57 protein-coding genes and 1 tRNA gene (2 of these 58 running past the window's edge) are annotated in these 55,546 nt (G+C 64.0%); 8 read left to right on the plus strand and 50 right to left on the minus strand.

Annotated features, from left to right (window positions below; genetic code table 11):
* From dnaB to mpl, 13 genes are all read right to left on the minus strand, one after another.
* Window positions 1-913, minus strand: the 5' portion of a protein-coding gene (dnaB, locus tag CK501_RS11860) for a replicative DNA helicase (protein WP_095617957.1). 482 nt of this gene lie to the left of the window's left edge; the window shows 913 of its 1,395 coding nt (coding positions 1-913); its start codon is at window positions 911-913; its stop codon lies off the left edge, out of view.
* A 31-nt stretch (window positions 914-944) separates the two neighbouring features.
* Window positions 945-1,391, minus strand: coding sequence for a 50S ribosomal protein L9 (gene rplI, locus CK501_RS11865; protein ID WP_095617958.1), 447 nt, complete (start codon window positions 1,389-1,391; stop codon window positions 945-947).
* A 15-nt stretch (window positions 1,392-1,406) separates the two neighbouring features.
* Window positions 1,407-2,258 carry a hypothetical protein gene (locus tag CK501_RS11870; RefSeq protein ID WP_095617959.1) on the minus strand — a complete coding sequence of 284 codons (852 nt, stop codon included), beginning with the start codon at window positions 2,256-2,258 and terminating at the stop codon, window positions 1,407-1,409.
* Between the two features lie 18 nt (window positions 2,259-2,276).
* The gene (rpsR, locus tag CK501_RS11875; protein ID WP_095617960.1) at window positions 2,277-2,507 is read right to left on the minus strand and encodes a 30S ribosomal protein S18; all 231 of its coding nucleotides are present in this window, start codon (window positions 2,505-2,507) and stop codon (window positions 2,277-2,279) included.
* 30 nt (window positions 2,508-2,537) lie between these two features.
* Entirely contained in the window at window positions 2,538-2,975 is a 438-nt protein-coding gene (rpsF, locus tag CK501_RS11880) for a 30S ribosomal protein S6 (protein WP_095617961.1), read from the minus strand.
* A gap of 85 nt (window positions 2,976-3,060) precedes the next feature.
* Window positions 3,061-3,822, minus strand: a complete 762-nt coding sequence (gene rlmB / locus CK501_RS11885; RefSeq protein ID WP_095617962.1) for a 23S rRNA (guanosine(2251)-2'-O)-methyltransferase RlmB — start codon at window positions 3,820-3,822, stop codon at window positions 3,061-3,063.
* 15 nt (window positions 3,823-3,837) lie between these two features.
* Window positions 3,838-6,330, minus strand: a complete 2,493-nt coding sequence (rnr, locus tag CK501_RS11890; protein WP_095617963.1) for a ribonuclease R — start codon at window positions 6,328-6,330, stop codon at window positions 3,838-3,840.
* Window positions 6,331-6,397: 67 nt separating this feature from the next.
* A tRNA-Leu gene (locus CK501_RS11895) sits at window positions 6,398-6,484 on the minus strand.
* Between the two features lie 93 nt (window positions 6,485-6,577).
* The gene (locus CK501_RS11900) at window positions 6,578-8,680 is read right to left on the minus strand and encodes a hypothetical protein (RefSeq protein WP_095617964.1); all 2,103 of its coding nucleotides are present in this window, start codon (window positions 8,678-8,680) and stop codon (window positions 6,578-6,580) included.
* Between the two features lie 97 nt (window positions 8,681-8,777).
* On the minus strand, window positions 8,778-9,917 hold the full coding sequence (locus CK501_RS11905) for an acyl-CoA dehydrogenase family protein (protein WP_095617965.1): 1,140 nt from the start codon (window positions 9,915-9,917) through the stop codon (window positions 8,778-8,780).
* A gap of 100 nt (window positions 9,918-10,017) precedes the next feature.
* The gene (locus tag CK501_RS11910; protein ID WP_095617966.1) at window positions 10,018-10,785 is read right to left on the minus strand and encodes an ATP-binding protein; all 768 of its coding nucleotides are present in this window, start codon (window positions 10,783-10,785) and stop codon (window positions 10,018-10,020) included.
* Entirely contained in the window at window positions 10,772-11,407 is a 636-nt protein-coding gene (locus tag CK501_RS11915; protein ID WP_233128897.1) for a flavin prenyltransferase UbiX, read from the minus strand. Before CK501_RS11915 ends, CK501_RS11910 begins: the two co-directional genes overlap by 14 nt.
* A gap of 22 nt (window positions 11,408-11,429) precedes the next feature.
* Window positions 11,430-12,803 carry a UDP-N-acetylmuramate:L-alanyl-gamma-D-glutamyl-meso-diaminopimelate ligase gene (gene mpl / locus CK501_RS11920; protein ID WP_095617968.1) on the minus strand — a complete coding sequence of 458 codons (1,374 nt, stop codon included), beginning with the start codon at window positions 12,801-12,803 and terminating at the stop codon, window positions 11,430-11,432.
* 151 nt (window positions 12,804-12,954) lie between these two features.
* Between mpl and CK501_RS11925 the strand changes: the two genes are divergently transcribed.
* Window positions 12,955-14,217, plus strand: coding sequence for a 6-phosphofructokinase (locus CK501_RS11925; RefSeq protein ID WP_095617969.1), 1,263 nt, complete (start codon window positions 12,955-12,957; stop codon window positions 14,215-14,217).
* A gap of 6 nt (window positions 14,218-14,223) precedes the next feature.
* Here the strand turns inward: CK501_RS11925 and CK501_RS11930 are convergent, their stop codons facing one another.
* From CK501_RS11930 to CK501_RS11995, 14 genes are read right to left on the minus strand one after another with little or no spacing between them, the layout of a single operon-like run.
* Window positions 14,224-14,415, minus strand: a complete 192-nt coding sequence (locus CK501_RS11930; protein ID WP_077528693.1) for a hypothetical protein — start codon at window positions 14,413-14,415, stop codon at window positions 14,224-14,226.
* A 26-nt stretch (window positions 14,416-14,441) separates the two neighbouring features.
* Entirely contained in the window at window positions 14,442-14,684 is a 243-nt protein-coding gene (locus CK501_RS11935) for a GrxA family glutaredoxin (protein WP_095617970.1), read from the minus strand.
* Window positions 14,685-14,740: 56 nt separating this feature from the next.
* Window positions 14,741-16,147, minus strand: coding sequence for an ABC1 kinase family protein (locus tag CK501_RS11940; protein ID WP_095617971.1), 1,407 nt, complete (start codon window positions 16,145-16,147; stop codon window positions 14,741-14,743).
* A complete protein-coding gene (lipB, locus tag CK501_RS11945) occupies window positions 16,148-16,795 on the minus strand; it encodes a lipoyl(octanoyl) transferase LipB (RefSeq protein ID WP_095617972.1) in 648 nt (215 codons plus the stop codon).
* The gene (locus CK501_RS11950) at window positions 16,795-17,064 is read right to left on the minus strand and encodes an HP0495 family protein (protein WP_095617973.1); all 270 of its coding nucleotides are present in this window, start codon (window positions 17,062-17,064) and stop codon (window positions 16,795-16,797) included. The genes lipB and CK501_RS11950 overlap by 1 nt, the downstream gene beginning before the upstream one ends.
* 10 nt (window positions 17,065-17,074) lie before the next feature.
* Window positions 17,075-18,226, minus strand: coding sequence for a D-alanyl-D-alanine carboxypeptidase family protein (locus CK501_RS11955; RefSeq protein ID WP_095617974.1), 1,152 nt, complete (start codon window positions 18,224-18,226; stop codon window positions 17,075-17,077).
* Window positions 18,227-18,245: 19 nt separating this feature from the next.
* Window positions 18,246-19,121: a septal ring lytic transglycosylase RlpA family protein gene (locus CK501_RS11960; RefSeq protein WP_095617975.1), complete on the minus strand. Its 876-nt coding sequence runs from the start codon at window positions 19,119-19,121 to the stop codon at window positions 18,246-18,248.
* Window positions 19,114-19,989, minus strand: a complete 876-nt coding sequence (gene mltB, locus CK501_RS11965; RefSeq protein WP_095617976.1) for a lytic murein transglycosylase B — start codon at window positions 19,987-19,989, stop codon at window positions 19,114-19,116. The genes CK501_RS11960 and mltB overlap by 8 nt, the downstream gene beginning before the upstream one ends.
* A 9-nt stretch (window positions 19,990-19,998) precedes the next feature.
* Window positions 19,999-21,144 carry a rod shape-determining protein RodA gene (gene rodA / locus CK501_RS11970; protein WP_095617977.1) on the minus strand — a complete coding sequence of 382 codons (1,146 nt, stop codon included), beginning with the start codon at window positions 21,142-21,144 and terminating at the stop codon, window positions 19,999-20,001.
* On the minus strand, window positions 21,141-23,051 hold the full coding sequence (gene mrdA / locus CK501_RS11975) for a penicillin-binding protein 2 (RefSeq protein ID WP_095617978.1): 1,911 nt from the start codon (window positions 23,049-23,051) through the stop codon (window positions 21,141-21,143). Before mrdA ends, rodA begins: the two co-directional genes overlap by 4 nt.
* Window positions 23,052-23,053: 2 nt before the next feature.
* On the minus strand, window positions 23,054-23,527 hold the full coding sequence (rlmH, locus tag CK501_RS11980; RefSeq protein WP_095617979.1) for a 23S rRNA (pseudouridine(1915)-N(3))-methyltransferase RlmH: 474 nt from the start codon (window positions 23,525-23,527) through the stop codon (window positions 23,054-23,056).
* A 1-nt stretch (window position 23,528) separates the two neighbouring features.
* Window positions 23,529-23,879 (minus strand): ribosome silencing factor, encoded by a 351-nt coding sequence (rsfS, locus tag CK501_RS11985; RefSeq protein WP_095617980.1) that lies wholly within the window; start codon window positions 23,877-23,879, stop codon window positions 23,529-23,531.
* A 2-nt stretch (window positions 23,880-23,881) separates the two neighbouring features.
* Window positions 23,882-24,526: a nicotinate-nucleotide adenylyltransferase gene (nadD, locus tag CK501_RS11990; protein ID WP_198949501.1), complete on the minus strand. Its 645-nt coding sequence runs from the start codon at window positions 24,524-24,526 to the stop codon at window positions 23,882-23,884.
* 12 nt (window positions 24,527-24,538) lie between these two features.
* The gene (locus tag CK501_RS11995) at window positions 24,539-25,795 is read right to left on the minus strand and encodes a glutamate-5-semialdehyde dehydrogenase (protein WP_095617981.1); all 1,257 of its coding nucleotides are present in this window, start codon (window positions 25,793-25,795) and stop codon (window positions 24,539-24,541) included.
* 115 nt (window positions 25,796-25,910) lie between these two features.
* Here CK501_RS11995 and CK501_RS12000 point away from each other — a divergent pair, with 115 nt between their 5' ends.
* The gene (locus CK501_RS12000) at window positions 25,911-26,741 is read left to right on the plus strand and encodes a GGDEF domain-containing protein (RefSeq protein WP_158223111.1); all 831 of its coding nucleotides are present in this window, start codon (window positions 25,911-25,913) and stop codon (window positions 26,739-26,741) included.
* Window positions 26,734-27,789 (plus strand): GGDEF domain-containing protein, encoded by a 1,056-nt coding sequence (locus CK501_RS12005; RefSeq protein WP_158223112.1) that lies wholly within the window; start codon window positions 26,734-26,736, stop codon window positions 27,787-27,789. The genes CK501_RS12000 and CK501_RS12005 overlap by 8 nt, the downstream gene beginning before the upstream one ends.
* Here CK501_RS12005 and CK501_RS12010 read toward each other — a convergent pair.
* Entirely contained in the window at window positions 27,714-28,289 is a 576-nt protein-coding gene (locus tag CK501_RS12010; protein ID WP_095617984.1) for an LON peptidase substrate-binding domain-containing protein, read from the minus strand. The genes CK501_RS12005 and CK501_RS12010 overlap by 76 nt on opposite strands.
* Window positions 28,290-28,314: 25 nt before the next feature.
* The gene (locus tag CK501_RS12015; protein ID WP_095617985.1) at window positions 28,315-28,941 is read right to left on the minus strand and encodes a class I SAM-dependent methyltransferase; all 627 of its coding nucleotides are present in this window, start codon (window positions 28,939-28,941) and stop codon (window positions 28,315-28,317) included.
* A 137-nt stretch (window positions 28,942-29,078) separates the two neighbouring features.
* On the opposite strand from CK501_RS12015, the gene CK501_RS12020 reads away from it, so the two are divergent.
* Window positions 29,079-29,417, plus strand: coding sequence for a hypothetical protein (locus CK501_RS12020; RefSeq protein WP_095617986.1), 339 nt, complete (start codon window positions 29,079-29,081; stop codon window positions 29,415-29,417).
* On the opposite strand, the gene CK501_RS12025 is transcribed toward CK501_RS12020, so the two are convergent.
* Genes CK501_RS12025 through CK501_RS12050 form a run of 6 tightly spaced genes read right to left on the minus strand, consistent with a single transcriptional unit; the run spans window position 29,411 to window position 34,053 of the window.
* Window positions 29,411-30,295 carry a DMT family transporter gene (locus CK501_RS12025; protein ID WP_095617987.1) on the minus strand — a complete coding sequence of 295 codons (885 nt, stop codon included), beginning with the start codon at window positions 30,293-30,295 and terminating at the stop codon, window positions 29,411-29,413. The two genes, CK501_RS12020 and CK501_RS12025, sit on opposite strands and share 7 nt — an antisense overlap.
* A 1-nt stretch (window position 30,296) precedes the next feature.
* Window positions 30,297-31,085, minus strand: coding sequence for an acyl-CoA thioesterase (locus CK501_RS12030; protein WP_095617988.1), 789 nt, complete (start codon window positions 31,083-31,085; stop codon window positions 30,297-30,299).
* A complete protein-coding gene (locus CK501_RS12035; protein ID WP_095617989.1) occupies window positions 31,086-31,598 on the minus strand; it encodes a dihydrofolate reductase in 513 nt (170 codons plus the stop codon).
* A 9-nt stretch (window positions 31,599-31,607) separates the two neighbouring features.
* Window positions 31,608-32,447: a thymidylate synthase gene (locus tag CK501_RS12040; protein ID WP_095617990.1), complete on the minus strand. Its 840-nt coding sequence runs from the start codon at window positions 32,445-32,447 to the stop codon at window positions 31,608-31,610.
* A complete protein-coding gene (gene lgt, locus CK501_RS12045; RefSeq protein WP_095617991.1) occupies window positions 32,448-33,245 on the minus strand; it encodes a prolipoprotein diacylglyceryl transferase in 798 nt (265 codons plus the stop codon).
* Window positions 33,246-33,252: 7 nt separating this feature from the next.
* Window positions 33,253-34,053 (minus strand): sulfite exporter TauE/SafE family protein, encoded by an 801-nt coding sequence (locus tag CK501_RS12050; RefSeq protein ID WP_095617992.1) that lies wholly within the window; start codon window positions 34,051-34,053, stop codon window positions 33,253-33,255.
* Window positions 34,054-34,202: 149 nt separating this feature from the next.
* Between CK501_RS12050 and CK501_RS12055 the strand changes: the two genes are divergently transcribed.
* The 3 genes from CK501_RS12055 to dxs all read left to right on the plus strand — a co-directional run bounded on the left by CK501_RS12055 (window position 34,203) and on the right by dxs (window position 37,404).
* Window positions 34,203-34,472 carry an exodeoxyribonuclease VII small subunit gene (locus CK501_RS12055; protein ID WP_095617993.1) on the plus strand — a complete coding sequence of 90 codons (270 nt, stop codon included), beginning with the start codon at window positions 34,203-34,205 and terminating at the stop codon, window positions 34,470-34,472.
* Window positions 34,469-35,350, plus strand: coding sequence for a polyprenyl synthetase family protein (locus CK501_RS12060; RefSeq protein WP_095617994.1), 882 nt, complete (start codon window positions 34,469-34,471; stop codon window positions 35,348-35,350). Before CK501_RS12055 ends, CK501_RS12060 begins: the two co-directional genes overlap by 4 nt.
* A gap of 125 nt (window positions 35,351-35,475) precedes the next feature.
* On the plus strand, window positions 35,476-37,404 hold the full coding sequence (dxs, locus tag CK501_RS12065) for a 1-deoxy-D-xylulose-5-phosphate synthase (protein ID WP_095617995.1): 1,929 nt from the start codon (window positions 35,476-35,478) through the stop codon (window positions 37,402-37,404).
* 4 nt (window positions 37,405-37,408) lie between these two features.
* On the opposite strand, the gene ribA is transcribed toward dxs, so the two are convergent.
* The 6 genes from ribA to CK501_RS12095 all read right to left on the minus strand — a co-directional run bounded on the left by ribA (window position 37,409) and on the right by CK501_RS12095 (window position 44,621).
* The gene (gene ribA / locus CK501_RS12070; protein WP_095617996.1) at window positions 37,409-38,032 is read right to left on the minus strand and encodes a GTP cyclohydrolase II; all 624 of its coding nucleotides are present in this window, start codon (window positions 38,030-38,032) and stop codon (window positions 37,409-37,411) included.
* Window positions 38,033-38,097: 65 nt separating this feature from the next.
* Window positions 38,098-38,589: a cyclic pyranopterin monophosphate synthase MoaC gene (moaC, locus tag CK501_RS12075; RefSeq protein ID WP_095617997.1), complete on the minus strand. Its 492-nt coding sequence runs from the start codon at window positions 38,587-38,589 to the stop codon at window positions 38,098-38,100.
* Between the two features lie 11 nt (window positions 38,590-38,600).
* Complete coding sequence (locus CK501_RS12080) at window positions 38,601-39,587, minus strand: Nudix family hydrolase (protein ID WP_095617998.1); 987 nt, start codon at window positions 39,585-39,587, stop codon at window positions 38,601-38,603.
* Window positions 39,550-40,767, minus strand: a complete 1,218-nt coding sequence (argJ, locus tag CK501_RS12085) for a bifunctional glutamate N-acetyltransferase/amino-acid acetyltransferase ArgJ (RefSeq protein ID WP_095617999.1) — start codon at window positions 40,765-40,767, stop codon at window positions 39,550-39,552. Before argJ ends, CK501_RS12080 begins: the two co-directional genes overlap by 38 nt.
* Before the next feature lie 5 nt (window positions 40,768-40,772).
* A complete protein-coding gene (gene secA, locus CK501_RS12090) occupies window positions 40,773-43,538 on the minus strand; it encodes a preprotein translocase subunit SecA (RefSeq protein WP_095618000.1) in 2,766 nt (921 codons plus the stop codon).
* A gap of 162 nt (window positions 43,539-43,700) precedes the next feature.
* Window positions 43,701-44,621, minus strand: coding sequence for a M23 family metallopeptidase (locus CK501_RS12095; protein WP_095618001.1), 921 nt, complete (start codon window positions 44,619-44,621; stop codon window positions 43,701-43,703).
* A 190-nt stretch (window positions 44,622-44,811) separates the two neighbouring features.
* Here CK501_RS12095 and CK501_RS12100 point away from each other — a divergent pair, with 190 nt between their 5' ends.
* A complete protein-coding gene (locus tag CK501_RS12100) occupies window positions 44,812-45,264 on the plus strand; it encodes a DciA family protein (protein ID WP_095618002.1) in 453 nt (150 codons plus the stop codon).
* A gap of 5 nt (window positions 45,265-45,269) precedes the next feature.
* Here CK501_RS12100 and lpxC read toward each other — a convergent pair whose 3' ends face one another.
* The 9 genes from lpxC to murD all read right to left on the minus strand — a co-directional run.
* Window positions 45,270-46,187: a UDP-3-O-acyl-N-acetylglucosamine deacetylase gene (lpxC, locus tag CK501_RS12105; RefSeq protein WP_095618003.1), complete on the minus strand. Its 918-nt coding sequence runs from the start codon at window positions 46,185-46,187 to the stop codon at window positions 45,270-45,272.
* A gap of 155 nt (window positions 46,188-46,342) precedes the next feature.
* On the minus strand, window positions 46,343-47,506 hold the full coding sequence (gene ftsZ / locus CK501_RS12110; protein ID WP_095618004.1) for a cell division protein FtsZ: 1,164 nt from the start codon (window positions 47,504-47,506) through the stop codon (window positions 46,343-46,345).
* A 64-nt stretch (window positions 47,507-47,570) separates the two neighbouring features.
* On the minus strand, window positions 47,571-48,806 hold the full coding sequence (gene ftsA, locus CK501_RS12115; RefSeq protein WP_077528658.1) for a cell division protein FtsA: 1,236 nt from the start codon (window positions 48,804-48,806) through the stop codon (window positions 47,571-47,573).
* 17 nt (window positions 48,807-48,823) lie between these two features.
* Complete coding sequence (locus tag CK501_RS12120; protein WP_095618005.1) at window positions 48,824-49,651, minus strand: cell division protein FtsQ/DivIB; 828 nt, start codon at window positions 49,649-49,651, stop codon at window positions 48,824-48,826.
* Entirely contained in the window at window positions 49,648-50,607 is a 960-nt protein-coding gene (locus tag CK501_RS12125; RefSeq protein WP_095618006.1) for a D-alanine--D-alanine ligase, read from the minus strand. The genes CK501_RS12120 and CK501_RS12125 overlap by 4 nt, the downstream gene beginning before the upstream one ends.
* Window positions 50,594-52,054: a UDP-N-acetylmuramate--L-alanine ligase gene (gene murC, locus CK501_RS12130; protein WP_095618007.1), complete on the minus strand. Its 1,461-nt coding sequence runs from the start codon at window positions 52,052-52,054 to the stop codon at window positions 50,594-50,596. The genes CK501_RS12125 and murC overlap by 14 nt, the downstream gene beginning before the upstream one ends.
* Window positions 52,041-53,123 carry an undecaprenyldiphospho-muramoylpentapeptide beta-N-acetylglucosaminyltransferase gene (murG, locus tag CK501_RS12135; protein WP_095618008.1) on the minus strand — a complete coding sequence of 361 codons (1,083 nt, stop codon included), beginning with the start codon at window positions 53,121-53,123 and terminating at the stop codon, window positions 52,041-52,043. Before murG ends, murC begins: the two co-directional genes overlap by 14 nt.
* Complete coding sequence (gene ftsW / locus CK501_RS12140; protein ID WP_095618009.1) at window positions 53,120-54,277, minus strand: putative lipid II flippase FtsW; 1,158 nt, start codon at window positions 54,275-54,277, stop codon at window positions 53,120-53,122. Before ftsW ends, murG begins: the two co-directional genes overlap by 4 nt.
* Window positions 54,274-55,546, minus strand: partial view of a UDP-N-acetylmuramoyl-L-alanine--D-glutamate ligase gene (gene murD / locus CK501_RS12145; RefSeq protein WP_095618010.1) — the 3' portion only. It continues 68 nt past the right edge of the window; only the last 1,273 of its 1,341 coding nucleotides appear in the window; the start codon falls outside the window, past its right edge — the gene reads right to left on this strand; its stop codon occupies window positions 54,274-54,276. The genes ftsW and murD overlap by 4 nt, the downstream gene beginning before the upstream one ends.

Raw genomic sequence — 55,546 nt, forward strand, 5'->3', positions numbered from 1 at the left:
CCGGCGTGTCATCAATATAGAGCGGCTTGTCCTTGAGCAGGCTGATGGCGGAAGTGAGGCGCGGCCAGTCATCCTGTTCCAGGCTCCCGTTACGGATCCGGGTCTGGTCAATCCGGCCAATGGACGAGAGCATCCGCATCACGATGGCATCCGCCGGCATCTCCATGCTGAACACCAGACAGCCCTTGTCGGTTGCCATCAGCATGTTCTCGACCAGGTTCATGGCGAACGCGGTCTTACCCATGGAAGGGCGTGCAGCCACGATCACCAGATCCGAGGGCTGCCAGCCGGAGGTGATGTCATCCAGATCCTTGAAACCGGAGGTCAGCCCTGTCAGCCCACCCTCGGTTTCGAACAGCGACTCGATGCGCTCCAGGGTTTCCCTGAGGATGGGATTGATCTCACGGGGGCCGCCACTCTGCTGGACCTGGTGTTCAGCGATCCGGAATACCTGGCTTTCGGCAGCATCCAGAATCTCGGCGCTGGAACGCCCCTGGGGATTGAATGCGGAATCGGCAATATGGCCGGAGACTTCGATCAGCTGCCGGAAAACAGACCGTTCCTTGACGATCTCGGCGTAACTTCGAAGGTTGGCCGCACCGGGGGTCTGTTCGACCAGTCGGCCGAGGTACTCAAGCCCGCCACAGGCATCCAGATCTCCGGCCTGCTCGAGCCATTCGCCCACGGTGACCATATCAAGCGGCTTATCATTGGCGATCAGCCGCTCGCTGGCGTGGAATATCAGGCGGTGTTCGGAGCGGTAGAAGTCCCCGGAAGTGATGAGCCCTTCCACGAGCTCCCAGCCCGCATTATCGAGCATCAGGCCGCCAAGAACGGCCTGTTCCGCCTCGATGGAATGCGGGGGCACCTTGACGCGGCTGGTGCGCTCGTCAGCTTCCGGTTCCTGCGCCATCAGCCGGGCACTCCCCTGCTCCGGGCCGGATTCAGCCCTTGACGATGTTCAGCTGGATCGTTGCCTGCACATCGGTATGCAGCTGCAGCGTGATCCCGTACTCGCCGGTCATGCGGATGGGGCCTTCCGGCAGCAGCACTTCGCTCTTTTCGACAGCGGTGCCGTTGGCGGACACCGCTTCCGCAATATCACGGACCCCAATGGAGCCGAACAGCTTGCCTTCCTCACCGGCCTTGGCTTCGATGGTGACGGAGCTGCCCTCAAGCGCTTCGCCACGGGCCTGAGCGGCCTTCAGCCGTTCAGCAGCAGCCTTCTCAAGCTCTGCACGGCGTTCCTCAAATGCCTTGATGTTCTCTTCGGTGGCGGGAACCGCCTTGCCGTAGGGAACAAGGTAGTTACGCCCGAAGCCCGGCTTGACCTTCACCTGGTCACCCAGATCCCCGAGCTTGTGCATTTTTTCGAGCAGTATAACGTTCATCCCAATAACCTCTGTCTAAAGTCGCTGTCTGATATCAAGCCAGCTGTCGATGACGGCCGCGAAGACCAGCACCAGAAATAACCATGGAACCAGCACCACCAGGGCGATGTAAAAGCCCACAAGCCAGCCGGTACCGAGCCCGCGTTTGGCGAGCGTGCCATGTACCAGTGCGAGGCCCGCAAGCAGCAGCGGAACACCCAGCACCAGAAGGAGCAGCGTTCCATTGATCCCCACGAACTCACCGACCGCCATGAGCACCAGCAGCCCCAGCGCCGTCGGTGCCGAGAGCCGGAATTCATGGAATTCCGCCTGCAGACCACCCGGATTGAACAGCCGCGCCTGCCAGCCCCTGGCAAGCAGGGACGCCGCAATGGCCAGCGCGTAGTTGAGAACCCCCAGTACCGCGATCATCATGGTGCGGATCACGGTCTCCGGATCCACATCCTCGGGCAGGTTCTCCATCATGCCGGCGTTCATGTCGCCGTACACCTGCTGGGCCGTTGTGATCAGCTGATCAAAGAATGCCGGCGCCACCCAGGGCAGTGCCTGGGCAACCCCTATTGCCAGCGCGGCCCCGGCCATAAGGGCTTTTTCCCAGGAAACGGTCATCTGCAGCACGCTGCAGATGACCATTGTGATCAGAAGCACCACCAGGGGTGCCGGATCCATCCCGACCCAGAGCCAGGCCGCGCCCGGCAGCAGTGCCCAGAGCCCGGTAACCAGCCCTTTCTGGGGCCCCAGCCTGAGCGTTACGAGCCCAACTGCCGCAGCACCCAGCCAGAACAGGAACGGCAGGACCATGCCCCCGACCGCGACAGCGGCCGCAGGCATGGGGCCCCGCAGTATGAATTCAGCCAGACGCTGCATCAGCTAACCCGATGGCCGTTACTGGTCGTGGCTGTCGGCGTAGGGCAGCAGAGCCAGGTAGCGGGCGCGCTTGACGGCTGTTGCCAGCTGCCGCTGATAGCGGGCACGTGTGCCGGTGATCCGGCTGGGTACAATCTTGCCGGTTTCAGTGATGTAGCTGCGCAGGGTGTCGAGATCCTTGTAGTCGATCTCCTTGACCCCTTCCGCGGTGAAACGGCAGAACTTACGACGTCTGAAAAAACGAGCCATGAATCGGTATCCTCAGTTCTCTGATGCGTGTTACTCGGCGCTTTCGCCGGCTTCTTCGGTCTCGGAGTCGGAACTGTCTGTTTCCGTCTCCCCTGAATCACCGGAGGTTGTCTGCCGGCGCGGTTTGTCATCGCCCCGTTCCTCGCGGTTCTCGGCCGCCTTCATGGGCGAGGGTTCAGTTACCGCCTCATCCTTGCGCACGATCAGATCGCGGATGACCGCGTCATTGAACCGGAAGTTGTGCTGCAGTTCACCCAGCGCCTCCTGGGTGCACTCGATGTTCATGAGGATGTAGTGGGCCTTGTGGATCTTGTTGATCGGATAGGCCAGCTGACGCCGCCCCCAGTCCTCGACCCGGTGGACTGTACCGCCATCGTCGGTGACGAGCTTGGAGTAACGCTCGATCATGGCGGGTACCTGTTCGCTCTGGTCAGGATGAACCAGTGTCACGATTTCGTAATGACGCATTATCGCTCCTTACGGTTTGAGCAGCTTCCGATCCGTCGCCGAAAGCAAGGAGTGGTATTGACCCCGTGAAACGGGATCGCACATTTTATGCCCCGTGTGCGCCTGATGCAATCGTACGCTGCCGGCGGGCCTCAAAAAGGCAGACGCCGGTGGCCACGGAGACATTGAGGGAGCTGACCAGTCCGGCCATGGGGAGATGGCCCAGCTGATCGCAGTGATCGCGGGTGAGGCGGCGCATGCCCTTGCCCTCGGCACCCATGACCAGGGCCACGGGGCCGGTGAGATCCAGGTCATGGATACTCGCTTCAGCGGAATCCGAGGTGCCGGTGAACCAGATGCCCTGCTCCCGGCACCGGCGCATGAAGCGCGCCAGGTTGGTGGCCCGCACCAGCGGCACGGATTCCGCCGCACCACTGGCAACCTTCATGGCCACACCGTTGAGCGGTGCCGAATGGTCCTTGGGCACCACCACCGCATCGACGCCGGCCGCGTCGGCCGTGCGCAGGCAGGCGCCCAGGTTGTGAGGATCCGTGACGCCATCCAGGAGGAGAATGAAAGGCGGACGCCCCAGTGTTTCCAGGCGCTCCAGCAGCGCATCCTCGCTCAGGGCGACAGGCGGCTTGATGACGGCCACCACGCCCTGGTGATTGCCACCGTCACTGGCCTCATCCAGAACCCGACGCTGGCACTGCTCCACGGCAACACCGAAATCATCGGCAAGCTGGCGCACCCGCTTCTGGCGGCCGTCCTCACGCCCCTGCTGCAGCTTCAGGCTGCGCACCCGTTCCGGATGCCGCTCCAGCAGGGTGGTGACCGCATGCCAGCCAAAGAGGGTATGCTGCGCCATCAATCGATCTCCGGGTCAGCCTTCGCTCTTGCCGCCGCCACCACGGCCACCACGCCGGCGGCGACGCCCACCGGATTTCTTCTTCGGCGCCGCTTCGTCGCCGGAATCGGCTTCTTTTGTCTGCTTCTTCTGGTCACCGCCCTGCGGTTTACGACCACCCTGCTGGCCCTTACCACCGCCTTTCCTGCGGTTGCCCGACCCTTTTCCGCCGCCTTTCTTCGCGTCTGGAAGAGATTCCTCCAGCTCCAGATCAATCTTGCGGTCATCCAGGTCCACCCGGACAACCCTTACCCGTACCTGATCCCCGAGCCGGAAGGTTCGCCCGGTATGCTCACCGATCAGGGTGTGGCGGATCCGGTCGAAGTGGAAGAAGTCACCACCCAGTGCCGAGATGTGCACCAGGCCCTCGGTGTAGACACCGCCGAGCTGCACGAAAAGCCCAAAGCCGGTCACTGAGGCGATCACCCCATCAAAGACTTCGCCCACGTTGCCCTGCAGGAACTCGCACTTGAGCCAGGCCTCGACGTCGCGGGTGGCATCATCGGCCCGACGCTCGGTCATGGAGCAGTGCTCGCCCAGCTGCTGAACGCGCTCCTGGGAGTAGTTGTACTGCGCGAGTTCCGGATCCGGCTTTTCCGCCGGCACCACGGTCTTCGCCTTCTTCTGGCTGCCGAACAGCGCCTTGATGCCGGCCATGGCACCGCCCCTGGCCCGGCGATGGATCACCGACTTGATACCCCGGTGGATCAGAAGGTCCGGATAGCGCCGGATGGGCGAAGTGAAGTGCGTGTATTCCTCGAAACCGAGACCAAAGTGGCCCCGCTGCTCGGAGGTATAGACCGCCTGTTTCATGGAGCGCAGCATCACCGTCTGGATGATGTGGGCGTCCGGGCGGTTCTGCACCTGACTGAGCACCTGCTGGTAATCCTGGGGTTCCGGGTCATCGCCGCCGGGCAGATCCAGGCCGAGCCCGCTCAGGAACTGCCGCACGTCCGCCAGCCGCTCCTGCGAAGGCGAATCATGCACGCGGAAGAGCGTCGGGATCCTGTGCTGCTTCAGGAAACGTGCCGTGGCCACGTTGGCGCACAACATGCATTCCTCGATCACCTTGTGAGCGGCATTGCGCTCAACCGGCACGATCTCGCTGATCTTGCGGTCACGGTCAAACCGGATCTGGGTATCCGTGGTTTCAAAGTCGATGGCGCCGCGTTGCTCGCGCGCCTCGCGCAGCATGTGGTAACAACCGTAGAGCGTCTCCAGATGGGGCACGACCTGGCTGTACTCATCCCGCAGCTTCTGCCCGTCGTTCGATTCCGGGTGCTCCAGGATGGCACTGACCTTGTTGTACGTCAGGCGTGCATGGGAGTGCATCACCGCTTCGTAGAAGCAGTACTGGGTGATCTTGCCTTCCCGGCTCAGATTCATGTCCGCAACCATGCAGAGGCGGTCAACGCCCGGGTTCAGCGAACAGAGGCCGTTGGAAAGCTTCTCGGGCAGCATGGGAACAACGTGGTCCGGGAAGTAGACCGAGTTGCCCCGATTCTGGGCTTCCAGATCCAACGGGGTCTCAGGACGCACGTACCAGGCCACATCCGCAATGGCGACAATCAACCGGTAGCCACCACCCCGGCGCTTTTCCGCGTAGACCGCATCATCGAAGTCGCGGGCACTTTCATCGTCAATGGTGACCAGGGGCATATCCCGCAGATCAACACGGCCCTGTTTGGCGTCCTCAGAGACCTCGTCCGGAATGCTTCGCGCCTGCTCGGTGACCGCCGGAGGCCACTGGTCCGGGAGGCCATAGGAACGGATAGCCACGGTGATCTCCATCCCCGGCGCCATGTGGTCACCCAGGATCTCAACCACACGACCCACCGGCTTGTTGCGCACTGTGGGTTGCTTCTCAATGGCCACGGTGACGTACTGGCCATGGCCCGCACCCTGGCAGGCTTCCTCCGGTACCAGAATCTCCTGATTGATCCGGCTGTTCTCCGGAATCACCATGGAAACACCGTCCTCACGCTGCATGCGACCCACAACCTGGGTGGTGTTTCGCTCCAGCACCTCCACGATGACCGCCTCGCGCTTACCGCGGGCATCTCTCTGGTCTTCACGCACCAGTACCCGGTCGCCGTGAAAAACCTGCCGCATCTGGCGGGCGTTCAGGAAAAGGTCGTCACCACCGCCTTCGGGTACAACAAAGCCGAATCCATCCCGGTGGCCCTGAACGTGACCCCGGGTGAGATCGGCCTCGGAGATGGGCAGATAGGCGCCACGGCGATTACAGATGAGCTGACCATCCCGCGCCATGGCGATCAGCCGCCGACGCAGGCCCTCAATACGGTCCTCGTCGTCCAGGTCGAATTCTTCACAGAGTTTCTGGTGGGTCGCCGGAGCACCGCGCTTTTTCAGGTGTTCCAGGATGGCTTCCCGGCCGTGGACTGGTTTTTCGTATTTCTGGGATTCACGATCCGCGCTGGAGTCGTCCTGAGGGGTTCCTGAGGCCATTGATTCCGCCTGTGACTGTTTGTTCTTGGGTCTCAATCATGAGACAGGAGAGAAGGGAAGGAAAGAGTGGTGCCGAGGAGTGGACTTGAACCACCACGTCCTTACGGACACTAGCACCTGAAGCTAGCGCGTCTACCAATTCCGCCACCTCGGCACGAGGTATCTGACTGTGTTCGGGCGCTGCCCGAATGTGATGCGTACTTTAATGGGCACCCGCGGGCCTGTCAAACATTTTTTGGATTTACGGCTACTGGCTCCGGGTGCCTATGGACTCGAGGTAGTCAGCGAAGCGCATGTACTCATAGCCGATGTAATACTGGAGATCCGCGGGAGTTGCGGTGACGGAAAATGCCTCCCCACCACTTCCACAGAACCGGGGACCCGCATCAAGTGACTCCAGCGCAAGCACCCTCATGGACAGCAGCCGATCCGGTTGCTCAACATCCCCCGGATCCTCGACACCGTCCGTTGGGTATTCATATTCGCGCAGGATAACGCCAGCTCCACCGGAAGACTCCGGATAGCTTTCCGCCATGACCCTGAACGCAATCTTTTCCGCACCATCTTCGCCATCGCGCAGATGACCGTAACGCGTGATCTGGAGTTCAGTGCCGGATTCCGTGTCGCGGACCGTCACAGGCTGTTTATGGCTGACATGCTGAATCGTTGAACCGGGATTGCACTCCGCCACTTCCTCGAGGGTCCCATAATGGAGCTCCAGGCTGATGGCATCGCCCAGCGGGTCGCGCACAACAGGCAACCCGACTGGGCCCTGAGGCACGCCCGAGCCACCCGAAGTCACCGTTATCGCGGCATCCACCACGTCCTGACCAGTGGTTCCCGGAGGCCGACGCACCAGCCCTGAGCCATCTCCGGGCTCAATATACACCCGTTCCAGGGTGCCATCCGGATACGTCTCGGTACTGTGATCTCCAAACCACCCAGAATCCAGACCAATGCGAGGAGTACCCCAGTCAATGGCACCATTCCCGTTACCAAAGCGCTCATCCAGAACTCCGGGAGACAGCCCGTCCCGTTCCACCGCCTCACTCAGGACTTGCCCGGTTTCCATATCCAGATAGGGGGCATACCCGAGACCGACAGGGTCGCCGGGATCATCTCCGTCGGAGAGAAAATGCAATGCGCCCATGGACGGACGGGTCTGCCCCCGGACACTGATCCGGCTGAATGTGCCGCCCGGCCCGTAATCAAAGAATACCTGGGCATTGAGCTGGGCATCCTCCGCCGTCAGACGGCCCAGACGCACGCTGCCATCTTCCCCACTCCCGGTTTCCAGGGCCCCGGGAGCAAAGCTCTCTTCATTCTCCGGATTGTCCAGCGGCGTGAAATAACGCTGCTCCACGGGCACCAGAGGGTTGGCGAGATCCGGCTCGAATCCTTGGATACTGTCCAGCTGCCCGTCCGCAGGCAGGGTATAGCCATCAAGCCCCCTGGCTTCTATGTCAGCGTCCACTTCACTGATCACTTTCGATGCCTGATCCAGCACCACGGAACCGAGGACCCGCAGATCCTCCGGCGAGAAGAATGTAATGCCGCCCTCATCTGGAGACAGACTGTCCAGATTCCCGGCAGCCTGCCCAACAGAATTACTGCGCTCCCCGGGAACCTGCTCCTGCAACAGTCGCCGCAACGCCCCGGCATAATAGGGGCCCCGGGTAGCCCCCCGCACACTCAGATAATCCTGATAGATGCTTATGGGGTCCTGAGCGTCCAGGAACCCCTCCTGCTGCAGGCGACTCGCCGCAGCCGCTGCATCAAGGCTGTCGCCGCGAAGCCAGCGGACGGTCTCGGCGAGCGTGGTGAACGGTGAGACGGTACTGACACCGGGCGGTGCGCTGAGAAAGAAAGCCCTGCCAACCGGTTCACCATCATTGAGGGTCTCACCGGGGACTGCGATCACCATCAGGGAATAGTCGGCGGGGTCCAGGTCGGCGGCCACGGTTTCCGGAAGGTCCAGAGCGCTGACATCAAGTTCCAGATTGCCATTGGCGTCAGTGATGCCCCAGGGTTCCGTCAGCTCGAAACTGTCACCAACGCCCCGCCTCGCCTTGGTCTCGTCATCGGCATCGGCCAGTACGTCGTCCTCATAATCCTGATCGTCATAAACGGAAAGCGCCTGGTCGCCGTCCATATCAAGCCAGACCAGGGCCCGTTCCAGCCTGCCGTTACGGGCCTGCACCGGATAGGTACCAGAATCACCCGCCGCGGGATTGCTGTCGTAGCGCGTGATGTCCTCACCGTACTCGTCGGAATCACTGTCCCCGAGGCAGCCGGCAAGGGCTGCAGCCGCCGTCAGAGCGAGACCGGTCCGGAGGATGTGTCTGATCATGGATGCGCCACCCGTTGTCCGCCTTGCGCCATTGTCCTGACGCGACTCTAACGGATGGGCCCATCCGGTACCTTGATCGGCTTGGCAATTATGGGGATCAGAGCGAGCGGGCCACGATCTCCTTCATGATCTCGTTGGTGCCGGCGTAGATGCGCTGCACGCGCGCATCCGCCCAGGCCCGCGCGATGGGGTACTCGGTCATGTAGCCGTAACCACCGAACAGCTGCAGGCACTCGTCCATCACCCGGCACTGCAGGTCCGTGCTCCACTGCTTGAGCATGGCTGCCGTAGGCACGTCCAGCTTGCCCTCGAGATGCATTTCCAGGCACCGGTCCACGAAGGTGCGCCCGGCCGTAATATCCGCCTTGAGTTCGGCCAGCTTGAAGCGGGTGTTCTGGAAGCCGATCACGGGCTTGCCGAAGGCCTGGCGCTCCTTCACGTAATCCAGGGTCCACTGGAAGGCCCCTTCGCAGGCGGCCAGTGCCACCAGGCCCACCAGCAGCCGCTCCTGGGGCAGTTCCTGCATCAGCTGCATGAAGCCCTGCCCTTCCGCGCTGCCAAGGAGGTTCTCCTTCGGCACCTTCACGTCCTGGAAGAACAGCTCCGAGGTGTCCTGGGCCTTCATGCCCACCTTGTCGAGGTTGCGGCCCTTGTCGAACCCGGGCCAGTCCGCTTCCACCAGGAAGAGGCTGGTGCCCTTGGCGCCTTCCTTGGGATCGGTCTTGGCCACCACGATCACCAGGTCCGCCATCTGGCCATTGGTAATGAAAGTCTTGGAACCGTTGAGCACGTAATGCTCGCCATCCCAGATCGCCGAGGTACGGATGCCCTGCAGGTCGGAGCCGGCGCCGGGCTCGGTCATGGCAATGGCGGTGATCATCTCGCCACGGGCCATTTTCGGCAGGTACTTCTGCTTCTGTTCCTCAGTGCCGTAGTGGTGGATATAGGGAGCCACAATATCCGAGTGCAGGAAGAACCCGATCCCGGACAGGCCAAGCCTGCTGACCTCCTCCATCACCACGGCACTGTAGCGGAAGTCCACGCCGGCACCGCCGTATTCCTCGGGCAGCGAGGGGCACAGCAGACCCAGCTCAGCACCTTTTTCCCAGAGCTCACGGCTGACCTGGCCGTCCTTTTCCCACTGGTCGTGGTAGGGCACTGCCTCGTTCTGAAGGAAGCGGACCACGGTGTCCCGGAACTGGTTGACGTCGCTGTCGTAGATCGGGCGTGAAAGCATCGGGGCGGACTCCGGTATTGTTGTTTCAGTCGCGCTCAGTGTCGCGATGCGCCGGCGCCGCCACAATGACCAAAGCGTTCAATCGGGTTGGCTGGAAGTACTATTCAAACTCACCACTGAATGCCCGCCGGAACTGCTCGGCGGTGCGCCCGCTGCGCCCGCCACGGGCGAGCGCGAACTGCAGCGCGGCCCGGTGCAGGGCCTCCCGGTCCTGAACCTCCGGGAACAGCGCATCCACGGTCTCCAGATAGGTGTCCTGATCGAAGGGGTAGAACGACAGCCAGAGCCCGAACCGGTCCGACAGCGAGACCTGCTCCTCCACCGCCTCAGAGGGATGGATCTCACCGTTGACCATGGCGGTGTCCTGGTTGTCTTTCATATATTCCGGCATCAGGTGGCGCCGGTTGGAGGTGGCATAGACACGCACGTTCTCTGGCGGCAGCTCAATGGAGCCCTCCATCACGCTCTTGAGCGGCTTGTAACCCGGGTCATCGGTACCGAAGGACAGGTCATCGCAGTAGATGATGAACCGCTCCCGGCACTCGCGGATGGGGTCCACGATTTCGTGCAGATGCACCAGGTCGTCCTTATCCACCTCAATCACCCGCAGGCCCTGATCCCGGTAGCTGTTGAGCAGCGCCTTCACCAGCGAGGACTTGCCGGTGCCCCGGGATCCCCACAGCAGGGCATGATTCGCCGGTTTGCCAGCCAGAAAGCGTTCGGTGTTGTGGGCCAGCTTCTCTTTCTGGGCCTCAATGCCGTGCAGGTCGTCCCAGCGCACCGGGTCCGGGTGGGTAACCGCCCTCAGTTCCTGGCGCTGCGATCGCCAGATGGCGGCCGGAACCTGCTGCCAGTCAATCCCGCTCATCGGTGTTCTGTTCTCCTTTGGCGTCACGTTTCATGGCCAGCCGCGCCTCGCCCCAGCGCGCGACCAGGGTCTGCTCCACTCCCAGGTGATCGAGGAGGCGCGCCACAATGAAGTCCACCAGGTCTTCCACGCTCTGCGGCTCATGGTAGAAGCCCGGGCTCGCGGGCATGATGGTGGCGCCCATGCGGGTGAGCGTGAGCATGTTCTGGAGATGGACTTCGGAATAGGGGGATTCGCGCGGCACCAGGATCAGCTGGCGCCGCTCCTTGAGGGCCACATCCCCTGCCCGCTCGATCAGGTTGTCGCTGGCGCCGTTGGCCAGCGCCGAGAGCGTACCGGTACTGCAGGGGCAGATCACCAGCGGCGCTTTCGGCCCCGAGCCGGAAGCTGGCGGCGCGAACCAGTCCTCCCGCCCGAACAGGGTCAACTGCCCGGAGTCACCACCACAGCGTTCCGTCAGAAGCCGTGTGGCGGCATCGGTACTGCCCGGCAGGCGCAGGTCCGTCTCGGTGCTGATCACAACCTGGGCTGCCTTTGAGATCATCAGGCGCACCTCACAGCCGGCTGCCATCAGCTGCTCCAGCAGCCGCAGCCCGTAGGGGGCGCCCGAAGCGCCGGTCATGGCAAGGTTGATCACGGGTCGTTCAGCCAAAACAGGTCTCCAACTGGTTCCTGAGCCGTTCGCGCAACCCGCCCATGCCGCCATTGCTCATCAGGACGATGTGGCAGGGCCTTGGAAGGTCACCGCAGAGCCCGGCGACCAGCTCCTCCATAACGCTGTAGCGGCTGTGGCGTCCGTCAGCGCCGTCCAGCATGGCAGCGAGCCAGTCCTGTTCATCGTAGTCCACCCAGACAACCCGATCCGCCAGCATGGTGGACTCCAGCAGACGGGCGCTGTGATGACCCTGCTTCATGGTGTTGGAGCGTGGTTCCACCACCGCGACAACCGGATCCTGACCCACCTGGTGCCGCAGCCCGTCCAGGGTCGTGGCGATGGCGGTGGGGTGATGGGCGAAGTCGTCGTAGAGACGGATGCCACCCACGTCCGCGATCAGCTCCATGCGCCGCTTCACACCACCGAAACGCTGCAGGGCCGCGATGGCATGATCGGGCGTCACCCCGACGTGCTTGGCGGCGGCGATGGCGGCCAGTGCGTTGCGGACATTGTGCTGGCCCGTAAGGTTCCAGCGCAGCCGTGCCACGGGCTGCTCGTTGTGGACCACCATGAACTCGCTGCCATCGGCGGCGGTCAGTTCCGCACGCCAGCTGGCAAGATCCGACTCGCCGCCAATGGCGGTACTCTGGATGGGCGTCCAGCAGCCCAGCGCCAGGGCGGAGTCCAGGTTGCGGTCCCGCGCCGGGCGTACGACCAGGCCCGTGGCCGGCACTGTGCGCACCAGGTGGTGCACCTGGCGCTCAATGGCCTCGATGCTGTCGAAGATGTCCGCGTGGTCGAATTCCAGGTTGTTGAGGATCAGGGTCCGCGGGCGGTAGTGGACAAACTTGGAGCGCTTGTCGAAGAAGGCACTGTCATACTCGTCCGCCTCCACCACAAAGAAATCGCTGCTGCCGAGGCGCGCGGAGTGATCAAAGTCATTGGGAACACCGCCAATCAGATAGCCCGGATCGAACCCCGCCTGCTCCAGGATCCAGAGCATCATTGAGGCCGTCGTGGTCTTGCCGTGGGTCCCCGCCGCGGCCAGCACCCAGCGCCCGTTCAGGACCTCCCGGGCCAGGAATTCCGGGCCTGACACATAGGGCATGTTGCGGTTGAGCATGTACTCCACAGCGGCGTTCCCGCGCCCCAGGGCATTGCCCACCACCACCAGATCCGGAGCGGGCTTCAGGGCCTCGCGGGTGTAGCCTTCGTGCAGCCCGATGCCGGCCTGCTCCAGCTGGGTGCTCATGGGCGGGTAGACGTTCTCGTCCGAACCGGTCACCTCGTGCCCGAGCTCGCGTGCCAGCAGCGCCAGGCTGCCCATGAAGGTACCGCAGATACCAAGAATATGGATGTGCATAGTCCGCCGTTCCGGCCCGTTGCCCATGGATCAGGCCATGGTATTGGAAATCCCGGATAAACCCAATCCAATGCCGCTGGGATCATGCACAACCACGGTGCTTTCAAGTATCATGCGTCACCATTCAGTCGATTGCAGGAGGCTCAACAACATGGCGCCCAAGAACGCTTTCTATGCCCAGTCCGGGGGCGTGACCGCGGTCATCAACGCCAGCGCCGCGGGGGTGATTGAAACCGCGCGCAAACACGGCGACCGTATCGGCAAGGTATTCGCCGGCCGCAACGGTATTACCGGTGCCCTCAAGGAGGAGTTGATCGACACCAGTCACGAGACCGATGATGAGATCCGCGCCCTGATCCACACGCCCGGGGGCGCCTTCGGATCCTGCCGCCACAAGCTGCGGAACATTGATGAGAACCGGCACGAGTACGAGCGCCTGATCGAAGTCTTCCGGGCCCACGATATCGGCTATTTCTTCTACAACGGCGGCGGCGACAGCCAGGATACAGCCTTCAAGGTCTCCCAGATGGCCGAGCGCATGGGCTACCCGCTCAACTGCATCGGCATCCCGAAGACAGTGGACAACGACCTGCCCTTCACCGACTGCTGTCCCGGATTCGGGTCGGTGGCAAAGTACGTCGCCACCTCCACGCTCGAGGCAAGCCTGGACATCCAGTCCATGTGCGACACCTCCACCAAGGTCTTCATCCTTGAGGTCATGGGTCGCCACGCGGGCTGGATCGCCGCCGCCGGCGGGCTGGCCGGAAAGAATCCGGGCGATGCGCCACACATCATCGTCTTCCCGGAGCATCCCTTTGAGCGTGAGGCTTTCCTGAACAAGGTCGACCAGTGCGTGAAGGATCACGGCTTCTGCGTGGTGGTGGCTTCAGAGGGTGCCCAGTACGAGGACGGCCGCTTCCTAGCGGAGGCCGGCCAGAAGGATGCCTTCGGCCACACCCAGCTGGGCGGCGTGGCACCGACACTGGCCAACATGGTGAAGCAGTCCCTGGGGCACAAGTACCACTGGGCGGTGGCGGACTACCTGCAGCGCTCGGCGCGCCACATCGCGTCACAGACGGATGTGGAGCAGGCCTACGCCGTGGGTGAGGCAGCCGTGAACTACGCCCTGGAAGGCCGCAACGGCATCATGCCCATCATCAAGCGCGAATCGTCCGACCCCTATCGCTGGCACATCAGTGAGGCGCCGCTGAATGAGGTTGCCAACCAGGAGAAGAAGATGCCGATCCACTACACCACGGATGAGGGTTTCGGCATCACGGCGGACTGCCGGGCGTATCTGGAACCGCTGATCCAGGGTGAAGCCTTCCCGCCGTTCGAGAAGGGCCTGCCCAAGGTGGCAAAGCTTGAAAACCGGCCCGTCGAGAAGAAGCTCAAGGCCGACTTCAAGCTCTGAAGCGGGTCAGGACCCGGTGTCGTCGCTGCGGCGCCGGGTCATGGAACGACGCTGGAACTGTTTCCAGAGCTCCCCGGTGCTCTGTTCCTTCAGGTGTTCATCCAGTGTACTCCCCGTAACCTGCATCCAGTCCAGATGCTGCTTCCAGCGTTCTTCCGGAATCGTTTCCGGTCGCTTCATGTTCTCGTCATCGGCCATACCCGCATTTCCTCCCTCGTGATGATTCAGGCCTGGTTCTGTTCGATGTACCGGGTGAACTCGTCAAAACCACCGACATGATGGTCCCCAACAAAGATCTGCGGCACGGTGTGCACGGGGGTTCCGGCGATCTCGCTCAGATCCTGCTTGTCCAGTCCTTCCGAGATCATATCGACCCATTCGTGCTCAAGGCCCCGTGTTTCGCACAGGCGGCGCGCGCCGCTGCAGAAACCACAGGACATACGGCCGTAGATCGTTACTTTCTCCATTACTGACTCCTCGGGTCGTACCTGTTTCGGACGCAAGAATAGCATGGAATCCACAATCAGCCGGTGGTGCCTTCGGATTCCCCATAGAGATAGTGGCGCAGTACCGGCTCACCATCGAATTCCGCCGCGAGCACGGCGATGAAGGTGTAGACGCCCACCAGCTTGCGGTTGAGGAAGACGAACTCCTTCGGGGGAATACGGAAGTACCGGTTGATGGCGGACCGGGTGGCCTCGCGCGCCACACGGTTGGGCAGGTCGCTCTGCTTCCAGCGGTATTCACCACGCTCATTGACGGCGTAGTCCGGCTTCTCCATGGCCTCGCCGCTCAAGGGCTCCAGCACCCGCATACAGACCCCGCCAAACCGTTCCAGGACCGGGCGGGGCCAGTCCGCCTGCATGAAGTTCAGCTTGATACCGCCTTCAATGACGGCGTCCAGATCCTGTTCATAGGACGCCCGGATCATGTCCCGTACCGGCCCCAGGAACGCATCGGAATACCGCTGCACCGCCCCGAAATCGAGCAGCACAATGCAGTCCCGGTCACCGGTCTCCTCGGCCAGACGGATCCGGTAGTTCCCGAAGTTGGGATCGGTCTGGATTTCGTTCCAGATGAACAGTTCGCTCAGGAACAGCTCCAGTGCCCCCTTCCCCAGCGCGGAGCGCCGCTCCAGGGAGAGAGACTGGACCGGGTCGGAGCCCACCGGATGACCGGATTCGTAGGTCGACGCAATCACATGGTCACTCGAGTATTCCTCGATGACCCGGGGCACGATGAAACGCGGGTCATCCAACAGCTTCTGCCGGAATGATTCGGTGGTGCGGGCCTCCAGGCGGTAGTCCACTTCCCGGTGCATCATGGCGCGGACTTCCTCGAGCCACTCGTCGAAGGCCGGCCCCCAGGAGACCACGCGGGCCATCTTGAGCACCTGGGCCACGGAGTTCAGATCCGAGTCCACGGCATCGGCCACGCCGGGGTACTGGATCTTGAGAACCAGCTCCTCACCATCCTCGCGCCGGCGGGCCCGGTGCACCTGGCCCAGTGAGGCGGCGCCAATGGGCTCCGGGTCAACCTCCAGCTCGGACAGCCGCTGCTCACCCAGTTCCGCCTTCAGGGTCCGCTCGATGGTGGCCCATTCCAGGGAGGTGGTGCGATCCTCCAGGGTGTGCAGGGCCTCGGTGACCTCCTCCGGGAGAAAATGCTCGCCATAGAGCGCCATGATCTGGCCGATCTTGACCACACTGCCCTTGAGCTGCCCCAGCTCCTCCACCAGGTACCGCGCCTGGCGTGACAGCATGTCGCTGCGGCGCTGCTGGCGGCTCTCACGGTTTCCAAACCAGTTGGTGGCGTAATGGCCCGCCATGCGGGTGCCGGCGAAAAGCCCGGCCCGTGTCAGGCTCAGGCGGCGCTCAAAGCTGCCGGTCTTGATGCGTGACACCGAACTGCGTTTCTTCTCGGAGCCCATTCACTCGCTCCCGGCCTGTTGCAACCGCTCCAGCAGGGTCCGCTGGAGTACATCCGATACCGCTCCCAGGGACACGCTCTCACCCAGCTGATCCCGCAGCTGGGTGACAGGCATGCCCGCATAACCACAGGGGTTGATCCGTTGAAACGGTGAGAGATCCATGTCCACATTGAGCGCAAGTCCATGGTAGGCGCAGCCACGCCGCACCCTCAGGCCCAGTGATGCGATCTTTTCACCCGCCACGTAGACACCGGGCGCGTCCCGGCGGGGGGCGGCCCCGATACCCCAGTGTGCCAGCACTGCCACGGTGGTGTCTTCCAGCAGGCTGACGAGCTGGCGCACCCCCAGCCCGCGACGGCGGATATCAATCAGTGTATAGAGCATAAGCTGGCCGGGGCCGTGAAAGGTGACCTGGCCGCCGCGGTCGACCTGGACCACTGGTATATCGCCCGGCCAGAGAAGATGCTCAGCCCGGCCGGCCTGGCCCTGGGTAAACACGGGGTCGTGTTCCAGCAGCCAGCACTCGTCACGGGTGCCGGCATCGCGCTGATCTGTAAAGGCCTTCATGGCCTCAAACACGGGCTCATAGGGGCGCCGGCCAAGCCACTCAAACCGGGGGGCATCAGCAGGGGGAACAGGCTGGTCCATCAGACCACCATATGAACCTGACCGGTGGCCTTGAGCGCCGCGAACAGGTTCTGCAGCTGCTCTTCACCGGTGGCCCTGAGGGTAACCCGCACGGAGATGAACCGGCCGTTGCGGCTCGGCTGGGCGGTGAGTGTCGCCGGGTCAAACGCCGGGTCGAACTGCTGCACAACCCGGGTCACGGTCAGGGCGAAATCTTCACTGTGATCCCCGATCACCTTGATCGGGTAGTCACAGGGGAACTCGATCTGGGGATTCTGGCCTTCGCTCATGGCCCCTAGGTTACTGGAACAGCCCCAGGAAGAACAGCTTGATGGAGTCCCAGAGGCGCTGGAAAAGCCCACCCTGCTCCACGGAATGCAGCGCCACCAGCTCCCTTTCGGCAAGTGTGCTGTCTTCATGGGTCACCGTCAGGTCCCCGAACACCTCACCACGCTCAATCGGGGCTTCCAGGACGGATTCAACGGAGACGGAAGGCTCCAGTTCTTCCCGTGCCCCATTCGGAACCGTGAGGTACAGATCTTCCTGAATCCCGAGGTCCAGACGGTCGCCAGCGCCTTTCCAGACCCGGGCATCGGTGACCTTTTCCCCGCCCTCGTAAAGACGGAAGGTTTCATAGTAACGGAAACCGTAGTTGAGCAGCTGCTGGGACTCCCGTGCCCTGGCTTCAGCGCTGTCGGCTCCCATGACCACGCTGACCAGGCGCATGCCGTCGCGCTTGGCGGATGCCGCCAGGCAGTAGCCCGCGTCATCCGTATGCCCGGTCTTGAGCCCGTCGACGGACTTGTCACGCCAGAGCAGCTGGTTACGATTGGGCTGGCGGATGCCGTTGTACGTGTAATGGCGCTTGGAGTAGAGATCATAGGTATCCGGAAAATCCCGGATCTTGGCGCTCGACAGGAGTGCCATGTCCCGCGCCGTCGTGTACATATCCGGGTCAGGCAGACCGGTGGGGTTGGTGAAACGGGTATTGTCCATTCCCAACTGGCTGGCCTGCTGGTTCATCATCTGGGCGAATGAGCCCTCGCCCCCCGCGATGTGTTCCGCCAGCGCTACGCTGGCATCATTGCCCGACTGCACGATGATGCCGTTCATCAGCTCCCGCACGGTGACGCTGTTGCCCTCCTTGAGGAACATCCGGGAGCCACCGGTCTTCCAGGCGTTGACGCTCACCGTGGTTTCCTCATCCATGCTCAGGCGCCCCGCTTCCATCTCGCGGTCCGCGATGTAGGCCGTCATCATCTTGGTCAGGCTCGCCGGCGCCACCCGCTGGTCCGGGTTTTTCGCGACCAGGACACGCCCGCTCTGCACATCCATGAGGATATAGGAGTCAGCCCCCAACTCCGGCGGCGACGGTATCAGGCTCGAGGCCTGAAGCGGCGTCGCTGCAAAAGCAATACAGAATACCAGTAGAATCGAGAACAGCTTGCGCATGGTTGTATCGTCCTGATGTTCAGCCCGTGCTTCCAACGGGCCGTGTGATGATGATGGGCTGCCCCAGGTCATTCCGCTCAATCGCCCGGCGAGCCTGCTCGGCTGCTCCCCGCTCCTGGAAGGGGCCAACCCAGACACGGTGGACCTGGTCACCGTTCCGGCCCTCAACCAGATGGACGTCGCCGGGTATCACCATGTGCAGTTGGGCCTTGAGCTGCGTGGCGGCGGTTAAGTTACCAAATGCGCCCACCTGAACAAAGAGACGGTCCTCTTTGTTTCCCGATGGTAATGCGGCTTTTTCAGGCGCTCCGCTCCCACCTTCCGTCTCGGCGGGGCTGGTATCCGCATCCTCGGGACTGGCCGCAACGGCTTCGATGTGGACACGCGCCGTCCCCTGGCCCTCGAATCCAAGCACCCTGGCAGCCGCATAGGAGAGGTCGATCAGACGTTCCCCATGAAACGGACCACGGTCGTTGACCCTGACGATGGTGGAGCGGTCGTTCTCCAGGTTGGTGACACGGACATAGGTGGGCAGCGGCAGGCTCCGGTGCGCCGCGCTGAGCTCATACATGTTGTACGTCTCACCGTTGGAGGTCAGGTGACCATGGAACTTGCGACCGTACCAGCTGGCCCGCCCCCGGGCCTCGTACCCTTCCGCGGAGTCCATAACTTCATAGGTCTTGCCCCAGACCTCATAGGGCGACTTGTTGCCGCCCTTGCTGGGCGGCTCGTAACGCGGCTCCGGCTCCTCGACGCCGGCAACGTCGAGCTCACGGTCCGGCCCGGTATCCTGGCTCAGTGTGTAACGGTCATCGGACTGATGCTGCCCGGTTCCGGCACATCCGGCAACCAGCAGAACCAGCGCGAGCAGCAGCAGACGGCCTCCGTTACTCATCCCCTGAGGCCTCCTTCAGATCCTGTGCCAGCGACCACGCCGCCATGGCGTACAGGTCACTGTGATTATAGCGGGTAATCACATCGAAGTTGGCATGAGCGACCCAGTGCTGCGGACGGTCCTCCACGGTCAGCCGTAACAGCCGGGTCCCGCCAACCGGCCCACGCCATTCGTCCAGCGGCATGGCCACCGGTGCCCCGGCATGCCAGTCATGTTCGTGGAAATAATTGGCAACACTCCCAATGGCGTCCACCGGGCTGTCGAAAAGGTCCACAGCGCCATCCCCATCAAAATCCACGGCATAATGCCGATAGCTGCTGGCGATGAACTGGCCATATCCCATGGCGCCCGCATAGGAACCCATGGGCTCGCGCGGATCAAACCCCTGATCCCGCGCCAGCACCAGGTAGTGGTGCAGCTCGTCGCGGAAGAAATCAGCCCTGGGCGGGTAACCGAAACCCAGAGTCACCAGTGCGTCCAGCACCCGGTCATTGCCGGCATGACGCCCGTAGAACGTCTCAATGCCGATGATCGCCGTGACCAGCTCCGCGGGCACACCGTAACGTGCTTCGGCCCGGCCCAGAGCCTTTTCGTGACGCGCCATGAAGGCTCTCCCCTGCTCGACCCGTTCCGGGGTCAGGAAGATCCCACGGTACTCGCCCCATTCCAGGACCTTTTCGGCGGGCGCGCTGATGCGCTCGATCACCGTTTCATCGTGGCGGGCAGCCTCCAGCCATGCCTTCACCTGCTTCCGTTCAAAGCCCTCCTCGCGGGCCATGCGCTCGATGAACCGCTCCCGGTCGGACGTGGCGGCCACCACGGACAGACTGACAAGGGCGATCAACAGGGCAATCGGGAAACGGCTCATGGTATCGGGTCAGGACTCCAGCATGCGTCGATGGGTATGCACTGCCATAAGAATACCGAAGCCCGCGAGCAGCGTCACGATGGACGTTCCCCCATAGCTGACCAGCGGCAGCGGCACCCCCACTACCGGCATCAGACCGCTGACCATGGCGACGTTTACCACCACGTACATGAAGAAAATGATGGCAAGCCCGCCGGAGAGAAGGCGACTGAACGAAGTCTGAGCCATGGAGGCGATGAAAAGGCAGCGGATCACGACCAGCGCATACAGCACCAGCAGCAGGGTCACGCCGACGAACCCGAACTCTTCCGCCAGGACGGCCAGGATGAAGTCCGTATGGCCCTCCGGCAGGAAGTCCAGGTGGGACTGGGTGCCTTCTCCCCAGCCCTTGCCGTGAAGGCCGCCGGAGCCGATGGCGGCCTTGGACTGGGTGATGTTCCAGCCAGCGCCGAGCGGATCACTGCCGGGGTTCATAAGCGTCAGCACACGCTCCTTCTGGTAGTCGCGCATCACGAAAAGCCAGAGAACGGGCACGGAGGCACCGCCCGCGGCCACCATCAACATGATCAGGCGCCAGCTCAACCCCGCAAGGAACAGCACGGCAAGGCCAGAGGCGATGACAAGCACGGCGGTCCCCAGGTCCGGCTGGGCAATGATCAGCGCGCCCGGAAGCGCGGTCAGCCCCAGTGCCATAAGGATGGGCAACAGCCTGGGTGGCAGTGACAGCTGGGCCAGGAACCATGAGACCATCAGGGGCACGCCCAGCTTCATGGCCTCTGACGGCTGGAAACGCGGCAGCCCCGGCAGCGCCAGCCATCGCTGGGCCCCCTGGGCACCGGCACCAAAGAGCAGCACCAGAACCAGTGACAGGATGCCGACCAGATACAGCCAGGGCGACCAGCGCCGGTACAGCATGGGATCCAGTTGCGCGAAGAACAGCATCGCCAGCAACCCCCCCCCGATTCGCAGGGCCTGGCTCTGGACAATGGCCATGCCGTTTTCGCCGGCACTGTACAGGACCACCAGCCCCAGCCCCATGATCAGGGACAGCAACAGCAGCAGCCACGGGTCCAGGTGCAGCCGGCTCATCCAGCCGCCACGGCGGTTCAGGTGCCCCGGTTCAAACGCAATCTGGCGCACGAACTCCTGGCTCATGGCTGCTCTCCCCCGGCGGTCCCATCATTTTCCATCGCTCCAGGTACCGCCTGATCCGTCAGCACGTCCGGAAAACCATTGATCCATGCATCCGTCACCTGCCGCGCCACGGGGGCTGCGGTGGAACTGCCGCTGCCGCCGTTTTCGACCAGCACGGACACCACGATTTCCGGATCGTCCGCCGGAGCGAAGGCGACAAACAAGGCATGATCCCGCATGCGCTTGGCGATTTCATCCTCGTCGTACTCCTCCCCCTCCAGGCTGAACACCTGGGAGGTGCCCGTCTTGCCCGCCATGCGGTAATCAAGACCCGGACTGATACGCCGGGCGGTGCCCTCCGAGCCATGCACCACCTCCTCCATGGCATTGATGACGTATTCCCAGTCCGACTCCTGACCCATCTCGACCGGAGGACGCACCACATCCGGAAGCAGGTGCTGGGCCGGGATATCACCCTCGATGTAACGCAGGTGGCGGGGCGCACGACGCTCGCCGCGGTTGGCAAGCACGCTGGTCGTAGCAGCCAGCTGCAGGGGCGTGGAGAGGAAGTAGCCCTGGCCGATGCCCATGTTGACGGAATCCCCCGGGTACCAGGACTCGTTGTGAACCCGGCGTTTCCATTCCGGGCTCGGCAGGATCCCCGGCAGCTCGTCCCTGACATCCAGGGAGGTCACGGAGCCAAACCCGAAATGCGCCAGATGGTCGGCCATCATACTGCCGCCCATCTCGTACGCCATCTTGTAGAAATAGGTATCGCTGGACAGCACGATCGCGTCATAGAGGGTCGTATCCCCATGCCCCTCCCGCTTCCAGTTACGGAAGACCTGGCTGCTGTTGGGCAGTTCATAGTAACCGGGATCATGGACGATCTCGGACTGGGTCACGGTATCCGAGGCCAGCCCGGCCAGTGCAAGCATGGGCTTGATGGTGGAGCCGGGCGGGTACTGGCCGCGGGTGGCGCGGTTGAACAGGGGTTTGTCCAGCGAATCCCGGAGCTCGGCATAGCTCTCGTGATCAATACCGGTGACGAACTTGTTGGTATCGAACCCGGGCGTACTGACCTGAGCCAGAAGCCCGCCCGTCTCGGGGTTGATGGCCACGATGGCGCCGCGTCTGTCTCCCAGTGCCTCGTGCGCCACCTGCTGGAGCCGGATGTCCAGATTCAGGGTCAGGTCCTGGCCCGGACTGGGATCCTCGCGCTCCAGTACCCGCATGACGCGCCCGCGGGCGTTGGTTTCGACATTCTGATACCCCACTTCACCGTGCAGCTCCTTTTCGTAGACCCGCTCAAGACCGGTCTTGCCGATGTAGTGGGTCCCCGCGTACGCCACCTTATCAATACGGCGTGTATCCTGTTCATTGATCCTGCCCACGTACCCCAGTACATGGGAGGTCAGCCGGCCATAGGGGTAGTACCGCACCAGCCGTGCCTCCATCTCCACGCCGGGCAGGCTGTGGCGATTCACGGCGAGCCGGGCCATCTCGGCTTCAGTCAGGTGGTAGCGCAGCGGCACGGGCTCGAAGGGTCGGCGCCGTTCGTCCAGCCGCTCGCGGAAGTTCTCAACATCCCCCGGGGGAACATCGACAATATCCCGGATCTCCCCGATCAGGGCATTTATGTCCGATACCTGCTCGGGGATGACCGTCAGACTGAAAACCGGCCGGTTTTCCGCCAGCAGTACGCCATTACGGTCGTAAATCAGCCCCCTGGTCGGCGGCACGGGCTGCACCTGGACCCGATTGCGGTCGGAGATGGTGGTGTAGGTTTCGTGTTCGATGATCTGGAGGTAGTAGAAACGGCCGATCAGGACCCCGGTCATCAGGATAACCACGATGATGGCCACGAAGGAGCGGCGCTGGAAGAGCTCCCGTTCCTGGTTGGTATTGCGGAGGGTGCCCCAGCTCATGCTCAGCCGGCCCTGTGGTAGGGATGGTTGCAGTTGATGCTCCAGGCACGGTAAAGCTGCTCAGCCAGCATCACCCGCACCAGGGGATGGGGAAGCGTCAGCGGCGACAGCGACCAGGCCTGATTGGCACGCTGGCGGCAGGCATCCGAGAGTCCTTCCGGCCCACCGATCAGGAAAGCCACGTCCTGTCCTTCCATCCGCCAGTGCTCTAGGCGCTCGGCGAGCTTCTCCGTGGACCACTGGCGACCGTCAATCTCAAGAGCGATCACCCATTCAGGGCCCCGCAGCGCCTTCAGCATCCGCTCGCCTTCATCCCGCACCGCGCGCGCCGTATCGGCCTGACGCCCACGCCCCGCCAGGGGCACTTCCGTCAGCTCCAACCGCATCTCGCGGGGGAAGCGCCTGCGGTACTCCTCAAAGCCCGCGTTGACCCAGTCGGGCAGTTTCTGCCCGGCGCCGATGACCTTCAGGTGCATGCTACTCCGTACCCGCGGCGCCCAGCCCCGGAGCATCCCGCCAGAACCGTTCCAGATCGTAGAACTCCCGGGTTGCCGGCAGCATCAGGTGGACAATGACATCCCCCATATCCACCAGGACCCAGTCAGTGGTTTCACCACCTTCGAGTTTCGGCTTGCTGTCCGCTTCCTGCTTGGCACGCTGCACCACTTCCTCGGCCAGCGAGTGGATATGGCGATTGGAGTTGCCCGAGGCGATGACCATGTAATCCGTCATGCTGGTACGGTCGCGCACATCCAGTACAGCCACGTCCTGGCCCTTCATTGATTCGACGGCATCCACCGCCAGTGACTTCAGTTGTTCAGAATCCATAATCATCCTGTTTCAAGTCGGTACAGCCCCTGATCCCGAATGGTGCGCCAAACCGCATCCGGCACCAGGTAGCGGATTGATCGTCCGGCAACCGCCCGGCTCCGGACTTCCGTGGCCGCAATCTCCAGCAACGGCAGCTCCATCACCAGAATGGAACCACTGGCACTGCGCTGGAGCTCAGCCGCTTCCGCTGCCCGGCGTTCCTGCAGCATGGCTGCAACAAGCTCGGGGGGCGCCAGAGGAAATCCGGGTCTGTTGACCACGATTATATGGGCGAGCTCCGGCAGTTGCATCCAGCCGCGCCACTGATCGAAGGTGTTGAAGGCGTCGGTTCCCACAACCATTGCCAGCGGGGTCTCCGCCCCCAGCTCAGACCGCAGCTGCTGGAGGGTCTCGCCGGTATAGGATACCCGGTCCTGGTCCAGTTCGCGGGAATCCACCATCAGTCCCGGTTCTTCCGCCACCGCATCCCGCAGCATGCCCAGTCGCGTGGCGCCCTCCGCCCCGGGCTGATCACGGTGCGGCGGGCGGTGACAGGGCATGAGCCGGATCCGGGCACCTTCGAGACGTTCATGCAGCTCCACCGCCATCCGGAGATGGCCGTTGTGGACGGGGTCGAAGGTGCCGCCCAGCATCACGTGCAGCATGCCGGCTCCTGGTCAATCACGGACATGGCCATCCCCGAACACAACGTATTTCTGGCTGGTCAGCCCTTCCAGCCCTACCGGCCCCCGGGCGTGCAGCTTGTCGGTGGAAATGCCGATCTCGGCCCCCAGGCCGTACTCAAAGCCATCCGCGAAACGCGTGGAGGCATTGACCATCACAGAACTGGAGTCCACCTCCGTCAGAAAGCGCCGCGCCCGGGTATAGTTCTCGGTGATGATACTGTCGGTATGCTGGGAGCTGTAACGGTTGATGTGCTCCATGGCCGCATCCAGCCCGTCCACGACCCGGATCGACAGCACCGGCGCCAGGTATTCCGTGGCCCAGTCCTCCTCCGTTGCCTCACCGGCCTCCGGGAGAATGGCACGGGTAGTGGCGCAGCCTCGCAGTTCCACGCCGATACTCTGCAGCTGCTCGGCAATTGGCGGCAACAGGGATTCGGCGACGGGGGCATCCACCAGCAGGGTTTCCAGTGTATTGCAGGTGCCGTAACGCTGGGTCTTGGCGTTGAGCGTCACGCTCACGGCCTTCTCCGGGTCCGCGTCACGGTCCAGGAAACTGTGGCAGATCCCGTCCAGGTGCTTGATGACGGGCACCGAGGCTTCATTACTGATGCGCTCGATCAGGCTCTTGCCACCACGGGGAACGATCACATCCACGTACTCGGGCATCCGGATCAGGTGACCCACGGCCTCGCGGTCAGTGGTTCCAACCACCTGCACGCCGGTCTCCGGCAACCCGGCTTCCCGCAGCCCCTGTGCCACGCATCCGGCAATGGCCTGGTTCGAGTGCGAGGCCTCGGAGCCACCACGCAGCACCGTGGCGTTGCCGGATTTGATGCAGAGACTGGCCGCATCCACGGTGACGTTGGGACGGGACTCGTAGATGATGCCGATCACCCCCAGCGGCACCCGCATGCGCCCGACCTGGATACCGGAAGGACGGTATTCCATATCCGTGATCACGCCCACCGGGTCCGTGAGCCCTGCGACCTGGCGCAGGCCCTCGATCATGGTATCGATGCGGGCACCGGTGAGCTCCAGCCGGTCCAGCATGGCCTCATCAAGCCCCTTGTCACGACCCGCCTCCAGATCCTTCCGGTTTTCCGCCTGCAGCGTCTCCCGGCTGGCGTCGAGCGCCCGGGCCGTGGCAAGAAGGGCCTCGTTGCGCGCTCCGGTGCTCGAACGCGCCAGTTCGCGGCTTGCAGCCCTGGCCTGTTCACCCAGGGCTCGCATCATGGATTCTGTGCTCATATCCCTCCCCATCGGATTCCGCATCTGTTTTCAGGGCACTGCGGGAAAAGTACGCTATTATACGCGTGCGTGGGGCAGCGGATACAGCCTCGCATTGCAACACCGGGAGCTGATCATGGAAACGGAAACAGCAATGCCCGTAACACTGCGGTGGACGCTGCGGGCCGGATCCCTGCTGCTTTTGCTTCTGAGCCTCGCGATCTTCGCCGGGCACTGGCCCTGGCTGACGCCCCTGGCATTCCTGGTGCCGCTGGCCCTGTTCGCCGGCTGGGGCCTGTGGGTGGCGGGAGCCGGATGCGCGGTTTTCCTGGCCGCCACACTCAGTCAGGGTCTGTCGCCCGAACTCGGCATGGCCCGCCACCAGTTCGTGCCCATGCTGATCCTTGCCTCCGGCCTGGCCGCGGTATTCGTGTACCTGCGGGAATACAAGGCCGCCCAGCTTGCCCCCCTGCGGCGCACCGACTCACTCACGCTTGCCTCCACCCGGGACTACCTCGACAGTGACCTGAACCGTGAGATCCGGCGGGGTGAGCGCGAAGGCACACCGGTAACCGTGGCTGTCCTGCATCTTGATGACCCCGAAACCCCGCTCCCGGAACAGGATCAGAGCAACCTGATGGTGCGACTCGGCCGGCTGCTGCACCGCACCCTGCGGGATTTCGACAGTTACTACCGCAGTGATGAAACCGGTTTCATCATCGTACTGCCCGCGACCGCAACACCCGATTCCGTCGGGACCATTGAGGGCATCCGCAGCCAGGCCCGGGACATGCTCACCCGCGAAGGGATAGAGCTGACGCTCTCGGCCGGAGTGGTGGGCGCCAATGTAGGCGATGACGCCCGCAGCCTCTCGGAAAAGGCCCAGGAAACCCTGCTCCGGGCCCAGAAACAGGGTGGCAACCGGACGCTTACATGGACGGACGCCGGAGGCACAGGTCATGACTGAAACCGCACTGCGCACCCGTACCAACAGCGTCGTCTATGCGCTGATGCTGCTGTGCTTCATGATCCTGGCGGAACGGAGCCTGCGTTACGGCTTCTACGAGCTGTTCTTCAGCGGCCTGGCCATTACCGCTCTGGCCGCCGCCGGCATTGCCGCCACCCTGATCCGCCGACACCGCCAGCTCCAGACCCGCAGCCACCTGCTGATCCTGGTCCTGATGGCCCTTATCATCCTCCAGGCCATTGCCCGGGAGCCGTCCCTTGCCTTCTACTGGCTCTACCCGATGCTGATGGCAGCCTTCCTGCTGCTCAGGGTCCGCCAGGCAGCCGCCCTCTGTGCAGCCGGCCTGCTCCTCAGCCTGATTGCGGCCTGGAATCTGCCGCTGCGGGAGCAGCTGACGCTTGCCGGCACTGCCCTGCTCCTGGCTGCCGGTGCCGGCTGGTTTGCGCGCCACTACCATGCCAGTGCCCGCTACGTGGACACGCTGACCATCGTGGACCCGGAAACCGGGGCCTACAACGAGCGCAGCCTCAACGAGACCCTCAGCAGGGAGATCAGCCGCTCCGAGGCTACGGGCCACCCGCTGTCGATGGCCCTGCTGAGGATCGATCATCGGGAGGAACTTTCCGGTGTTTACGGCGAGGAAGCGCTGGCCGGGCTCAGTGCCGCCATCAGCCAGAGTCTGCGCACCACCATCCGGGCCGGGGACAGCCACTACCATCTGGGCGACGGTCGCTTCTTCCTGTTGCTGCCGTTCACCCCTGAAGAGGGGCTGCGGGTGACCGCGGAGCGCGTGCGGCGGCTTCTGGGCGAGTCACGCTGGCCCACGGTGGAGAGCATCACGGCCAGCATCGGCTCTACCACGCGCTCGCCCGGGGAAACCTCCGCGGAGGCACTGCGCCAGCGCTGTGAGGAAGCGCTCGGGGAGGCCCAGAGGCGCGGCCACGACCAGGTCTGGCACCTGGGCGCCCAGGCTCACTCCATGTCTTCCACCAGCCGTGACAGCACTTCCAGCCGCTCCAGCGGGTCATCCATCTCCACCAGCGACTGACGCTGCTCAATGGCCAGCGGCAGCAGCTCCGTCAGCCGCCACCCGACCTGACGCGCATCGTCGTAATCGATGGTCAGGCCGAGCTCCGCCACGGATGGGTGCCGGCACAACGCCGCCAGAAGCTCGGAAAGGTCCTCGTGCCGCAAGGGCGTACGCGCCCGGGGCTCCTCGGGCAGAGTTACCACGTCACCGCGGTTGAGGCCACCCGTCTCCCGCCAGTTCCGGGCCACGGAGACCTTGCTGAGACCTTCCACGGTGATCCCCAGCAAGCCGTTCTCCAGCGGCGAGAAATCCACCACCGACACCTCACACCCGATGGGATGGAAGGCGGCGTCCGCCCGGATGTCACTGCCGCCCTGCTCAAGCAGGACCAGCACAAAGGGCTCCTGGGCGCGCAGTGAGTGGGTGAGCATGTCCATATAGCGGCGCTCAAAGAGCCGCAGGGGCAGGCGGCCGCCGGGAAGCACCACCGAGTTGAGGGGGAACAGTGCTCGATTCATGGCCGTGGCTCCCGGCGGGCGGGGGTTACTCTTCGGGGCAGCGCCCGTGCAGCATGGTCCAGTAACCGAACAGGTTCACGGACTCGATCCGCTCCACGTTCAGGCCCACATTCTCAAGCACCGGCTCCATGGGGAAGTCCGGATCAAAGCCAAGCGGCGCGGCCCAGCGCGAGAGCGCGGATTCGAACCGGCGCACAAGGGGATTCTCCTTGGCGAAGTGGTTAACGAAGATCACGTCCGCGCCCGGCTTGGCAACCCGGCGGACTTCGCTCATCACCTTGTAGGGATCAGGCACCACGGAGAGCACGTACAGGACCATGATCTTGTCGAAGCTGTTGTCCGGGAAGTCCAGCGCTTCGGCGTCCATGTTGTACAGCTCGCAGTTGGTCAGGCCGTGCTTCTGGATGCGTTTCTCGGCCTTGTCGAGCATATCCTGTGAAATATCAACGCCAGTAACATGGATATCCACGTCATCGGGATATTCCGGCAGCGAAAGGCCTGTGCCCACGCCCAGCTCCAGGACATGATCCCCGGACTCAAACTGAAGAGAGTCCATGGCCACATGCCGGCCGTTCCGGAACACCAGCCCGAACACCCAGTCGTACACCGGTGCGTAACGCTTATAGGCACCCTTGATGCTGTCGTTGTCCACTTTCTGTACTCCCTCGATTCAAGAAGGTTGATACAGTACCAATCACGGGTTCGCTCGTCATCTCCCATGGGGGCAGACAGTCGGATTACAGGCGCGTTATAGTTTCCGGATCGGCTCTGAATCCGGGTCATACCACCGTGACTGACAACCGTTTCTCCGAGGAAAGTGCCCTGAGCGCCGCCGAGGCGCTCCAGCATGTGCTCGCCAGCCGCACCCACAAACGCAAGGTTCTGGGGGAGGAACGTATTGTGCCCGGCCAGCTGGGTGAGGCCTTGGGCCTTCCGGACATCATCCACCGCCTTCAGAGCCGCAGCGGCCCGGTCCGCAACGAAGCCATGGAGCGCTTCGAAGCCATCTGGGAAACCCTCTCCGAGCGATCACGCCAGCGTGTTCGCGAGGCGCTCGGCTGGTACGACCCGCGCGAACTCGACTGGGAGGACCCGCGCTCCAACCGCCGCCCGGTCCAGGATCACTGACTGCGCGAGTGCACGTGCTGCTGCAGGTAGAGCCCGGTGATGACCAGTAGCAGCCCCACCACCGTTGACCCCAGGATCGGCTCGCCCACGATGAGCGCAATAAAGCCCAGCGACAGCGGGGGTGACAGAAAGATCAGGTTGCTCAGGCGCGAGGTATTGGTCGCCTTCTTCATCGCCAGCAGCCAGAGCACGAAGGCGATCCCCATCTCGAAGGCACCCACCCAGGCGGCTCCGGCCAGCCCCTTCCAGGCAGGCCACTGCCAGCCATCCCAGAGGGCCAGAACCAGGATCAACGGCCAGGCGACCAGGAAGTTCAGCAGCAGACCGGCAACCGGCTCGCGGGTATCACGGGTATTGAAGATCCAGTAGAACGCCCAGACCAGTGTGCTCAGAAGGGCCAGCACCACGCCCGGCCCGTTTGAGAGATCAAACGCCAGCGGATCCCCGCGCGTGGCGATGATGAAGACACCGCTGTAGCAGATCAGGCCGGCAAGGGCATCGACGGCCTTCAGCCGGTGGCCGAGAAACGGCACCGCCAGGTAGGTGAGCGTCAGGGCCCAGGTGTAGTTGATGGCCATCGCCTCCTGCGCCGGCAGCAGATCATAGGCGCCGAACAGCAGGATGTAGTAGAGGATCGGATTGATGAGTCCGAACCCGAGGGACAGCAGCAGCCCCTTCCGCCCCGGTCGCAGGGTCTCACCCAGGCGCCCCTGCCACGCCTGCCAGGCCACGAGCACCAGTATGGAGAAGGTCACCCCCCAGAACATGAGCCCGGTGCGCGACAGGTGTTCCAGCGAGATCTTGAAGGCCGTCGCCGCCGTCGACCACAGCAGCACCGTGGTCACGCCCAGGATCATGGCCTGGCGCTGATCCTTCATGTCAGGCGAAAACCGTGACCGTCTGCTGGCTGCGGGCCACCAGCTCGCCCTCGGCGGTCCAGATGCCGGCCCGGGTAAGGCCATAGCCGTCCCTGGCCTGATCAATGGTGGCGCGGTAGAGCAGCCAGTCCGAGGGGGCAATGGAGGGCATGGGGTGCACCAGCTCCATGGTCCAGCTCAGGGTACTGGCGGGCGCCGGCTGGCTGAGGTGCGGCAGCACGGCCGGGGGCCAGGTATCGACCAGGGCCACCAGGTGCGAGTGGGTGATGGCCTGCGGCGCCTCGTGGAAACGCATCCAGCCTCCCATGGTGCGGTCGCTTGAGCCGCTGAACGGAAACCCGCCGAGACAGAACCGCAGATCGTAGTGGCGCATGAAGTCAGGGGTTACGCCCTCGATCTGCGGCATGGGTTGCGCGGACCCGGGATCCGGTGCCGTTGGGGCCGGCTCCTGATCCACCGAGACCACGGACTCCCGGCCGGACCCGAAACTGCCCATGGCCACCATGACAGTGTCACCGCCCTGGTGGATACGGCTCTCCACCTGGGTTACCGCCTTGCCCTGGCGCAGGATCTCCGCACTCACATCAACGGGCTGGTCCGGCGCCGCCGGTCCCACGAAGGAAACCGCCAGCGAGCGCAGTGGCCGCTCATCCACCAGCTGACCCCGCATGGCTTCATGGGCCATGGCCGCCAGAAGCCCGCCAAAGGTGGCACGCCCCTGCCCCCAGTCCGGGGTCAGATCGGCCCGCCCTTCCCGGGCGGCGTGCATCAGGTTGTCGAAATCACTCATTCAGACCTCTCCCCGGTCGTAAACAACAATGCTGTAAGGGTAGCGGTTGGCTTCCTCGCCACCGGCATGATCCACGCGTGAAACCTCCTCCCAGCGGCTGAGATCCACCTCCGGGAAAAAGGTATCGCCGTCCACCTCCGCGTGGACCTCGGTGAGATAGAGCCGGTCCGCGACCGGCAGTGCCTCGGCGTAGATCTGGGCGCCACCAATCACCACGGCCTCCTCGGCGCCATCGATCAGCCCCTGCTGTTGTGCCTGTTCCAGAGCCGCCTCCAGGGAGTGCACCACACAGACGCCCTCGCCCGACCAGGCGGTATCCCGGGTCACCACGATGTTGCTGCGCCCGGGAAGCGGGCGACCAATGGATTCGTGGGTGCGGCGTCCCATGATGATGGGCTTGCCCATGGTGGCCTGTTTGAAGTACTGGAGCTCCTCGGGCAGATACCAGGGAAGACGGTTGTTACGGCCGATCACCCGGTTCCGGGCCATGGCGACCATCAGTGCAGTGCGCATGAACAGACCTCAGATGGCGATGGGAGCACGGATCACCGGATACGGATCATACCCCGTAATACGGAAATCCTCTTCCCTGTACTCAAAAAGATTCGGCGGGCAGCGTTGCAGCGCCAGCTCCGGCAGCGGGCCCGGCGTGCGGCGCAGCTGCTCGTAAACAATGTCGTCGGTCAGGTGATTCTGATACAGGTGCACATCCCCGAAGGTATGCACGAAATCCCCGGGCTCCAGGCCGGCCTGCTGGGCCATCATGCAGGTGAGCAGGCTGTAGGAGGCGATGTTGAACGGCACCCCCAGAAAAAGGTCGGCACTGCGCTGGTAGAGCTGGCAGGAAAGCCGTCCGTTCTCAACGAAGAACTGGAACAGGCAGTGACAGGGCGCCAGCGCCATCCGGCCCGCGTGCACGTTCTCCTGCGGGCCCATGGACTCATCCGGCAGCTCCGCCGGGTTCCAGGCCGTCACCACCAGCCGCCGTGACTCGGGTCGGTTGCGGATGCCCTCCAGCACCTCGCTGATCTGGTCCACGGTGCTGCCATCCGGGCACTGCCAGCTGCGCCACTGCTTGCCGTAGATCGGCCCCAGATCTCCCTCTTCCGTGGCCCATTCGTTCCAGATTGAGACGTTATGCTGCTGCAGCTCACGGTTGTCGGTTGAGCCGCGCAGGAACCACAGGAGTTCATGGATGATGCTGCGCACATGGACCTTCTTGGTGGTCAGCAGTGGAAAGCCTTCTCCCAGATCAAAACGCAGCTGACGCCCGAAGACGGAGCGGGTTCCCACCCCCGTGCGGTCGCCCCTGTCGACGCCGTTATCAATCACATCGCGCATCAGCGCCAGATAGGATTCCATTCAGGCGGTCCTCCCCTGTCGATAGGCCAGAAACAGCAGAATGGCGCCGGCCACGATCATGGGCACGGACAGGACCTGCCCCATGGTCATCCAGTCCAGCAGCACAAAGCCCAGATGGGCATCAGGCTCGCGGTAGAACTCGGCCACGGAACGCAGTACCCCGTAACCGGCCAGGAAAAGCCCGGAGACCGCCATGCGTGGCCGCGGCCTGGCGGAGAACCACCAGAGCACCACAAACAGCAGCACCCCCTCAAGCGCGAACTGGTACAGCTGCGAGGGATGGCGCGGCAGCGCATCCCCGGCCTGGGGAAACACCATGGCCCAGGGCAGTTCCGGCGACGTGGGGCGCCCCCAGAGTTCACCGTTGATGAAGTTGCCCAACCGCCCCAGGCCCAGGCCCACAGGGATAACCGGTGCGATGAAATCCGCGATGTTGAAGAACCCGGTGCCGATACGGCGGGCGAACATCAGCATGGCGGCCAGCACACCGATGAGGCCGCCATGGAAGGACATACCACCTTCCCAGATCTGGACAAGCCAGAGCGGTTCCGCGAGGAAGCGTTCAAAGTGATAGAACAGCACGTAGCCGAAGCGCCCGCCGAGGATCACACCCAGGGCCATATAGAACAGCAGGTCCCCCAGCTGCTCGGCGTTGACCGGTGAATCCGGGCGGCTTGTACGCAGCCGCGCCAGAGCCCAACCCCCGACGAAGGCGACCAGGTAGGTCAGCCCGTACCAGTGGATGTCCAGAGGGCCCAGGGAAACAGCGACCGGATCGAATTGCGGATGTACCAGCATGAGACCTTCAACCTGAAATCAGAAACCGCACACCAATCACCACCAGCAGCAGCGCGAACAGGCGCTTGAGCCAGCGCTCATCCAGACGGTGTGCCAACAGCGCCCCGACGCGGGCGAAGGGAACGCTCATCAGTACGATACCCAGCAGCGCCGGCAGGAACACGAACCCGACACTGTAGGCCGGAAGTCCCTCACGCCCCCAGCCCACGGCCATGTTCGTCAATGCTCCGGAGACCGCGATGGGAAGGCCGCAGGCCGCCGATGTGCCCACCGCATGCTGCATGCGGACCCCCACCCACGTCAGGTAGGGCACCGTCAGTGTACCGCCCCCAATCCCGACAATGGCGGAAAGCCAGCCGATGCCACCGCCCACGCCGCCCAGTTCCGCTTTCGCGGGCTGGCGGTCAGACGCCATTGGGGACCAGCCGGTCACCATCTTAGCGGCAACCAGGAGCACAAAGACACCAATGATCCCCTGAAGCATCTCGCCGCTGAGAAGCCCGGCCGTTACCGCGCCCAACGCGGCCCCCAGCAGTATACCCGCGGCCATGGGCCGGAACAGGTCCCAGCGGACGGCGCCCTTGCCGTGGTGGGTTCGGATGGAACTCAGGGAGGTGAACACGACCGTGGCCAGCGAGGTGCCGACAGCCAGGTGCGCGGAAATATTCCCGCTGATGCCCTGCCAGTCAAACGCAAACACCAGCGCGGGGACGATGATGAGCCCGCCCCCGATCCCGAAAAGACCGGCCAGCGTACCAGCAACGGCGCCCAGTCCCAGATAGAAAGCCAGTGCTTCGAGGATGCCCATCCGATTGCGATTCCGTTGTCCGATAAAGCCCGGCATGGTACCAGAGGATTGGACCAGCCGCAGGCCCGGCGCGGGTGACGGGACCAGCGGGCATGCTACAATCCGGTGGTTCACCCGGTGGTGGCACCGGCGGCAACGGGAGGGGATGCATGAGTGACAGCGACAGCAGCAACAGTGACAGCGGCAATGCCGCCACCTTCGAGGCGAGCATCCAGGAGCTGGAATCCCTGGTGCGCAAGCTCGAACAGGGGGACATGCCGCTGGAGGAATCCCTGAAGGCGTTCGAGCGCGGGGTTCAGCTCACCCGCTCATGCCAGCAGTCATTACGCGATGCGGAGCAGCGGGTGGAGCAGGTCATCGAGAACAGCCAGGGCGAGCTTGAAACACGCCCCTTCCCGGAGGACAGCTCCGAGGCATGACCGTCGACGCCTTTCTCAGCGACACCCGTCAGCGTTTGGAACTCGCCCTGGAACAGGCGCTTCCAGACCCGGACACCGAGCCCCGCCGCCTTCACCAGGCCATGCGCCACGCGGTCCTCGGTGGCGGCAAACGCCTGCGCCCCGCGCTGGTGCTGGCGGCGTGCCGCTGTGCCGGGGAAAGCAGCAATGACGGGGCCCTGCCCGCCGCAGTGGCGGTTGAACTCATCCATGCTTACTCCCTGGTACACGATGACCTGCCGGCAATGGATGACGACCATCTCCGCCGCGGGCAGCCCACCTGCCACGTAGCGTTCGATGAGGCTACCGCCATCCTCACCGGGGATGCCCTCCAGACGCTTGCCTTCGAGACGCTTTCCGGCACTGACCGGCCGGCGGCAACGGTAGTGGCCATGATCCGGGAACTCTCCGCCGCCTCCGGCCACAGGGGCATGGCGGGAGGACAGGCACTGGATCTGGACGCCACCGGCGCCCATCCCTCCATGGACGCCCTTGAGGCGCTGCACCGGCGCAAGACCGGGGCGCTCATCGAGGCCTCGCTGGTGCTCGGCGCCCACTGCGGCGCGGGCGATGAAGCGCTCATCGCCTCCCTGCGGGCCTTCGGGCGCAGCATCGGACTCGCCTTCCAGGTACAGGATGACATCCTGGATGTGGAGGGCAGCGCCTCCGTAACCGGCAAGCCCCAGGGGTCGGACACGGCTTCGGATAAAGCCACCTATACGGCACTTCTGGGAATGGAAGGCGCCCGCGAACGGCTGGATGCGCTTCACCGGGATGCCCTGGGCCACTTGGAACGGATTCCCGGGGACACTTCCCTGCTCGCCGCACTGGCCGCTTTCATCATCGAGCGCAACCACTGACAACCCCTGTTGTCACTGCCGTATTGGTGGGCTTATGGTGCCGGGAAACGCGGAACTGATTCTCCGCGCCGATTTCTCTATAATGCGGGATTACCGTCAGGAACCGCCAAGGCAGCAAGGCCCGGATGCAGGACAAGACCGTTTTCAACAGCATACCCACGCAGCGCCCGGAGACGCCCCTGCTGGATCGCGTCAACACGCCGGAACAGCTGCGCACGCTCGGCCGTGACCAGCTGGTACCGCTGGCACGCGAACTGCGGGCCTTCCTGCTGTGGTCCGTGGGCCAGTCCGGCGGCCATTTCGGGGCCGGGCTCGGGGTAGTGGAACTGACCCTGGCGCTGCACTACATCTTTGAGACACCAGAGGACCGCCTGGTCTGGGATGTGGGTCACCAGGCCTACCCGCACAAGATCCTGACCGGACGCCGCGAACAGCTGCGGACCATCCGCAAGAAGGACGGCCTGGCCGCCTTCCCCAACCGCGACGAAAGCCCCTACGACCACTTCGGGGTGGGCCATTCCAGCACCTCCATCAGCGCGGCCCTGGGCATGGCCCTGGCCGCCCGCCAGCAGGGGCGGAACCGCAAGGGCATCGCGGTCATGGGCGATGGCGCCATGACCGCCGGCATGGCCTTCGAGGCCCTGACCCATGCGGCGGACGTGCGCGCCAACCTGCTGGTGGTGCTGAACGACAACGAGATGTCCATCTCCCACAACGTGGGTGGACTCTCCAACTACTTCGGACGGCTCCTGGCGAGCCGGACCTACAATCAGGTCCGCGACAGCAGCAAGCGCGCACTGGCCAACACTCCCGGGCTCAAGGCCCTGGTGCGCCGCACCGAGGAGCACTTCAAGGGCATGCTCGCCCCGGGCACCCTGTTCGAGGAGATGGGCTTCAACTACATCGGCCCCATCGACGGCCACGACCTGCCGCTGCTGCTGGAAACCCTCGACACAATCAGTCAGCTGGACGGGCCCCAGTTCCTGCATGTGGTGACCACCAAGGGCAAGGGCTTTGGGCCCGCCGAATCCGATCCGGTGGGCTACCACGCCATCAACAAGATCGAGCCGGCACCGCCTGTCCAGCCGGCGGACGCCCCGAAGAAGCCCAAGTATTCGAACATCTTCGGCCAGTGGCTGTGCGACATGGCCGAACAGGATAACCGGGTGATGGGCATTACCCCGGCCATGCGCGAGGGCTCGGACCTGGTGGCTTTCTCTGAACGCTTCCCGGAGCGCTATTTCGATGTGGCCATTGCCGAACAGCACGCGGTCACGCTGGCCGCCGGCATGGCCTGTGATGGCGCCAAGCCCGTGGTGGCCATCTACTCCACCTTCCTGCAGCGGGCCTACGACCAGCTGATCCATGACGTCGCCCTGCAGAACCTGGACGTGCTCTTCGCCCTGGACCGCGCCGGTCAGGTGGGCGAGGACGGCCCCACCCACGCGGGCGCCTTCGACCTGACCTACCTGCGCTGCGTGCCCAACATGGTGGTCATGGCGCCTTCGGACGAGAACGAGACCCGGCACATGCTCTACACCGGCTGGTGCCATGAAGGGCCGGCCGCCGTACGCTATCCCCGGGGCACCGGCCCGGGCGCGGCCGTCGATGAACACATGGAAGCACTGCCCCTGGGGCGTGGTGTTGTACGCCGTGAGGGTAGCCGTGTGGCCATCCTGGCTTTCGGAGCCATGGTCACGCCCGCGCTTGAAGTGGCGGAGTCACTGGATGCCACGGTGGCGGACATGCGCTTCGTGAAACCGCTGGACACGGCACTGGTGGAGAAGCTGGCGGCCAGTCACGAGCTGCTGGTGACCATCGAGGAGAACATGGTGGCCGGTGGTGCCGGCAGTGGCGTCTCGGAACACCTGCATGCCGCCGGTGTGGGCGTGGATCTGCTTCAGCTGGGTCTGCCCGACCGTTTCATCGACCATGGCAAGCCCGCAGAGCAGCTGGCGGACGCCGGGCTCGATGCGGAGAGCATCCAGAGTGCCATCAGCCAGCGCCTTTCCCGGAACAGCGGCGACAGCGGCCTCGCCATCGCCCAGACCTGACCCCTCACTCCTGTGAGGGCGGCGGATCGTCGTCCTGGTGGGTATGGAACCAGTGCCCCATGCGTGAGCGCTTGGTGTTCAGATAGGACTCATTGTGGGGATTGCGGCCCACCTCAAGCGGCACCCGCTCGACCACGTCCACGCCCAGATCCCGGAGCGCATCCACCTTGACCGGGTTATTGGTCATCAGCCGCAGCTGCTTGATGCCCAGGTGTTCGAGCATGTCCAGGCACATGCTGTAATCCCGCAGATCCGCCGCGAAGCCAAGGCGCTCATTCGCCTCCACGGTATCGGCTCCCTCATCCTGCAGCCGGTAGGCCCGGATCTTGTTCAGAAGCCCGATGCCCCGACCTTCCTGGCGCAGGTAGAGCAGAACCCCGCGCCCCTCAATGGCGATGCTGCGCAGAGCCTCTTCCAGCTGGTAGCCGCAGTCGCAGCGCATGCTGTAGAGGGCATCACCGGTGAGGCATTCGGAATGGGTACGCCCCAGCACGGGCCGGCCGTCCGAGACCTCGCCCAGACTGAGCGCCACATGCTCCTGGCCGGTGTCGATCTCCTCGAACCCATGCATATCGAACACACCGAAAGGCGTGGGGAGGCGACAGCTCTCGATGAATCGGACGACCACGGGCGATCCTCTCAGGATGAAAAGAGGCGGCAGTTTAACAGAAGGCGCAGCGCCGCTGAACGGGGTCAGGCCCCGCCTTCCTCCGGCGCCTGCCAGTGACCGGACTGACCGCCCTGTTTCTCCAGAAGGCGGATACCGTCCATGACCATGCCACGATCCACCGCCTTGCACATGTCATAGAGGGTCAGCGCCGCCACCGACACGGCTGTGAGCGCCTCCATTTCCACACCGGTTGCGGCGTTGAGGCGGCACCGGCTTTCAATGTCGATGCCATCACGATTCTCCCGGGGCGCGAGCCAGACCTTGACCGAACTCAGGTTCAGCGAATGGCACAGGGGGATCAGCTCATGGGTGCGCTTGGCCGCCATTATGCCGGCGATCCGCGCGGTGGCCAGCACATCCCCCTTGGGGTGTTCGCCCGCCAGGATCATGTCCAGGGTTTCCGGCTGCATCCGGATCGTTCCCCCCGCTCTCGCCTCGCGCTGGGTCACCGCCTTGTCCCCGACGTCGACCATATTGGCCGCACCGGTTTCGTCCACGTGACTGAGACCGCTCATTGATTCCTCCTTCAATGCCACCAGAAGCCGATACCGGCAACGCCACAGCCGCCATGCCGGCGACTCTCCATCACCTCATCGCCACCAACCCCGCCCAGTGCATAGACCGGAAGGTCCAGCTCCGCCACCAGCGCCTCGAATCCATCCCAGCCCAAGGGGGAGCGCTCCGGGTGGCTGGCGGTGGGTCTGACCGGCGAGAGAAAGGCATAGTCCGCACCCAGCCTCTGTGCGTGCTCCAGGCTGGCGCGATCGTGACAGGACACCCCAAGGCGGTAGCCACTGCTGATGGGGCGCTCCGTCAGCCGAGCCGCCTCCCGCCAGGGAAGATGCAGACCCTCCGTATCGGGAACCCTCTTCAGGCGTTCCGGTGCGCCATGCAGCAACAGTGGGCAGCCCGCGCTCCGGGCCGCTGGCCCACAGGCGGAAGCCAGAACCTGATAGGCCGCATCATCGAGTTCCGGGCAGCGCAGCAGGCACTGGCTGCCGGACCAGCCCTCAAGCCGGCCCGCGAGACCGTCCGGCGTGACATCGGCACCCGTGATCAGCGTCCGCGCCGGCAGCCGCAGCACCTGGATCATGCGGCGGTTGGCCGCCGGGAAAGTGTCCGGATCCAGGGCGTCCACATCCAGCCACATCAGCGGCTGGTCTTCCCGGCCCTGCGGCTCTCCCGAGAATCCTGTCACGCGGTAGAGGTCCAGCTGGACACGGCGATCGCCGTAGTCATGGGTCACACGCAACTCAAAGCTCAACCCCGTCTCCGGCACCCTGAGCCCGACCTCCTCATCGAGTTCACGCACAAGTGCTGCCGCCGCGGACTCGCCGGGCTCAACCTTGCCGCCGGGGAACTCCAGAAGGCCGCCCTGATGCTGGTGCGTATGACGCTGTGCCACGAGCACCTGCTCACGCCCGCCTTCATGGCGAGAGACAGCTGCCACAGCAACGTGAACCGTTTTCACACGCTCAGGTCCGGTATTCGGCGTTGATGGTGACGTATTCATGGGAGAAGTCGCAGGTCCAGACCCGCTCCAGTGCACTGCCACGCCCCAGGTCGATACGGATGGTCAGTTCCTGCTGATCCATCACAGCCTGGCCGGCCGCCTCGGTGTACTCCGGCGCCCGTCCGCCATGGCTCACGATGCAGACATCGTCCAGGTGTATTGAGACGCCATCGATAGCCAGATCCTCAACACCCGCCCGTCCCACGGCAGCCAGGATGCGCCCCCAGTTGGGGTCGGCCGCGTAGAGCGCCGTTTTCACGAGCGGGGACTCCGCCACGGCGAAGGCTACCCGGCACGCCTCATCGGAGTCAGCGGCCCCGCCAACCTCGACGGTCACGAACCGGGTCGCGCCTTCCGCATCACGGACAATCGCGTGGGAAAGCTCCAGGAACACGGACGCCAGCGCCTCGCGCAGTTGCGGCACAACCTGTCCCCGGGAATCCAGAACCTCGGCGGGGCTCTGACCGGTCGCTGCCAGCAGGCAGGCATCGTTCGTGGAGGTGTCCCCGTCAATGGTGATGCGGTTGAAGCTGGCGTCCGCCAGCTCACGTACCAGCGGCCTGAGCACGTCCGCCGGAATCGCGGCGTCCGTGGTAACGAAGGCGAGCATGGTGGCCATGTTGGGGCGGATCATACCGGCCCCCTTGCTGATACCGGAGATATGCACCGGTTTACCGTCAATCATCACCCGGCGGGTTGCCCCCTTGGGCAGGGTATCCGTGGTCATGATGGCAGGTGCCGCTTTCGCCCAGCCGTTGGGGTCCAGGTCCGTCACCGCACTTGGGATGGCCTCCAGCATGCGCGCCAGCGGCAGTGGTTCGCCGATCACGCCCGTTGAGAACGGCAGGACCTGCTCCGCGCCGACCCCCGCGGCTTCCGCCACCGCCCGGCAGCAGGCGCGGGCGTCCGAGAGCCCCTGCTCGCCGGTGCCGGCATTGGCGTTGCCGGTGTTGATCAACAGATAGCGCGGGCGACCCGCTGCCAGCGCCTGCTCGGCAACCAGCACCGGCGCCGCACGGAAAGCATTGCGGGTGAACACGGCACCGGCGGCGCTGCCTTCGGCCAGCTCCAACAGCACCAGATCATCACTGCCGGGCTTCTTGATGGCCGCATCCGCGGTGCCCAGGCGCACACCCGGCACCGCGTGGAATTCAGGAAGAGGTGCGGGATTGACCGCCATAACGCTTATTCCGCCTTGCCGTGACAGTGCTTGTATTTCTTACCGGAGCCGCAGTAGCAGGGCTCGTTACGGCCGATCTTGCGGTTATCGCGAACAAACGGCTGCTGGCCAACGCCGGCACTGTCCTCATCACTGTCACCCTGGCCGTCACCACCCTCGCCATCATCCGCGCCGGCGGCCGCCTGGCCGCTGGCCTCGTCATGGCGGGCCTGGGCCCGCGCCAGTTCCTGCTGCAGCTCCTCGCGCCGCTTGCGCTCCATCTCATCCAGCTCTTCCTGACGCTGGACGCGCACGCGTGAGATCACCCGCACGACGTCAAACTTGATGGACTCCAGCATGTTCTGGAACAGGTTGAACGCCTCGCGCTTGTACTCCTGCTTGGGATTGCGCTGGGCGTAGCCACGCAGATGGATGCCCCGGCGCAGGTGGTCCATGTTGGCCAGGTGCTCCTTCCAGAGGGTATCCAGTGCCTGCAGGAACACCTGCTTCTCGAACCGGCGCATGGTCTCGGCACCGACCACGTCCTCTTTCTCCTGGTAGACACGGACGTGTTCATCGAGGATCCGCTGGCGCAGTTTCTCCTCGTACATCCCTTCTTCCTCGAGCCAGTCGCGTACCGGCAGCCGCAGACCCAGTTCGCTCTCGAGCTGCTGCTCCAGGCCGGGAATATCCCACTGCTCGGGCATGCTCTGGGGCGGGATATGCTGGCTGATGACCGAGTCGACCACATCCTCGCGCACCTGCTGGATGAGCCCGGAGATGTCCTCGGACTCCATCACCTCATTGCGCTGCTCATAGACCACGCGGCGCTGGTCGTTGGCCACGTCGTCGTATTCCAGCAGCTGCTTGCGCACGTCAAAGTTGCGCCCCTCGACCTTGCGCTGGGCCTTCTCAATGGAGTTGGTGACCATGCGATGCTCGATGGCCTCGCCCTTCTGCATGCCCAGTGCCTGCATCAGGTTCTTGACGCGATCCGGCGCGAAGATGCGCATCAGGTCGTCCTCCAGGGACAGGAAGAACCGGGAGGAGCCCGGGTCGCCCTGACGACCGGCACGGCCGCGCAGCTGGTTATCGATCCGGCGCGACTCATGGCGCTCGGTACCGATGATGTGCAGACCACCCGCCTCAACAACGGCATCATGGCGCCGCTGCCAGTCCTGTTTCACGGCCTCCACGTCGGCCTCGGAAGTATTCTCGCCGAGATCGGCCAGTTCCGCGTCCAGGTTGCCACCCAGCACAATGTCGGTACCACGGCCGGCCATGTTGGTGGCAATGGTCACGGTGCCGGGCTTACCCGCCTGGGCAATGACATGGGCTTCCTTCTCGTGCTGCTTGGCGTTGAGCACGTTGTGGGGGATACCCGCCTCATTCAGGAGTTTCGACATGACTTCGGAGGTATCGATGGAGGCGGTGCCCACGAGCACCGGGCGCCCGGAGGAGACCTCATCCCGGATCTCATCAATGATCGCCTGGTATTTCTCCTCCTTGGTCAGGTAGATCAGGTCATTGTAGTCCGTGCGGTTGACCGGCTTGTTGGTGGGGATGCAGACCACATCCAGGCCGTAGATCTGGTTGAATTCGAACGCCTCTGTATCCGCCGTACCGGTCATGCCGGCCAGCTTGTCGTAGAGACGGAAGAAGTTCTGGAAGGTGGTCGAGGCAAGCGTCTGGCTCTCGGCCTTGATCTCGACGCCCTCCTTGGCTTCCACCGCCTGGTGGAGCCCCTCACTCCAGCGCCGGCCCGGCATGGTACGGCCGGTATGCTCGTCCACGATGACCACCTGGCCTTCACTGATGATGTAATCCACGTTGCGGTGGAACAGGTGGTGGGCCCGCAGCCCGGAGTGGATGTGATGCAGCAGGCTCAGGTTGGCCGCCGAATAGAGGCTGGAGTCCTCCTCCAGCAACCCGGCCTCGCGCAGCAGGGACTCCACCTTCTCATGGCCCTTCTCCGTCAGCTCCACGGAACGGGACTTCTCATCAATGGTGAAGTCGCCGTCCGGCTCCTCCTCGGCATCCTCGGAGGACTTCTCGAGGTGGGGGATCAGTTCGTTCACCCGGCGGTAGATGTCCGTGTCGCTTTCCGCCGCGCCGGAAATGATCAGCGGCGTACGCGCCTCGTCGATCAGGATCGAGTCCACCTCGTCCACAATGGCGAAATGGAGGCCACGCTGGACCTTGTCCTCCAGGCTGAACGCCATGTTGTCGCGCAGGTAGTCGAACCCGAACTCGTTGTTGGTGCCGTAGATGACATCACAGGCATAGGCTGCCCGCTTGTCCTCTGAGGGCTGTCCGGAGTTGATCACGCCCACACTCAGGCCCAGGAAGTTGTAGAGCTGCCCCATCCAGGCCGCGTCACGCCGGGCCAGATAGTCGTTCACGGTGACCAGGTGAACACCGTTGCCGGTCAGGGCGTTGAGGTAGATGGGAAGGGTCGCCACCAGCGTCTTGCCCTCACCGGTGCGCATTTCCGCAATGCGCCCTTCGTGCAGGGTGATGCCCCCGATCAACTGGACATCGAAATGGCGCAGGCCGAGAACCCGGTCACTGGCCTCCCGCACCACCGCGAACGCTTCCGGCAGTATGTCCTCCAGTTCGGCGCCATTGCCGAGCTTCTCGCGGAGTTCGCCGGTCTTGGCTTGGAGCGCCTCATCCGAGAGCGACCCGAGGCTCTCGCCGAACTGGTTGATCTGATCAACCAGCTTCTGCATGCGCTTGATTTCACGGGCGTTCTTACTTCCGAAAAGACGGGTGGCCAGCTGTGAGAACATAATCCTGATTCGTTTCCCTAAAAGCCCTGCCTGGACGCGCGCCGCGAAAGGGACAGGGCGGAACAGATGGAGTCGGCGCTGTCGAACACAATAAGGCACTGCATTCTAACGCCAATTAACTCAGAGGGAAAAGCAGTGGCCGGGGATGGCCCGGCCAGGAAGTCACATGAAGTCGGTGGGGTTTTTGCGGGTGCCGTCCTTGACCACCTCGAAATGCACATGTGGCCCGGTGGAGCGACCGGTGGATCCCATGGTCGCGATTTTCTGGCCCTTATCGACGATTTCGCCCTTTTCGACCAGCAGTTTCTTGGCGTGGGCGTAACGGGTCTGGTAGCCATCACCATGGTCGATCTCAACGATGTAGCCGTAACCGCCCTTCTCGCGGGCCTCTGTCACAACACCGGCGCCGACCGAGATGACATCCCCGCCTTCACGGCCGGCAATATCCACGCCGGTGTGCCAGGCCCGGCGGCCACTGAAGGGGTCCGTGCGGTAACCATAGGGTGATGATGTCCAGCCCCAGGTCACGGGCCTGCCATCCACTTCACGCTGGCTCTTGAGCTCACGGTTGGCGATCAGGCGGTCCAGGAGCGTGAGCTGCTTCTCGCGGGAGCTCAGCCGGCTTTCAAGGGCGCTGATCTGGTGTTCAAGGGCCGTGGTGGTCTGGCTGTCCCCCGTCATTTCGGGTTCCGGCCCTCCCATTGCAGGGCGGGACTCAAAGTCGAACTCCTCGCCGGAAAGATCCGCGGATGCCATCAGGTTCTGGCCCAGCGCATCCACCCGCAGGGCGCGGGCCTGAAGCTCCCCTACACGCCGTGTCAGCGCTGAGATCTCGCTCTCGGCCCTGGACTCGATCCGATCCAGTTCCTCATGAGTCTCATCCAGCCGCTCTTTCCAGCGCTCGACCATGTGACTTTCAGCAACGGTGCCCGTTGCGCCGGACTGGACCGCCAGCTGGTAACCGCCCCAGCCGGCCCCGGCCATCATCAATGCCAGGCTGGCACCCGCTGCGAACAGCGTACTGCGCCCCGGAGAAAATACCCGGGCTCTGCCATGATGGCGGCCTACAAAAAGTATGTTCATAGGTTCAACCGAACTCTCTGTCCTGCGACTCTGTGTTCTGAGACCGTGCAGCATCCCCCGACCGGTTATTGATCGTAGGATGGATGCCGAGCATACTCCAAGTGAGAGTCTAACGGAATCTTAACTGTGAGACAGGTCACGGAAAGGTTCCGTTACAATTTTAAGGTATTACCGTCTACAGGTAGCGCTGATGCCCCGGGAAAACCGCCCCGCCCACCCCCTCGACAGTGGCTCGGAAGGCCCGCTCAGCCGGCTTCTCAAACAGGCCGAACAGCACCGGCGTGTCGAAACCGGCATCCTTGAAGCACTGCCCGGCAACCTGGCCGAATGCTGCCGTTTCGGCGGCTATGCCAATGGCGAACTGACACTCCTGGTCCCGGACAGCACCCGCGCCAGCCAGGTCCGCTTCCAGCAGCGCCGCATTGTCCAGAACCTGCGGCAGGATGAGCGCTTCAGTCAGGTATGGCGTGTCCGCGCACGGGTCCAGCCCTGGCATGACCCACGCCCGCGAACGGCAAGGGATCGACCGGAAATGACGGCGGAGAATGCCGAGTTGCTCAGGGAAGTAGCGGAGGAAACGGAGGACAGCGGCCTCAGCGGGGTACTGAGACGCCTGTCCTCACATGCCCGGAAGGGCCAGTAGCCGGATCAGCCCGTCGCGGCCAGACTCGGCTTGAAGTAGGAGATAGGGGCTTTGGCCTCATCGTCGAAGGTCACGACTTCCCACGCATCCTCTTCCGCAATGAGCTTGCGGAGAAGCTTGTTGTTCAGGTCGTGTCCCGATTTGAAGCCGCGGAACTCACCGATCAGACTGCTGCCCATCAGATAGAGGTCACCAATGGCGTCGAGCATCTTGTGGCGGACGAACTCATCGTCGTAGCGCAGACCGTCCTCGTTCAGGATGCGGTAGTCATCCACCACGATGGCGTTATCCACACTGCCACCCAGAGCCAGATTCATGGAACGCAGTGCCTCGATATCCCGCATGAAGCCAAAGGTCCGCGCCCTGCTCACCTCCTTGACGAAGGACGTGCTTGAGAAATCAACCGTGGCATTCTGGTTACGGCCTTCGAACACCGGGTGATTGAACTCAATGGTGAAGCTCACCTTGAAACCGTCGAAAGGCGTGAACGTGGCCCACTTGCCTTCTTCCTCAACGGTGATTTCACGCTTGATGCGGGTGAACTTCTTGGGCGCTTCCTGCTCGGCGATGCCGGCGGACTGCAGCAGGAACACAAAGGGCCCCGCACTACCGTCCATGATCGGCACTTCCGCCGCACTCAGCTCCACATAGCAGTTATCGAGCCCCAGACCGGCCATGGCCGACATCAGGTGCTCCACTGTCGCAACACGGACCCCATCCTTCACCAGAGTGGTGGAAAGCATGGTCTCGCCGACGTATTCGGCCCTGGCTTCCACCTCCACGACCGGGTCCAGATCCACACGCCGGAATACGATGCCCGTATCCACCGGCGCCGGCTTCAGTGTCAGAAACACTTTCTCGCCGGAATGGAGCCCGACGCCGGTGGCTCTGATGGTGTTCTTCAGGGTGCGTTGTCTGATCATGATGTCATTGTTCCGTCATGGAAACGGCTTAAACTGGAAGCCGTAATTTTGGGCATACTGTAACAGATGGCGTGTCTGGACGCCATTTGTACAGTCTGTGGAAAACCGAGACATTGGCTGCAGTGACGCACAATGCCCCGGGATCCCCACGGCCTTCAGTCAGCCTGCCGACGCAGGAATGCCGGGATGTCGAGGTAGTCGACATTGGTATCCTGCTCACCCTGGCTGTCCTGATCCACGGCCGCATTCCCCTCGCTGGCCACGGCACGCCGGCGCAGTACCGCCGGGCGATCCAGCTGGTTGTAGTCGGTCTTGCCGTCCATGCTGCGGGTGTTGTCCACCACCTTCTGCGGTGAATCCCCTTCGGCATTGAGCCCGGTTGCGACCACGGTCACCTTCAGCTCGTTCTCCATTTCCGGATCGATCACGGTACCGACCACAACGGTAGCGGATTCGGAGGCGAATTCGCGCACGATGTCGCCGACCTCGCTGAACTCGCCGAGGTTCAGGTCCATGCCAGCGGTGATGTTCACCAGGATGCCACGTGCGCCCTGCAGGTTGATGTCGTCCAGCAGCGGGCTGCGGATGGCGCCCTCGGCCGCCTCGCGGGCACGTTCGTCACCGGTGGCCCGGGCAGTCCCCATCATGGCGTTGCCCATCTCGGACATGACCGTCTTCACGTCCGCAAAGTCGACGTTGATCATGCCGTTGCGAGTGATCAGATCGGCGATGCCCTGAACGGCACCCAGGAGCACGTCGTTGGCCGAGGCGAAGGCATCCAGCAGGCTGGTGTTCTTGCCCATCACCGTCAGCAGTTTCTCATTGGGGATCGTGATCAGCGAATCCACGGTGTCCTCAAGCGCCTTGAGGCCGGCGTCGGCCACTTTCATACGCTTGCCACCCTCGAAGCCGAACGGCTTGGTGACCACGGCCACGGTCAGGATACCCATCTCGCGGGCCACTTCGGCCACGATGGGCGCAGCCCCTGTGCCGGTGCCGCCACCCATGCCGGCGGTGATGAAGACCATGTCCGAGCCCTTCAGAGCCTCGGCAATGCGGTCACGGTCCTCCATCGCGGACTGCCGCCCGATCTCCGGGTTAGCCCCGGCGCCCAGGCCCTTGGTGATGTTGCCACCCAGCTGGATCAGGGACTTGCTGTCGAGATCCTTCAGCGCCTGGGCATCGGTGTTGGCGCACAGGAACTCAACCCCCTCGACCTCGCTCGACAGCATGTGGCGGACGGCATTACCGCCACCCCCGCCGACGCCGACGACCTTGATCACTGCGCTCTGCTCTACGTTGTCTACCAGTTCAAACATTCCCCTTCTCCTTCCTTCTATCCAGCGGCTTGTGCCGCTTTATTTGGATTCATTGAAAACCGATTCAGAAATTCCCGGTGAACCACTGCTTGATCCGTGCCAGGAGTGAATCTCCCGCAGCCGGAGAGGGACCGCCCCCGCGTCCCTTCTCCGCCTGCCGGAAGCCGTACATCAGCAACCCCGCGCCGGTGGCGTACACCGGGGTGCCGATCACATCGCTCATGCCCGTCACGCCCGACGGTATCGCCAGGCGCACGGGCGCATGAAAGATCTCTTCCGCCAGTTCGACCGCGCCTTCCATCATGGAAGAGCCGCCGGTCACCACGATTCCCGCCGGAATCAGATCCTCGAACCCGCTGCGCCGCAGTTCGGACTGGACCAGGGTGAAGAGCTCCTCGTACCGGGGCTCGACCACCTCCGCCAGCGCCGCCCGGGACAGATCCCTGGGCGCACGGTCACCAACGCCGGGCACCTTGATGGTTTCCTCGGCGCCGGCCAGCTGCGTCAGGGCACAGGCGTAGCGGGTCTTGATCTCTTCGGCATTCTGCGTGGGCGTGCGCAGTGCCATGGCGATGTCGTTGGTCACCTGGTCCCCGGCAATGGGGATCACCGCCGTGTGCCGGATGGCCCCGCCGGTGAAGATGGCGATGTCAGTGGTACCGCCGCCGATATCCACCATGCATACGCCCAGCTCGCGTTCGTCGTCCGTCAGCACCGAATAGCTCGATGCCAGCTGTTCCAGGATGATGTCGTCCACATCCAGGCCACAGCGACGCACACACTTGTCGATGTTCTGGACCGCGTTCACCGCGCAGGTCACCAGGTGGACCTTGGCCTCAAGCCGCACACCCGACATGCCCAGGGGCTCCTTGATGCCCTCCTGGTTATCGATCACGAACTCCTGGGGCAGGATGTGCAGCACTTTCTGGTCGGCCGGGATCGCCACCGCCTGGGCGGCATCAATGACCCGGTCGATGTCCGCCTGGGTAACCTCCCGGTCCCGGATCGCGACAATACCGTGGGAGTTCATGCTGCGGATGTGGCTCCCGGCGATACCGGCATACACGGAATGGATCCGGCAGCCGGCCATCAGCTCCGCTTCCTCAACCGCACGCTGGATCGCCTGGACCGTGGTTTCGATGTTGACCACCACCCCGCGCTTGAGGCCGCGTGACGGATGCGAGCCGATGCCGGCAACCTCGATGGAACCGTCCGGATTCTGCTTGCCGACCAGCGCCACCACCTTGGAGGTGCCGATATCAAGCCCGACGATCATGTTCTCTGTGTCTGCCGATGACATAACCTGAGTCCCGTGATTCAAGAATCTCTCCAGCGCACCGCAACCCCGTTGCCATAGCGCGCATCCACCCCGGTGATATCCGCCGCCACAGGCGACAGCCGGGATTCGTAAACCGTCATGAACCGTTCAAAGCGCTCCCGGACCCGGTCCCGGCCCAGTGAGACGCTTATGCCGTTGTCCAGAAGCAGCGTCCAGGCGCCCCTGGGCTCCAGGCTGACGCTTTCAAGCCCCAGCCCCAGCGCGGCCAGCTCGCCACGGAAGGCCCGGGCCCGCTCCAGCACCTCGTCCGCACGCCCCGCCGGTCCATTGAGCCGGGGCAGGTCCAGGGCCGCCGGCGCCGCAGGCCGGAATACCGTACCCTCGCCGCTGATCAGCGCCCGCCCGTTCCACAGCGCCACGGGTTCATGCTCACGCACACTGACGGTCAGGGTGCCGGGCCATTCGCGCCCAACGGCCGCACTCTCAACCCACGGCAGCATTTCGAGCTGGGCCTTCACCCGGGACAGATCGGTGGCGAAATAGCTTGTCCCGATGAACGGCTCCAGATGATTCTGCAGCGCTGGCTCCGTTACCCGCGTCAGCTCGCCCTGTACCTGGACGCGGCTGAAGTCCTGATCGAGGAACTGGACGCCCTGAGCAATAGTCCAGGGCAGCATCGCGGCGGTAATTGCGACCACCAGCCCGAGCGAAACCTGACTCCAGGGCACACGCCGCACGGCACCGCCCGCCATGCGCAGGGCCAGGCGCAGCGCCGAGGGATCCTCCACCATGGGACTGGCGCCGCGCTGGCGCGCAGTCCTGGTGCGTGTATCCCGGATCCGCAGTGGCGACAGAAGCCCGTTCATGCCCGCACCTCCAGTGTCTGTTCCAGGATCCGGACACAGAGTTCCCGGAACCCGATGCCGGCCGCTTCAGCGGCCATGGGCACCAGGCTGTGGTCGGTCATGCCGGGAATGGTGTTCACTTCCAGAAGCCAGAAATCGCCGGCGGCGTCCTGCATCACATCCACCCGGCCCCAGCCACAGCCATCAATGACCCGGAAGGCCTCGAGCGACAGCTCCCGGATACGCTGCTCGTGGCCGCTGTCGAGGCCACTGGGCAGCATGTAGTGGGTGTCATCCGAGAGGTATTTGGCCTCGAAATCGTAGAAGGTGTGATCGGTGGCCAGTCCGATCACCGGCAGCGCCTGCTCGCCCAGGATACTGACCGTGTACTCGCCGCCTGTTATCCATTCCTCCACCAGCACCAGGGGATCGAGCTCGCAGGCCTGGATATAGGCCTCCTTCAGTTCGGCCACTGTTTCCACCTTGCCGATACCGATGCTCGAGCCCTCACGCGCTGGTTTGACACCGAGCGGAGCACGCAGCTCACCCAGGATGGCCTCCGCCTCCTCGAGCGAGCGCATGAGCCGGAAGGCCGGTGTGGGAAGGCCGGCGCCCGCGAACGCGTACTTGGTGCGCAGCTTATCCATCCCCAGCGCTGAGGCCAGAACCCCGCTGCCGGTATAGGGGACCCCCGCCTGATCCAGTATGGCCTGGGGGGTGCCGTCCTCGCCGCCACGACCATGAAGGGCGATGAAGCACCGGTCGAACTGCCCTTCCGCGGCCAGCTTGAGAATGGCGTTACCCTGCACATCCACGGCATGGGCGTCCACGCCCGCCGCCTGCAGCGCGTCGGTCACCGCCTGCCCGCTCTTGAGCGAGACACTGCGCTCCGCCGAATCGCCGCCCATCAGGACCGCAACACGGCCCAGTGCCCGTGCCTGTTCTGCGCTGACGCGGAATTCATCAGTGACCGTCATGATCACCTCCGCTTCCGGTCAGTCCATTCGCCGCAAGACGTGCCGAGAGGCCCCCGATGTCGCCGGCCCCCTGGGTAATGAGCAGGTCGCCGGGCTGGAGCAGGTTCTCCAGCAGATCCTCGACCCGGTCCGTGTCCTCCACGAACACCGGATCCAGCTGCCCCCGCTGGCGCATGCTCCGGCACAGGCTGCGACTGTCCGCGCCGGGGATCGGCTGCTCACCTGCCGCGTAGACATCCAGCATCAGCAGCACATCCACGCTGGAGAGCACCCGCACGAAATCGTCATAGAGATCACTGGTCCGGCTGAACCGGTGCGGCTGGTAGATCATGACCAGGCGACGGCCGGGCCAGGCATCGCGCACACCCTGGATCACCGCCTCCACCTCGCGTGGATGGTGCCCGTAGTCGTCCACCAGCGTGACCTCGCCCCCGGCTACGGGGTAGTCGCCGTAGACCTGGAAACGACGGCCGACACCGGAGAAATGCTCCAGTGCCCTCAGAATATCCTCATCCCCGACCCCCTCATCCGTGGCTACGGCAATCGCCGCCATGGCATTGAGGACGTTGTGCCGACCCGGCATGCGCAGGCGCACTTCCAGGTCCGAATAGCCATCGGGACGCAGCGCACGGAAACCGGTACTGAAACCGTCCGTGTGCACGTCCACCGCTCGGTAGTCAGCGTCCTCGCTGAAACCGTAAGTGATCACGGCGCGCGAGATGCGTTCCGCCACTTCCCGCACCCGGGGATCATCACAGCACATGATGGCCACGCCGTAGAACGGCAGGCTGTGCAGGAACTCCACGAAGGTCTGCTTGAGCTTCTCGAAGTCACCGCCATAGGTGTGCATGTGGTCCGCATCGATATTGGTGACCACGCTGATCACCGGCGTCAGATGCAGGAAAGAGGCATCGCTTTCATCGGCCTCGGCCACCAGGTAGCGCGAACGCCCCAGCTGGGCATTGGTACCGGCGCTGTTGAGCTTGCCACCGATCACGAAGGTCGGGTCCAGGCCGCCCTCGCCCAGGATCGAGGCGATCAGGCTGGTCGTCGTGGTCTTGCCGTGGGTGCCCGCCACCGCAATGCCGTGGCGGTAGCGCATGATCTCGGCCAGCATCTCCGCACGCGGCACCACCGGCACGCGGTTTTCCCGTGCCGTTACAACCTCCGGGTTGGATTCATCCACGGCACTGGAGACCACGACCACGTCCGCATCGGCACTGTTCTCGCCGCGGTGCCCAATGGCCACGCGGATCCCCAGGCCTCCCAGATGCCGGGTCACGGCACTTTCACGGATATCGGAGCCGGTCACCTCATAGCCCTGGTTGTAGAGCACTTCCGCGATCCCGCTCATACCGGCACCGCCGATACCCACGAAGTGGATCCCGCGGATACGCCGCATCTCGGGCACGTCATGGACCATGGGGCTGGTATTACGCTCGGCCATGAGCCGCCTCCAGACAGTAATTGACAACACGTTCGGTGGCGTCCGGGACCGCCAGCTCGCGGGCCCGCTCCGCCATGGTGCGCAGCGCGTCCCGATCGTCATCGAGACGCTGGATTTCCCGCGCCAGACCCGCCGCATCCAGCTGGGACTGCGGCATCAGAAGGGCCGCACCGGCATCGCTGAGATGACGCGCATTGGCCGTCTGGTGGTCATCCACCGCGTGCGGGAACGGCACCAGAACGGATCCCACGCCCACACAGGCGAGCTCCGCCAGCGTCAGCGCGCCCGCACGGCAGACCACCAGGTCCGCCCAGCCGTAGGCTTCCGCCATATCCCCGATAAAGGGCACCACGTCCGCCGACAGACCCGCGTCCGCATAGGCTTTGCGGGTGCTTTCCAGGTGATCCCGGCCGCACTGATGGCGGACTTCCGGCTGTTCACCGGCTGCCAGCGACGCCAGTGCCTCCGGCACCACTTCATTGATGGCGCGGGCACCGCGGCTGCCCCCCAGGACCAGCAGTTTCAGCCTTTGCCCGCGCCCGATACGTTCAGCCGGTTCCGGAAGCCCCGTCAGGTCCTGGCGCACCGGATTGCCCGTGCAGCGGGTCACGGTTCTGCTGCCATAGGCGCCGGGAAACGCCTCCAGCGTGATCTCAGCCAGTCGCGAGAGCCACTGGTTGGTCATACCCGCAACCGCATTCTGTTCATGGATCACCAGCGGCCGGCGCAGAAGCCAGGCCGCCAGGCCACCCGGCCCGGCCGCGAAGCCGCCCATACCCAGCACGCAGTCCGGGCGGACACGGCGGATCACCGCAACCGCCTGCCACAGCGCCCGCACCAGCTTCAGCGGCGCCGCCAGACGCGTGAGACCGCCCTTGCCCCGCAGACCGGAAACCTCGATCAGGTGCAGGGGAATGTCCCGGCCACCAATCAGATCGGCTTCCATGCCGCCCCTGGAGCCAAGCCAGGCAACGTCGTGGCCCTTTTCCCGGAGAGCTTCCGCAGTGGCCAGTGCCGGGAAAACGTGCCCGCCGGTGCCGCCCGCCATGATCAGGAAACGCTGGCTCATGATGCCTCGCCCTCCTGCGCACGCTGGTCTTCAACTTCCATCTGGACCCGCGCGATCACGCCAATGGTGACGCAGCTCACCACCAGGCTGGAGCCGCCATAGCTGACAAGCGGCAGGGTCAGGCCCTTGGTGGGCAGCAACCCGGTGTTCACGGCCATGTTGATGTAGGCCTGGAGCGCGATCAGCAGGGTCAGGCCATAGGCCAGGCAGGCGCCGAAAGTCATGCCGGCGTCCCGGGCCTGGCGGGCAATGCGCAGGCCGCTCAGGACCAGCACCGTGAAGGTCAGCAGTATGCCCAGCGCTCCCAGGAGCCCGAATTCCTCGGCAGCGATGGCAAAGATGAAATCCGTATGGGCTTCCGGCAGATAGAACAGCTTCTGGATCGAATTGCCCAGACCGGTGCCGGTCCACTCGCCACGACCGAACGCGATCAGCGCCTGGGTCAGCTGGTAGCCGGAATTGAACTGGTCCTTCCAGGGATCGAGGTAGGCCACCAGGCGCTCAATCCGGTACGGCTGGCTGAACAGCGCCGCGGCACCCAGGGCCAGACCGGTCAGGCTCACCACCAGGAAGCGACCCAGCCCGACACCGCTGACGAAGATCACGCCGAAGGCGGCCGCCATCAGAACCACCACGGCACCGAAGTCCGGCTGCGCCAGGAGAAGTCCGCTGGCTGCTCCCAGTATAAGCAGCGGCTTGAGCACGCCGGGCCAGGTCGCCACCACTTCCGCATGGCGGCGAACCACGTAACCGGCCAGATAGACCACCAGCAGCCACTTGGCCGCCTCGGAGACCTGGAGGTTGGCCGCACCGAGGGAGATCCAGCGGGTGCTGCCATTAACGGTGACCCCCAGGGGCGTCAACACCAGGATCAGCAGAAGGAAAGCCCCAGCCAGCCACAGCCAGGCACCGCGCAGCCACCAGACCAGCGGAATGTTGGCCGCAACCAGGCCCGCCAGGCAGCCGAAAACCACATAGACGCTCTGGCGCAGGACGAAATGCAGCGGACTGCCGTAGTTCTGTGCCGCCACATCCATGGAAGCCGATCCGATCATCACTATGCCGGTCGTCAGCAGCACACCCGCGCTCAACAGCAGCGCCGTGAGTTCGCGGCGCGGCGTGCGGATGGGCATGTTTCCCGCTACCGCCGTCATAACGCCTCCACGGCCCGGGCGAAAGCATCACCCCGGGCCTCATAATTGCTGTACTGATCCAGGCTCGAGCACGCCGGGGAAAGCAGTACCCGGTCTCCGGCGCAGGCCCTGTCCGCCGCGACCCTTACCGCTTCCTCCATGGTGCTGACACGGGTGCTGGCCACATGGTTCCCCAGGGCCTCCTCCAGAATCGGTGCATCCTGACCCATGAGCACCAGATGGCGGACCCGCCCGGTCACCGCCTCCACCAGCGGGGACAGATCCGCGCCCTTGGCATCGCCGCCGGCAATCAGCACCAGCTGACCCTCGGCGGGCGCCAGGCTTTCGATGGCGGCCCGGGTGGCGCCCACATTGGTGGCCTTGGAGTCGTTCACCCAGAGCACGCCGTTGTGTTCCCGCAGGCTCTGGCTGCGGTGCGGCAGACCCCGGAACCGGCGGGCTGCTGCCAGCATGGCGTCCATGGGCAGCCCGATGGCATTGCCCAGCGCCAGCGCCGCCAGCACATTGGCGATGTTGTGCATGCCGGCCACGCCCAGCTCGCTGGCGTGCATCAGGTTGTCGAGGCCATGAGTCAGCCAGAGACCGGTTTCGTCCTCGCGGGTACTGAAGACCCCGAGGTCCACCCGGAAGAGGCCGAAGAAGTGCGGCACCATGCCCTCGTTGAGCAGCGGCTGGCTCAGGGGATCGTCCAGGTTCACGACGGCATTGCGCGCGCCCTGGAAGATCCGGTGCTTGGCCTGGAAGTAGCTCATCCGGTCCGGGTAGCGGTCCATGTGGTCGTCGCTGACATTGAGGACCGTGGCCACCTCGGCTTTCAGGTCCGTGGTGCGTTCCAGCTGGAAGCTGGAAACCTCCAGGATATAGAGCGGCACGTCCGGGGCGATCAGATCCAGCGCCGGCGTCCCCAGGTTCCCCCCCACACCGGCGTTCACGCCGGCCTCCGCGGCCATCTGCCCGAGCAGCGTGGTGACCGTGCTCTTGCCGTTGGAGCCCGTGATGGCCACCACCGGTGCCGCCACGGCTTCCCGGAACAGGTCCAGGTCGCCGGAAATCCGCACGCCCGCCTCGGCGGCCGCCGCGATCGCCGGTTCATCCAGGCTGATCCCGGGGCTGACAATGAGTTCATCGAAACCGCAGAACCAGTCCGGATCAAATGCGCCGGTGACCACTTCCAGATCCGGCCAGCGCTCGCGCACCTCAGCAAGACCCGGCGGCTGGGCACGGCTGTCCGCCACGGCCAGTTGCCGGCCGAGTGCATGGCAATGACGC

Origin of the sequence: Halovibrio salipaludis (assembly GCF_002286965.1) — a bacterium.
In the GTDB taxonomy this organism is placed as follows: Bacteria; Pseudomonadota; Gammaproteobacteria; order Pseudomonadales; family Oleiphilaceae; genus Halospina; species Halospina salipaludis.

What these genes read in the sequence shown, in the direction of transcription:
- rplI (WP_095617958.1), bottom strand. Translation starts at nt 1,391, where the DNA reads ATGAACGTTATACTGCTCGAAAAAATGCACAAGCTCGGGGATCTGGGT.
- CK501_RS11870 (WP_095617959.1), bottom strand. Translation starts at nt 2,258, where the DNA reads ATGCAGCGTCTGGCTGAATTCATACTGCGGGGCCCCATGCCTGCGGCC.
- rpsR (WP_095617960.1), bottom strand. Translation starts at nt 2,507, where the DNA reads ATGGCTCGTTTTTTCAGACGTCGTAAGTTCTGCCGTTTCACCGCGGAA.
- rpsF (WP_095617961.1), bottom strand. Translation starts at nt 2,975, where the DNA reads ATGCGTCATTACGAAATCGTGACACTGGTTCATCCTGACCAGAGCGAA.
- rlmB (WP_095617962.1), bottom strand. Translation starts at nt 3,822, where the DNA reads ATGGCGCAGCATACCCTCTTTGGCTGGCATGCGGTCACCACCCTGCTG.
- rnr (WP_095617963.1), bottom strand. Translation starts at nt 6,330, where the DNA reads ATGGCCTCAGGAACCCCTCAGGACGACTCCAGCGCGGATCGTGAATCC.
- CK501_RS11900 (WP_095617964.1), bottom strand. Translation starts at nt 8,680, where the DNA reads ATGATCAGACACATCCTCCGGACCGGTCTCGCTCTGACGGCGGCTGCA.
- CK501_RS11905 (WP_095617965.1), bottom strand. Translation starts at nt 9,917, where the DNA reads ATGCTTTCACGCCCGATCTACGACAGCGACGTCAACCAGTTCCGGGAC.
- CK501_RS11910 (WP_095617966.1), bottom strand. Translation starts at nt 10,785, where the DNA reads ATGAGCGGGATTGACTGGCAGCAGGTTCCGGCCGCCATCTGGCGATCG.
- CK501_RS11915 (WP_233128897.1), bottom strand. Translation starts at nt 11,407, where the DNA reads ATGACCGGCGCTTCGGGCGCCCCCTACGGGCTGCGGCTGCTGGAGCAG.
- mpl (WP_095617968.1), bottom strand. Translation starts at nt 12,803, where the DNA reads ATGCACATCCATATTCTTGGTATCTGCGGTACCTTCATGGGCAGCCTG.
- CK501_RS11925 (WP_095617969.1), top strand. Translation starts at nt 12,955, where the DNA reads ATGGCGCCCAAGAACGCTTTCTATGCCCAGTCCGGGGGCGTGACCGCG.
- CK501_RS11930 (WP_077528693.1), bottom strand. Translation starts at nt 14,415, where the DNA reads ATGGCCGATGACGAGAACATGAAGCGACCGGAAACGATTCCGGAAGAA.
- CK501_RS11935 (WP_095617970.1), bottom strand. Translation starts at nt 14,684, where the DNA reads ATGGAGAAAGTAACGATCTACGGCCGTATGTCCTGTGGTTTCTGCAGC.
- CK501_RS11940 (WP_095617971.1), bottom strand. Translation starts at nt 16,147, where the DNA reads ATGGGCTCCGAGAAGAAACGCAGTTCGGTGTCACGCATCAAGACCGGC.
- lipB (WP_095617972.1), bottom strand. Translation starts at nt 16,795, where the DNA reads ATGGACCAGCCTGTTCCCCCTGCTGATGCCCCCCGGTTTGAGTGGCTT.
- CK501_RS11950 (WP_095617973.1), bottom strand. Translation starts at nt 17,064, where the DNA reads ATGAGCGAAGGCCAGAATCCCCAGATCGAGTTCCCCTGTGACTACCCG.
- CK501_RS11955 (WP_095617974.1), bottom strand. Translation starts at nt 18,226, where the DNA reads ATGCGCAAGCTGTTCTCGATTCTACTGGTATTCTGTATTGCTTTTGCA.
- CK501_RS11960 (WP_095617975.1), bottom strand. Translation starts at nt 19,121, where the DNA reads ATGAGTAACGGAGGCCGTCTGCTGCTGCTCGCGCTGGTTCTGCTGGTT.
- mltB (WP_095617976.1), bottom strand. Translation starts at nt 19,989, where the DNA reads ATGAGCCGTTTCCCGATTGCCCTGTTGATCGCCCTTGTCAGTCTGTCC.
- rodA (WP_095617977.1), bottom strand. Translation starts at nt 21,144, where the DNA reads ATGAGCCAGGAGTTCGTGCGCCAGATTGCGTTTGAACCGGGGCACCTG.
- mrdA (WP_095617978.1), bottom strand. Translation starts at nt 23,051, where the DNA reads ATGAGCTGGGGCACCCTCCGCAATACCAACCAGGAACGGGAGCTCTTC.
- rlmH (WP_095617979.1), bottom strand. Translation starts at nt 23,527, where the DNA reads ATGCACCTGAAGGTCATCGGCGCCGGGCAGAAACTGCCCGACTGGGTC.
- rsfS (WP_095617980.1), bottom strand. Translation starts at nt 23,879, where the DNA reads ATGGATTCTGAACAACTGAAGTCACTGGCGGTGGATGCCGTCGAATCA.
- nadD (WP_198949501.1), bottom strand. Translation starts at nt 24,526, where the DNA reads ATGCTGCACGTGATGCTGGGCGGCACCTTCGACCCCGTCCACAACGGC.
- CK501_RS11995 (WP_095617981.1), bottom strand. Translation starts at nt 25,795, where the DNA reads ATGAGCACAGAATCCATGATGCGAGCCCTGGGTGAACAGGCCAGGGCT.
- CK501_RS12000 (WP_158223111.1), top strand. Translation starts at nt 25,911, where the DNA reads ATGGAAACGGAAACAGCAATGCCCGTAACACTGCGGTGGACGCTGCGG.
- CK501_RS12005 (WP_158223112.1), top strand. Translation starts at nt 26,734, where the DNA reads ATGACTGAAACCGCACTGCGCACCCGTACCAACAGCGTCGTCTATGCG.
- CK501_RS12010 (WP_095617984.1), bottom strand. Translation starts at nt 28,289, where the DNA reads ATGAATCGAGCACTGTTCCCCCTCAACTCGGTGGTGCTTCCCGGCGGC.
- CK501_RS12025 (WP_095617987.1), bottom strand. Translation starts at nt 30,295, where the DNA reads ATGAAGGATCAGCGCCAGGCCATGATCCTGGGCGTGACCACGGTGCTG.
- CK501_RS12030 (WP_095617988.1), bottom strand. Translation starts at nt 31,085, where the DNA reads ATGAGTGATTTCGACAACCTGATGCACGCCGCCCGGGAAGGGCGGGCC.
- CK501_RS12035 (WP_095617989.1), bottom strand. Translation starts at nt 31,598, where the DNA reads ATGCGCACTGCACTGATGGTCGCCATGGCCCGGAACCGGGTGATCGGC.
- CK501_RS12040 (WP_095617990.1), bottom strand. Translation starts at nt 32,447, where the DNA reads ATGGAATCCTATCTGGCGCTGATGCGCGATGTGATTGATAACGGCGTC.
- lgt (WP_095617991.1), bottom strand. Translation starts at nt 33,245, where the DNA reads ATGCTGGTACATCCGCAATTCGATCCGGTCGCTGTTTCCCTGGGCCCT.
- CK501_RS12050 (WP_095617992.1), bottom strand. Translation starts at nt 34,053, where the DNA reads ATGGGCATCCTCGAAGCACTGGCTTTCTATCTGGGACTGGGCGCCGTT.
- CK501_RS12055 (WP_095617993.1), top strand. Translation starts at nt 34,203, where the DNA reads ATGAGTGACAGCGACAGCAGCAACAGTGACAGCGGCAATGCCGCCACC.
- CK501_RS12060 (WP_095617994.1), top strand. Translation starts at nt 34,469, where the DNA reads ATGACCGTCGACGCCTTTCTCAGCGACACCCGTCAGCGTTTGGAACTC.
- dxs (WP_095617995.1), top strand. Translation starts at nt 35,476, where the DNA reads ATGCAGGACAAGACCGTTTTCAACAGCATACCCACGCAGCGCCCGGAG.
- moaC (WP_095617997.1), bottom strand. Translation starts at nt 38,589, where the DNA reads ATGAGCGGTCTCAGTCACGTGGACGAAACCGGTGCGGCCAATATGGTC.
- CK501_RS12080 (WP_095617998.1), bottom strand. Translation starts at nt 39,587, where the DNA reads ATGAATACGTCACCATCAACGCCGAATACCGGACCTGAGCGTGTGAAA.
- argJ (WP_095617999.1), bottom strand. Translation starts at nt 40,767, where the DNA reads ATGGCGGTCAATCCCGCACCTCTTCCTGAATTCCACGCGGTGCCGGGT.
- secA (WP_095618000.1), bottom strand. Translation starts at nt 43,538, where the DNA reads ATGTTCTCACAGCTGGCCACCCGTCTTTTCGGAAGTAAGAACGCCCGT.
- CK501_RS12095 (WP_095618001.1), bottom strand. Translation starts at nt 44,621, where the DNA reads ATGAACATACTTTTTGTAGGCCGCCATCATGGCAGAGCCCGGGTATTT.
- CK501_RS12100 (WP_095618002.1), top strand. Translation starts at nt 44,812, where the DNA reads ATGCCCCGGGAAAACCGCCCCGCCCACCCCCTCGACAGTGGCTCGGAA.
- lpxC (WP_095618003.1), bottom strand. Translation starts at nt 46,187, where the DNA reads ATGATCAGACAACGCACCCTGAAGAACACCATCAGAGCCACCGGCGTC.
- ftsZ (WP_095618004.1), bottom strand. Translation starts at nt 47,506, where the DNA reads ATGTTTGAACTGGTAGACAACGTAGAGCAGAGCGCAGTGATCAAGGTC.
- ftsA (WP_077528658.1), bottom strand. Translation starts at nt 48,806, where the DNA reads ATGTCATCGGCAGACACAGAGAACATGATCGTCGGGCTTGATATCGGC.
- CK501_RS12120 (WP_095618005.1), bottom strand. Translation starts at nt 49,651, where the DNA reads ATGAACGGGCTTCTGTCGCCACTGCGGATCCGGGATACACGCACCAGG.
- CK501_RS12125 (WP_095618006.1), bottom strand. Translation starts at nt 50,607, where the DNA reads ATGACGGTCACTGATGAATTCCGCGTCAGCGCAGAACAGGCACGGGCA.
- murC (WP_095618007.1), bottom strand. Translation starts at nt 52,054, where the DNA reads ATGGCCGAGCGTAATACCAGCCCCATGGTCCATGACGTGCCCGAGATG.
- murG (WP_095618008.1), bottom strand. Translation starts at nt 53,123, where the DNA reads ATGAGCCAGCGTTTCCTGATCATGGCGGGCGGCACCGGCGGGCACGTT.
- ftsW (WP_095618009.1), bottom strand. Translation starts at nt 54,277, where the DNA reads ATGACGGCGGTAGCGGGAAACATGCCCATCCGCACGCCGCGCCGCGAA.